This is a genomic window from Leptolyngbya sp. UWPOB_LEPTO1, from assembly GCF_017302695.1.
In the GTDB taxonomy this organism is placed as follows: domain Bacteria; phylum Cyanobacteriota; class Cyanobacteriia; order Leptolyngbyales; family Leptolyngbyaceae; genus Leptolyngbya; species Leptolyngbya boryana.
Genome location: NZ_JAFLCJ010000010.1, coordinates 57,215 through 114,885, shown reverse-complemented (window position 1 = coordinate 114,885; position 57,671 = coordinate 57,215). Strand labels below are relative to the sequence as shown.

Annotated in this window: 46 protein-coding genes (2 of these 46 running past the window's edge); 25 read left to right on the top strand and 21 right to left on the bottom strand. The window is 47.3% G+C overall.

The window, feature by feature from the left end; translation table 11 throughout:
* The 5 genes from cysK to J0L70_RS16335 all read right to left on the bottom strand — a co-directional run.
* On the bottom strand, positions 1–119 hold the beginning of the coding sequence (gene cysK, locus J0L70_RS16355; RefSeq protein WP_017288755.1) for a cysteine synthase A. It extends 847 nt beyond the left edge of the window; the window shows 119 of its 966 coding nt (coding positions 1–119); it begins with the start codon at positions 117–119; its stop codon lies beyond the left edge, outside the window.
* 48 nt (positions 120–167) lie between these two features.
* Complete coding sequence (locus J0L70_RS16350; RefSeq protein ID WP_017288756.1) at positions 168–614, bottom strand: RrF2 family transcriptional regulator; 447 nt, start codon at positions 612–614, stop codon at positions 168–170.
* A gap of 162 nt (positions 615–776) precedes the next feature.
* Positions 777–2,519, bottom strand: coding sequence for an iron uptake porin (locus J0L70_RS16345; protein WP_017288757.1), 1,743 nt, complete (start codon positions 2,517–2,519; stop codon positions 777–779).
* Between the two features lie 459 nt (positions 2,520–2,978).
* On the bottom strand, positions 2,979–4,775 hold the full coding sequence (gene typA, locus J0L70_RS16340; protein WP_026148710.1) for a translational GTPase TypA: 1,797 nt from the start codon (positions 4,773–4,775) through the stop codon (positions 2,979–2,981).
* A 53-nt stretch (positions 4,776–4,828) separates the two neighbouring features.
* The gene (locus J0L70_RS16335; protein WP_287455278.1) at positions 4,829–5,308 is read right to left on the bottom strand and encodes an EVE domain-containing protein; all 480 of its coding nucleotides are present in this window, start codon (positions 5,306–5,308) and stop codon (positions 4,829–4,831) included.
* Positions 5,309–5,478: 170 nt separating this feature from the next.
* Here J0L70_RS16335 and J0L70_RS16330 point away from each other — a divergent pair, with 170 nt between their 5' ends.
* The 3 genes from J0L70_RS16330 to psaB all read left to right on the top strand — a co-directional run bounded on the left by J0L70_RS16330 (position 5,479) and on the right by psaB (position 11,669).
* Positions 5,479–6,297: a squalene/phytoene synthase family protein gene (locus J0L70_RS16330; RefSeq protein WP_190651988.1), complete on the top strand. Its 819-nt coding sequence runs from the start codon at positions 5,479–5,481 to the stop codon at positions 6,295–6,297.
* A gap of 882 nt (positions 6,298–7,179) precedes the next feature.
* Complete coding sequence (gene psaA, locus J0L70_RS16325; RefSeq protein WP_017288762.1) at positions 7,180–9,435, top strand: photosystem I core protein PsaA; 2,256 nt, start codon at positions 7,180–7,182, stop codon at positions 9,433–9,435.
* A gap of 20 nt (positions 9,436–9,455) precedes the next feature.
* Positions 9,456–11,669, top strand: coding sequence for a photosystem I core protein PsaB (psaB, locus tag J0L70_RS16320; RefSeq protein ID WP_017288763.1), 2,214 nt, complete (start codon positions 9,456–9,458; stop codon positions 11,667–11,669).
* Positions 11,670–11,807: 138 nt separating this feature from the next.
* Here the strand turns inward: psaB and J0L70_RS16315 are convergent, their stop codons facing one another.
* Genes J0L70_RS16315 through J0L70_RS16305 form a run of 3 tightly spaced genes read right to left on the bottom strand, consistent with a single transcriptional unit; the run spans position 11,808 to position 13,998 of the window.
* On the bottom strand, positions 11,808–12,545 hold the full coding sequence (locus J0L70_RS16315; protein ID WP_268242331.1) for an ABC transporter ATP-binding protein: 738 nt from the start codon (positions 12,543–12,545) through the stop codon (positions 11,808–11,810).
* Positions 12,545–13,084, bottom strand: a complete 540-nt coding sequence (locus J0L70_RS16310) for a hypothetical protein (RefSeq protein ID WP_287455277.1) — start codon at positions 13,082–13,084, stop codon at positions 12,545–12,547. Before J0L70_RS16310 ends, J0L70_RS16315 begins: the two co-directional genes overlap by 1 nt.
* Positions 13,084–13,998 (bottom strand): alpha/beta fold hydrolase, encoded by a 915-nt coding sequence (locus J0L70_RS16305; RefSeq protein WP_017288766.1) that lies wholly within the window; start codon positions 13,996–13,998, stop codon positions 13,084–13,086. The genes J0L70_RS16310 and J0L70_RS16305 overlap by 1 nt, the downstream gene beginning before the upstream one ends.
* 246 nt (positions 13,999–14,244) lie before the next feature.
* Here J0L70_RS16305 and infC point away from each other — a divergent pair, with 246 nt between their 5' ends.
* The 4 genes from infC to J0L70_RS16285 all read left to right on the top strand — a co-directional run bounded on the left by infC (position 14,245) and on the right by J0L70_RS16285 (position 20,180).
* Positions 14,245–14,745, top strand: coding sequence for a translation initiation factor IF-3 (infC, locus tag J0L70_RS16300; RefSeq protein ID WP_017288767.1), 501 nt, complete (start codon positions 14,245–14,247; stop codon positions 14,743–14,745).
* Positions 14,746–14,959: 214 nt separating this feature from the next.
* Positions 14,960–17,986 (top strand): Npt1/Npt2 family nucleotide transporter, encoded by a 3,027-nt coding sequence (locus J0L70_RS16295; RefSeq protein WP_287455276.1) that lies wholly within the window; start codon positions 14,960–14,962, stop codon positions 17,984–17,986.
* A gap of 36 nt (positions 17,987–18,022) precedes the next feature.
* The gene (locus J0L70_RS16290; RefSeq protein ID WP_017288769.1) at positions 18,023–18,499 is read left to right on the top strand and encodes a Crp/Fnr family transcriptional regulator; all 477 of its coding nucleotides are present in this window, start codon (positions 18,023–18,025) and stop codon (positions 18,497–18,499) included.
* A gap of 202 nt (positions 18,500–18,701) precedes the next feature.
* Positions 18,702–20,180 carry a DEAD/DEAH box helicase family protein gene (locus J0L70_RS16285; protein ID WP_287455275.1) on the top strand — a complete coding sequence of 493 codons (1,479 nt, stop codon included), beginning with the start codon at positions 18,702–18,704 and terminating at the stop codon, positions 20,178–20,180.
* A gap of 17 nt (positions 20,181–20,197) precedes the next feature.
* Here J0L70_RS16285 and J0L70_RS16280 read toward each other — a convergent pair whose 3' ends face one another.
* Positions 20,198–22,336 carry a PAS domain-containing sensor histidine kinase gene (locus J0L70_RS16280; RefSeq protein ID WP_268242329.1) on the bottom strand — a complete coding sequence of 713 codons (2,139 nt, stop codon included), beginning with the start codon at positions 22,334–22,336 and terminating at the stop codon, positions 20,198–20,200.
* Between the two features lie 73 nt (positions 22,337–22,409).
* The gene (locus tag J0L70_RS16275; RefSeq protein WP_287455274.1) at positions 22,410–23,576 is read right to left on the bottom strand and encodes a murein hydrolase activator EnvC family protein; all 1,167 of its coding nucleotides are present in this window, start codon (positions 23,574–23,576) and stop codon (positions 22,410–22,412) included.
* A 441-nt stretch (positions 23,577–24,017) separates the two neighbouring features.
* Here J0L70_RS16275 and J0L70_RS16270 point away from each other — a divergent pair, with 441 nt between their 5' ends.
* Positions 24,018–25,037, top strand: a complete 1,020-nt coding sequence (locus J0L70_RS16270) for a cistern family PEP-CTERM protein (RefSeq protein WP_287455273.1) — start codon at positions 24,018–24,020, stop codon at positions 25,035–25,037.
* A 67-nt stretch (positions 25,038–25,104) separates the two neighbouring features.
* Here J0L70_RS16270 and J0L70_RS16265 read toward each other — a convergent pair whose 3' ends face one another.
* On the bottom strand, positions 25,105–27,510 hold the full coding sequence (locus tag J0L70_RS16265) for a sucrose synthase (protein ID WP_287455272.1): 2,406 nt from the start codon (positions 27,508–27,510) through the stop codon (positions 25,105–25,107).
* A gap of 230 nt (positions 27,511–27,740) precedes the next feature.
* Here J0L70_RS16265 and minC point away from each other — a divergent pair, with 230 nt between their 5' ends.
* On the top strand, positions 27,741–28,700 hold the full coding sequence (gene minC / locus J0L70_RS16260; RefSeq protein ID WP_268242327.1) for a septum site-determining protein MinC: 960 nt from the start codon (positions 27,741–27,743) through the stop codon (positions 28,698–28,700).
* Positions 28,701–28,892: 192 nt separating this feature from the next.
* Here the strand turns inward: minC and J0L70_RS16255 are convergent, their stop codons facing one another.
* Complete coding sequence (locus tag J0L70_RS16255; protein ID WP_051077802.1) at positions 28,893–29,672, bottom strand: hypothetical protein; 780 nt, start codon at positions 29,670–29,672, stop codon at positions 28,893–28,895.
* A gap of 207 nt (positions 29,673–29,879) precedes the next feature.
* Positions 29,880–31,022 carry a heterocyst differentiation protein HetZ gene (hetZ, locus tag J0L70_RS16250; protein ID WP_268242326.1) on the bottom strand — a complete coding sequence of 381 codons (1,143 nt, stop codon included), beginning with the start codon at positions 31,020–31,022 and terminating at the stop codon, positions 29,880–29,882.
* Positions 31,023–31,157: 135 nt separating this feature from the next.
* On the opposite strand from hetZ, the gene J0L70_RS16245 reads away from it, so the two are divergent.
* The 5 genes from J0L70_RS16245 to J0L70_RS16225 all read left to right on the top strand — a co-directional run bounded on the left by J0L70_RS16245 (position 31,158) and on the right by J0L70_RS16225 (position 36,262).
* A complete protein-coding gene (locus J0L70_RS16245; protein ID WP_017288778.1) occupies positions 31,158–31,640 on the top strand; it encodes a hypothetical protein in 483 nt (160 codons plus the stop codon).
* 399 nt (positions 31,641–32,039) lie between these two features.
* Positions 32,040–32,303: a DUF1830 domain-containing protein gene (locus J0L70_RS16240; protein ID WP_287455271.1), complete on the top strand. Its 264-nt coding sequence runs from the start codon at positions 32,040–32,042 to the stop codon at positions 32,301–32,303.
* 528 nt (positions 32,304–32,831) lie between these two features.
* A complete protein-coding gene (locus J0L70_RS16235) occupies positions 32,832–34,172 on the top strand; it encodes a TrkH family potassium uptake protein (RefSeq protein WP_017288781.1) in 1,341 nt (446 codons plus the stop codon).
* Between the two features lie 49 nt (positions 34,173–34,221).
* On the top strand, positions 34,222–34,923 hold the full coding sequence (locus tag J0L70_RS16230; protein WP_017288782.1) for a potassium channel family protein: 702 nt from the start codon (positions 34,222–34,224) through the stop codon (positions 34,921–34,923).
* Positions 34,924–35,191: 268 nt separating this feature from the next.
* A complete protein-coding gene (locus J0L70_RS16225; RefSeq protein ID WP_287455270.1) occupies positions 35,192–36,262 on the top strand; it encodes a PEP-CTERM sorting domain-containing protein in 1,071 nt (356 codons plus the stop codon).
* Positions 36,263–36,300: 38 nt separating this feature from the next.
* Here J0L70_RS16225 and J0L70_RS16220 read toward each other — a convergent pair whose 3' ends face one another.
* From J0L70_RS16220 to cysS, 6 genes are all read right to left on the bottom strand, one after another.
* Entirely contained in the window at positions 36,301–36,993 is a 693-nt protein-coding gene (locus J0L70_RS16220) for a cyanoexosortase A system-associated protein (RefSeq protein ID WP_287455269.1), read from the bottom strand.
* Complete coding sequence (gene crtA, locus J0L70_RS16215) at positions 36,990–37,826, bottom strand: cyanoexosortase A (RefSeq protein ID WP_190652001.1); 837 nt, start codon at positions 37,824–37,826, stop codon at positions 36,990–36,992. The genes J0L70_RS16220 and crtA overlap by 4 nt, the downstream gene beginning before the upstream one ends.
* A 202-nt stretch (positions 37,827–38,028) precedes the next feature.
* Positions 38,029–38,631, bottom strand: coding sequence for a cysteine hydrolase family protein (locus tag J0L70_RS16210; protein WP_287455268.1), 603 nt, complete (start codon positions 38,629–38,631; stop codon positions 38,029–38,031).
* A gap of 50 nt (positions 38,632–38,681) precedes the next feature.
* Positions 38,682–40,007 carry a TldD/PmbA family protein gene (locus J0L70_RS16205; RefSeq protein WP_287455267.1) on the bottom strand — a complete coding sequence of 442 codons (1,326 nt, stop codon included), beginning with the start codon at positions 40,005–40,007 and terminating at the stop codon, positions 38,682–38,684.
* 3 nt (positions 40,008–40,010) lie between these two features.
* A complete protein-coding gene (locus tag J0L70_RS16200) occupies positions 40,011–41,450 on the bottom strand; it encodes a TldD/PmbA family protein (RefSeq protein WP_287455266.1) in 1,440 nt (479 codons plus the stop codon).
* A gap of 77 nt (positions 41,451–41,527) precedes the next feature.
* A complete protein-coding gene (gene cysS / locus J0L70_RS16195; protein WP_017288790.1) occupies positions 41,528–42,952 on the bottom strand; it encodes a cysteine--tRNA ligase in 1,425 nt (474 codons plus the stop codon).
* A gap of 91 nt (positions 42,953–43,043) precedes the next feature.
* Between cysS and J0L70_RS16190 the strand changes: the two genes are divergently transcribed.
* The 3 genes from J0L70_RS16190 to dtd are packed head-to-tail and all read left to right on the top strand — an operon-like array spanning position 43,044 to position 44,985.
* A complete protein-coding gene (locus J0L70_RS16190; protein ID WP_287455265.1) occupies positions 43,044–44,171 on the top strand; it encodes a CobW family GTP-binding protein in 1,128 nt (375 codons plus the stop codon).
* Between the two features lie 44 nt (positions 44,172–44,215).
* Positions 44,216–44,527: a (2Fe-2S) ferredoxin domain-containing protein gene (locus J0L70_RS16185; RefSeq protein ID WP_502711030.1), complete on the top strand. Its 312-nt coding sequence runs from the start codon at positions 44,216–44,218 to the stop codon at positions 44,525–44,527.
* Positions 44,528–44,544: 17 nt separating this feature from the next.
* Positions 44,545–44,985 (top strand): D-aminoacyl-tRNA deacylase, encoded by a 441-nt coding sequence (gene dtd / locus J0L70_RS16180; RefSeq protein ID WP_287455263.1) that lies wholly within the window; start codon positions 44,545–44,547, stop codon positions 44,983–44,985.
* A gap of 62 nt (positions 44,986–45,047) precedes the next feature.
* Here dtd and cpdA read toward each other — a convergent pair whose 3' ends face one another.
* Positions 45,048–45,836 carry a 3',5'-cyclic-AMP phosphodiesterase gene (gene cpdA / locus J0L70_RS16175; protein WP_287455262.1) on the bottom strand — a complete coding sequence of 263 codons (789 nt, stop codon included), beginning with the start codon at positions 45,834–45,836 and terminating at the stop codon, positions 45,048–45,050.
* 434 nt (positions 45,837–46,270) lie between these two features.
* Here cpdA and J0L70_RS16170 point away from each other — a divergent pair, with 434 nt between their 5' ends.
* The 8 genes from J0L70_RS16170 (at position 46,271) to J0L70_RS16135 (ending at position 55,605) form a co-directional block, all read left to right on the top strand.
* Positions 46,271–47,359, top strand: a complete 1,089-nt coding sequence (locus J0L70_RS16170; protein ID WP_287455261.1) for a hypothetical protein — start codon at positions 46,271–46,273, stop codon at positions 47,357–47,359.
* 362 nt (positions 47,360–47,721) lie between these two features.
* Positions 47,722–48,894 carry a glycosyltransferase family 4 protein gene (locus J0L70_RS16165; protein WP_287455260.1) on the top strand — a complete coding sequence of 391 codons (1,173 nt, stop codon included), beginning with the start codon at positions 47,722–47,724 and terminating at the stop codon, positions 48,892–48,894.
* 21 nt (positions 48,895–48,915) lie between these two features.
* Positions 48,916–50,301 carry an oligosaccharide flippase family protein gene (locus J0L70_RS16160; RefSeq protein WP_017288797.1) on the top strand — a complete coding sequence of 462 codons (1,386 nt, stop codon included), beginning with the start codon at positions 48,916–48,918 and terminating at the stop codon, positions 50,299–50,301.
* On the top strand, positions 50,298–51,206 hold the full coding sequence (locus J0L70_RS16155) for a glycosyltransferase family 2 protein (RefSeq protein ID WP_287455259.1): 909 nt from the start codon (positions 50,298–50,300) through the stop codon (positions 51,204–51,206). Before J0L70_RS16160 ends, J0L70_RS16155 begins: the two co-directional genes overlap by 4 nt.
* Positions 51,203–52,495: an O-antigen ligase family protein gene (locus tag J0L70_RS16150; protein ID WP_017288799.1), complete on the top strand. Its 1,293-nt coding sequence runs from the start codon at positions 51,203–51,205 to the stop codon at positions 52,493–52,495. The genes J0L70_RS16155 and J0L70_RS16150 overlap by 4 nt, the downstream gene beginning before the upstream one ends.
* The gene (locus tag J0L70_RS16145; RefSeq protein WP_017288800.1) at positions 52,488–53,606 is read left to right on the top strand and encodes a glycosyltransferase; all 1,119 of its coding nucleotides are present in this window, start codon (positions 52,488–52,490) and stop codon (positions 53,604–53,606) included. Before J0L70_RS16150 ends, J0L70_RS16145 begins: the two co-directional genes overlap by 8 nt.
* Positions 53,607–53,673: 67 nt before the next feature.
* Positions 53,674–54,624 carry a glycosyltransferase family 2 protein gene (locus J0L70_RS16140; protein WP_287455258.1) on the top strand — a complete coding sequence of 317 codons (951 nt, stop codon included), beginning with the start codon at positions 53,674–53,676 and terminating at the stop codon, positions 54,622–54,624.
* A gap of 141 nt (positions 54,625–54,765) precedes the next feature.
* Entirely contained in the window at positions 54,766–55,605 is an 840-nt protein-coding gene (locus J0L70_RS16135) for a hypothetical protein (protein WP_287455257.1), read from the top strand.
* A 220-nt stretch (positions 55,606–55,825) separates the two neighbouring features.
* On the opposite strand, the gene J0L70_RS16130 is transcribed toward J0L70_RS16135, so the two are convergent.
* Positions 55,826–57,671, bottom strand: partial view of a GumC family protein gene (locus J0L70_RS16130; protein ID WP_287455256.1) — the 3' portion only. Its footprint extends 353 nt past the window's final position; 1,846 of the gene's 2,199 nt are visible here — the last part of the coding sequence; the start codon falls outside the window, past its right edge — the gene reads right to left on this strand; it ends in the stop codon at positions 55,826–55,828.

Below are 57,671 nucleotides of genomic sequence, written 5' to 3'. Positions count from 1 at the left end.
TTCATGCCTTCGAGCTTGGCAACGATTCGCGCGACACATCCTTCGGCTTGAGGAATGCGATTCAGTTGGACAAGAGGAGTATGTCCAATCAAAGCTGTAACATTCTGAGCAATCCGCATAGAGAAAAATATGGGTAAATGACGCAATCTCTTACGTCGGGGCAAAAATTAAATGTAATACATGAAGTCCAATTGACGACGCGCATCTCGCCGTTCACACAAATCTTTCAGCGTATATTTCTGAAAGACAGCATTTGCGGCTTCTTGAGCTTCGTGCCAAATTTCACAAATGACTGCTCCTTCGAGCGTTTTACCAGATTTTAGCGCCGTCTCTTGATCGATCGGCTGCGTATCAAATCCTTCTAAACATGCCAAGATCTCAAACAGCGTAATTTTCCACGGCTCTCTTGCTAACAGATAACCCCCTTTCGCACCCCGCTGCGATCGCACAATCCCACCCCGCCGCAACATCGCCAACAGTTGCTCTAAATAGCGATCGGGAATATTTTGTTGAACAGAAATTTGCCGAATTTGGAGCGGCTCTTTGCTCTCGTAAGCGATCGCGAGTTCAATCAGCGCAAGCAGGGCATATTCGCTTTTACAGGAAATCTCCACGGGCACACTCAGGTAAACAGATGATTTCAGATCGAGTTGAAGGCTCTTTCTCCTAGTATACTCCGGTTATCCACTAGGGTTTTGTAGGTTTCCAATTTTTTGATATAAAAAAAGCCTCGCAAATCGCGAGGCTTTCAAGTTTTAGCAAGGCATCAATTTAGACTAGAACGAGAAAGTCGTCCGAATTGTCCCGACATAAACCGTATCGTTTGCATTGTTGTGCTCAGGATTGAACAATACAATGATGCCCGGCGTGATCGAGATCTTGTCGTTCAATCGCAGACGGTAAAGACCTTCCAAGTGGAACGAAGTATCCTCGTCTTCCTGACGAATACCGTTCACGACCAAATCACTATCGGTCACTTTCGGCGGCATCCCGAAGATCAGACCCGCCATGTTGCCCTTTCCACCCAAGTCAGGGAATGCAAGACCCACAGCCCAGTTCAGAATTGTTGCATCTGCGTTGGTTGCTCTGTTTTCAGCATGGGCTTTGGTCAAACCGCCCCAACCTGATAAGACGAGACCCGGCGTCACTTTGAATGACCCTTGAACACCAAAGTGGTCTGCTGAAACTGCCGAACCCCGAACTCCACCTGCATTAATGAAATTACCGAATGGGTTGTTCGACAAAGCGCTGCCTGTTCCACTGGAAACACTCGCACCTGTCAAACGGTCATAAGAGCGGACATAAGTGAAACCCAAGTCAATATTTGAAGAGGGTTTGAAAGCAAGCTGAGCCAATGCTGCATTTGAGCCATTGAACAAGCCATTCTTGTCGGTCGGGTCGTTGCCATTATCAGCCAAATAGCCGAGCGATACCGTGAATGCTTGGCTCAATGGATAGTTTAGAGTTACACCCGCACCGCTTCCTGAACCACTTGCACCTTGACGGTAGATTGGGTTGAAACGACCAAAGCGCGAGATCGAGCCTTGGCTATCACTTGCTAGCAGTGGGTTGAAGTTGTTGACGTTGTTGTAGAACTCACCGTTGATCGCATCAATGGTAACGGCTCCACCTTGCCCGATCGGGAAACGATAGAACAATTTATCGACGAATGCCGAGTTGTCTGCCGTCCGACCGCCTTCATAGGAGAGGTCAGCCATGTTTGTGCCTGCTGCACCCGCGAAGTCGGTGATGTTTCGTGCTTGAATCCGGGTCAACAATGTGTCTTGTCCGGTGAAGCTCGTTCTCAAGCTCAAACGAACTCGGTTGCTGAAGGTGGTATTGTCGTCAACGTCAGGTCTTGCAACGGCTGCGCCCGTTTCTGCTGCTCTTCTCTCCAACAAGGAGCTAACTGCTTTGCTGTCGCCTTGTGCGCCAGAAATTGAGAAAATTGCTTCCCCTTGCAGTTTGGTAGTGGTGGAGAATTGCTGCTTCTCTAAAGTGGTGGTTCGAGCTTCCAGTGAATCCACACGACCGCGTAAAGTTGCGAGTTCTGCTGCAAATTGTTCTTGCAGTGTTTGCAGGGTTGCCAAATCTTCTTTCTTAACGAGGTCAGCCGTGGATGCTGCGATCAATTCGTTGACGCGATCGAGACAAGCATTCAAACCAGCGGCGAATTCGTAACGAGTCAGCGCTCGGTTCCCACGGTAGGTACGATCGGGATAACCTGCGATACAACCATAGCGCTCAACCAAGGATTGCAGCGCTTGGAATGCCCAGTCGGTGGGTCTGACATCCGACAATTGTGAGACTGAAGTGACTTGACCAGCGTCATTCGCCGATACAACTCCTTCGTTGCTATATGCATTCAATTGGTCAAGCGAAGCACTCGGAGCGGTCGTATCAGCTTTAATTTCAGATGCATTAGCGGCGGTCGCAATGCCGATCGTCGCGGAGACAGTCAGGGTCGCACTCAAAAGCACTGGATTAACCAGCAGCGATTTCCACAAATTATTAGACATGGTCACTTCCGTATTCACACCATCAGATTGAAAACATTGCAACTTCGCCTTGATGGCAAAATTACAACATTCCGTAACAGTATAGCCTAGTACAATTCAGATTCCAAACTGCTTGAAATTTCAAATTATCAGCGAAATCAACGTTTCAGGCTGCTTATCAAGAGAGTTGTGATCAGGAACACCATCAGTTCTTTACTAAATCTTCATAAAGAAAAGTCTATTCAGTTCTTAACTGGATTCACTCCAAGTTAAGAAGAAGTTCATGAAATTCGCACCAAAAGTTCAGGCTCAACGGCGCTCAATCCGTCGAAGTCTGAATTTGCGGGTCGAATGCTGGGCTTGAGTACTGTCGTAGGGATCTGATACGCATGGGAGGGTTGATTCTAACGAATCGACTGAGAAGAGTGCGATCGCTCTCCAAATAAAAAGCGGGAAGTGATTAACCTCCCGCTGCTCAACCTATTTCTTCGCTAATCTCTTCGCTTTTGCCACTTTCCGTAATCGAATCGATTCGGGGGTGACTTCTAGCAGTTCGTCAGGGCCGATATACTCAAGTGCCCGTTCCAAACTCATATCAACTGGCTCTTTCAATTGAACCAGTTCTTCACCACCTGATGCACGGTGGTTTGTTAGCTGCTTCGCTTTGCAGACGTTGAGTTCGAGATCTTGTGGGCGATTGTGCTCACCCAGAATCATGCCTTTGTAGACTTTCGTTCCAGGCTTGATAAAGAAGACTCCACGATCTTCAGCGTTCTGCATGGCATAGAATGTCGCGGTTCCTTCTTCAAATGAAATCAGCACCCCATTCCGACGGGCTTCAATGTCCCCACTCATCTTGCGATATTCCAAGAAGCTGTGGTTCATGATGCCTTCCCCACGAGTCAGACGCATGAATTCACCCCGGAATCCAATCAAACCGCGAGCTGGAATCACAAATTCCAAATTCGTGCGTCCATTGGTTCCAACCTGCATATCTTGCATTTCGCCTTTGCGCTGTCCGAGACGTTCGATACAGCCTCCGACTGCTTCTTCGGGAACATCTAAGACTAGAGTTTCAAAGGGTTCGCAAGGTTGCCCGTTTACTTCACGGAAAATCACTTGTGGCTGAGAGACTTGGAACTCGTAACCTTCCCGACGCATTGTTTCGATTAAGATCCCAAGGTGCAGTTCACCCCGTCCAGACACGGCTAATTTGTCTGGTGAATCGGTTTCTTCAATTCGCAACGCCACATTTGTTTCGAGTTCGCGGAACAGTCGATCGCGGAGTTGCCGTGAGGTTACAAACGTCCCTTCTTGCCCAGCGAACGGCGAATCGTTCACAGAGAATGTCATTTGCAATGTCGGCTCATCGACTTTAATCAGAGGCAATGCTTGAGGATCATTCGGATCAGTAATTGTTTCACCGATGTTTGCACCTGCAAACCCTGCCACTGCAACTAAGTTTCCAGCCGTTGCTTCACTAATTTCAATCCGCTTTAGACCTTCAAAGCCCATTAGCTTCGAGATTTTAGATTTGACGACTTCTCCAGTTTCGGTAACGATCGCAGCTTGCTGCCCAACCCTAATCGTGCCGTTGTGAATTTTTCCGATCACAATCCGACCGAGATAATCTGAATAATCTAGTGTTGTCACTTGCAATTGAAGGGGTTTTGACGCATCGCCAACTGGCGGCGGAACGTGACGCAAAATTGCATCAAAGAGCGGCTGCATATCATCTGATTCTTCTTCCAGCGTGTTCTTCGCAAACGCGGAAAGACCAGAACCAAAGAGATAAGGGAATTCGCACTGGTCATCGTCTGCACCCAGTTCAATGAACAGATCCAGAACTTTATCAACGGCAATCATTGGATTGGCACGAGGACGATCGATTTTATTCACAAATACGATCGGGCGCAGTCCTTTCTCTAATGCCTTCTTCAACACAAAGCGAGTCTGAGGCATTGGACCTTCGTTTGCGTCCACAATGAGTAGACAGCCATCTACCATGCCTAAAACTCGCTCAACTTCACCACCGAAGTCGGCGTGTCCAGGTGTATCGACAATATTAATTAGAGTATCTTTGTATCGAACAGCGGTATTTTTAGACAAAATCGTGATGCCGCGTTCGCGCTCTAGATCGTTCGAGTCCATTACGCAGTCCGGGATCTCTTCTCCCTCGCGGAACGTTCCCGCCTGCTTAAGAAGAGCATCGACCAGTGTAGTTTTACCGTGGTCAACGTGAGCGATGATAGCAACGTTGCGAATGGGAAGAGTCATAGATAGACCGTAAGGGTTGAAAAGAATCGTAATAAGAGCTTAACAATTCTATCCTAACGGCTTCTGGTTCGGTTGGAAATTTGTTCTGAAATTAAGTTGAAAATTCGATCGCTGATTTCTTTTTCTACAGGCAATACAGAGAGGCGATTGCCTTGCCGGACGACTGCTAATTCTTCGGGTGTAAATGTTTGTCGTAAAATCTCCAACGAAATCATTGGGAATTTCTTAACAAACTCTGCTCGAACGGTATGCCATCGGGGAGCATCTGGTGAAGATTTTGCGTCGTAATAATCACTGTCTGGATCAAATTGAGTGGGATCGACGACACGAGCTTCCACAATGTGCATCAAGCCGACGATGCCAGGTGGCTTGGCATTGGAATGGTAGAAGAACGCAAGGTCTCCGACCTCCATTGACTTTAAATAATTCCGCGCTTGGTAATTGCGAACACCGTCCCAGAGAGTGATGTGATCGCGTTCGAGATCCGTAATCCCATAGACATCAGGTTCTGATTTCATCAACCAATATTTCATGTTCAATTCCAATTTCATGCTGATTCCCAAAATTCCCCAGCAGTCTACCGCACTGAGTTCCAACATCTTGTAAGGTTGCGAATAAGCAGAAATTATTGAGTGACATGTGAATAAACAGTTTTTCGAGAACGCAACCTGTTATAAAAGTTTCGAGAGAGGAGTGAAATCATATGAACTTACAAAAAACCGCCTTGGATGTTTTGAAGGAGACGAGTCGGACATTTTTCATTCCCATTAGTCGCCTGCCGACCGGACTCAAAGAAGCGGTAGCGTCGGCATATTTGTGCATGAGAGCGATCGACCAAATCGAAGACCATCCCGATTTAGAGAATGCAGCCAAGTCTCGAATGCTTCGGCAAATCAGTTTGGTGTTGCAAGCGGGCGATCGCGGTTTTACGTCTGAAGATTTCCGTCCAATTTTTGCCTCAGAACTTGAGCATCTTGAAGAAGTCACACTGCGACTGGATGAATGGCTCTCTTATGCGCCTGCGGAAATTGCTCCTCGAATTTGGGAAGCGATTTCTACCATGTCTGACCGCATGGCGCATTGGGCAGACTGTAATTGGGCAATTCATACTGAAACGGAACTTGATCAATATACGTTTAGCGTGGCAGCTTCGGTTGGATTGTTGCTATCGGATCTTTGGGCTTGGTATGACGGAACGAAGACCGATCGTATTCAAGCAGTGGGGTTCGGTCGGGGGTTACAGTCGGTGAATATTTTGCGAAATCACGGCGAGGATTTTACTCGTGGTGTAGCGTTCTACCCGAAGGGGTGGACAGATGATGAGATGCAAGCTTATTCCCGCCGCCAGCTTGAACTTGCGAGTGCTTATGTCGAGTCGCTGCCTGAAATCAGCCCGGCACGGGATTTCTGCCGCGTCATTCTAACGTTGGCTTATGCAACTTTAGAAGCGATACAGCACGGGGCAGAAAAACTCAGTCGATCGGAAGTCATGGAACTGGTTCAGCAAGTGACAGCGAGTTAGAACCGTTTGAATGAGATCAACCTTTGCGTTTCCAGTCCGTGGTGGATTGGAAACGCGATTGCAGCGAATTGCTTTAGTCTCTCTGCATGATGCAAATCGATAGCGCTTCATTGTGATTTGCACATGAACTCTCCAACAATCTTCATCTTCCCCAAAAGCTCTCGCGCAAGCCATCTCAGTCAGTTCGTGAGATCCCACAGGAACTTCCCCCAATACGGCTTCAATCTTTCACAGAATGAGAAATTTGCTGTTACAGAGCGATACTAATTTGCTCTGTTAAGAAAGATTAAAGAACGCGATCGTACGCTCATTGGGCTATCTAAATCTCCCTGAGCTTCCATGTTGAAAAATCTTGGGTTATGAAACCTAGCAGGATTGTCATAGCTTGAACCAGGCTGTAGCATCGCTTCCGGCCGGAAAACGTCGAGATCACGGACTCAATCCTGCTTCTAGCTCAGGACGTACAACAATTTTTATGAACAACAAGATTCAGAGACTATCAATTATGCTTAAGTGAATCAATCAAAAATCTCAATCCTTGAGTAATGTAAAGTTAATCACAAACCTCTTGACTTTTCGATTTCAGCTAATGCCTCAGATCCAAGCAGAGTCAAGAAAATCCGAACTTTGAATTATTGTTAATAAGCTTCTGAAACGTTTTCATCAAAGCCCTATAATGACCCATTGAGAACCCACGAAGGCGCGATCCCAATACCTGGGAGCCAACTGGAATCTCAGACCAAGCTACTCAGCGACATCTGCGGAATCCGCAACTAGGTCTTATGCCTTGTCATCCCGTCGCGAGTTTGCTTAACAGAAGGGTTTGAGAACCAGTGCCGGATCGGGATTCCTCGTTCCTTGTCTAGAGAGAGGAGAGTCTCAATGACAATTAGCCCACCGGAGCGCGAGGCAAAGGTGCGGGTCGTCGTTGATAAAGATCCCACCCCGACTTCTTTCGAGAAATGGGGACAGCCGGGACACTTCGATCGAACCCTATCTAAGGGACCCAAAACCACCACTTGGATTTGGAACCTTCACGCTAACGCTCACGATTTCGATAGCCATACAAGCGACTTAGAAGACGTTTCTCGTAAAATTTTTAGCGCGCACTTCGGTCATTTAGCCGTTGTGTTCATTTGGTTGAGTGGAATGTACTTCCACGGCGCTAAGTTTTCAAATTATGAAGCATGGCTTGCAAACCCGACTGGTGTAAAACCCAGCGCGCAAGTGGTTTGGGACATCTTCGGTCAAGAAATTCTTAACGCGGATGTCGGCGGCGGCTTCCACGGAATTCAGATCACCTCTGGTTTATTCCAAATGTGGCGGGGTGCTGGCTTCACGAACACATTTCAGCTTTACTGCACCGCAATCGGCGGTCTCGTCATGGCTGGTTTGATGCTGTTTGCAGGCTGGTTCCACTATCACAAACGCGCTCCCAAACTGGAATGGTTCCAGAATGCGGAGTCCATGATGAATCACCACCTGGCCGGTCTGTTCGGACTCGGTTCGTTGGGTTGGGCGGGACACCAGATCCACGTCTCCCTACCTGTGAACGAGTTGCTCGATCGGGGCGTACCTGCGGATAAGATTCCTCTGCCTCATGAGTTCATCTTGAACACCCAATTGATGGCGGATATCTATCCCAGCTTCGCAAAAGGTCTTATTCCTTTCTTTACCCTCAACTGGGGTGAATATTCTGACTTCCTCACCTTCAAAGGTGGTTTGAACCCGGTCACGGGCGGTCTCTGGCTGACTGACACGGCACATCACCATTTGGCGATCGCTGTGTTGTTCATCATCGCTGGACACATGTACCGCACCAACTGGGGTATCGGTCACAGCATGAAGGAAATCCTGGAAGCACATAAAGGTCCTTTCACTGGGGAAGGTCACAAAGGCTTATACGAAGTTCTGACCACTTCTTGGCACGCTCAACTGGCAATCAACTTAGCAATGGTTGGTTCTTTGAGCATCATCGTGGCTCAGCACATGTATGCAATGCCGCCTTACCCGTATTTGGCAACTGACTATGCAACGCAGTTGTCGCTATTTACTCACCACATGTGGTTGGGTGGATTCTTTATCGTCGGTGGAGCCGCTCACGGAGCGATCTTCATGGTGCGTGACTACGATCCAGTTGTGAACCAAAACAACTTGCTCGATCGCGTATTGCGCCATCGCGATGCCATCATTTCTCACTTGAACTGGGTTTGTATCTTCTTGGGCTTCCACAGCTTCGGTCTGTACGTGCATAACGACACGATGCGTGCTTTGGGTCGTCCGCAAGATATGTTCTCGGATACCGCAATTCAATTGCAGCCTGTGTTTGCGCAGTGGGTACAAAACCTGCATACGCTTGCACCGGGCACAACTGCTCCGAATGCGCTGGCTCCTGCGAGCTTTGCATTTGGCGGTGGAACGGTCGCTGTCGCTGGCAAAGTTGCCATGATGCCGATCGCGTTGGGTACGGCGGACTTCATGGTTCACCATATTCATGCTTTCACGATTCACGTAACAGTTCTTATCCTCTTGAAGGGTGTGCTGTTTGCGCGTAGCTCACGCTTGATTCCTGATAAAGCGAATCTTGGTTTCCGCTTCCCGTGCGATGGTCCGGGTCGTGGCGGTACTTGCCAAGTGTCTGGATGGGATCACGTGTTCCTCGGTCTGTTCTGGATGTACAACTCCTTGTCGATCGTTATCTTCCACTTCAGCTGGAAAATGCAGTCTGATGTTTGGGGTACGGTTGGAGCAGATGGAACGGTAGACCATATTACGGGCGGTAACTTCGCTCAAAGTGCGATCACAATCAATGGTTGGTTGCGCGACTTCCTGTGGGCACAAGCGGCTCAGGTGATTGGATCTTACGGATCTGCGTTGTCAGCTTATGGACTCATGTTCTTGGGCGCTCACTTTGTTTGGGCATTCAGCTTGATGTTCCTGTTTAGCGGACGCGGTTACTGGCAAGAACTGATCGAATCGATCGTTTGGGCACACAACAAGCTCAAAGTTGCACCTGCAATTCAGCCTCGTGCGTTGAGCATTATTCAAGGACGGGCTGTGGGCGTTGCTCACTACCTATTAGGCGGGATTGCCACAACGTGGGCATTCTTCCTAGCTCGATCATTGTCAATCGGATGAGCGAGGATTAACAAACAGCTATGGCAACTAAGTTCCCCAAATTTAGTCAAGACCTTGCCCAAGATCCTACTACTCGTCGGATTTGGTATGGGATTGCCACCGCTCACGACTTTGAAAGCCACGACGGAATGACGGAAGAGAAGCTCTATCAAAAGCTTTTCGCGACTCACTTCGGTCACTTGGCAATCATCTTCTTGTGGGCATCTGGTAGCCTATTCCACGTTGCTTGGCAAGGCAACTTTGAGCAATGGATCAAAGATCCGCTCAACATTCGCCCGATCGCTCATGCGATTTGGGATCCTCAGTTCGGTAAGCCTGCGGTAGATGCGTTTACCCAAGGTGGTGCGAACTATCCTGTCGATATTTCCTACTCAGGTGTTTACCACTGGTGGTACACGATCGGCATGAGAACCAATGGTGATCTGTACCAAGGTTCGATCTTCTTGTTGATCTTGTCTGCTGTCCTCCTGTTCGCAGGTTGGTTACACCTTCAGCCTAAATTCCGTCCGAGCTTGGCTTGGTTTAAGAACGCTGAATCGCGTTTGAATCACCACTTGTCTGGTTTGTTCGGTGTTAGCTCTTTGGCTTGGGCAGGTCACTTGATCCACGTTGCTATCCCTGAATCTCGCGGACAGCATGTGGGTTGGGACAACTTCTTGTCCACCATGCCGCACCCTGCAGGTCTTGCACCTTTCTTTACTGGAAATTGGGGTGTGTATGCAGAAAATCCAGATACGGCTGAGCATATCTTTGGTACGGCTCAAGGTTCTGGCTCTGCGATCTTGACGTTCCTCGGTGGATTCCACCCGCAAACAGAATCGCTGTGGCTGACCGATATGGCTCACCACCACTTAGCGATCGCGGTGATCTTCATCGTGGCAGGTCACATGTACCGCACCAACTTCGGGATTGGTCACAGCATCAAGGACATCCTCAATGCTCACAAACCGCCGGCTGGTGGTTTGGGTGACGGTCACACTGGACTGTATGACACTGTCAACAACTCCTTGCACTTCCAACTTGGTCTTGCTTTGGCTGCGTTGGGAACGGTGACGTCCTTGGTTGCGCAGCACATGTACTCGATGCCGCCCTATGCCTTCATTGCGAAGGACTTCACGACTCAAGCTGCTCTGTATACTCATCACCAATACATTGCTGGCTTCTTGATGGTGGGCGCATTTGCACACGGCGCAATCTTCTGGGTTCGTGATTACGATCCAGACCAAAACAAGAACAACGTGCTTGCACGTATCTTGGGTCACAAGGAAGCGATTATCTCTCACCTGAGCTGGGTGTCGCTGTTCTTGGGCTTCCATACTCTCGGGCTGTACGTTCACAACGATGTTGTCGTTGCGTTTGGTACTCCTGAAAAGCAAATCTTGATTGAGCCTGTGTTTGCTCAATGGATTCAGTCGACTCACGGTAAGGCACTGTATGGCTTCAATGCTCTACTGTCGAACCCTGACAGCATCGCAACAACGGCTTGGCCGAACCACGGTAACGTTTGGTTGCCGGGTTGGTTAGATGCGATTAACAGTGGTGTTAACTCACTGTTCTTGACGATTGGTCCTGGTGACTTCTTGGTTCACCACGCGATCGCGCTCGGTCTGCACACCACCACTTTGATCTTGGTCAAGGGTGCGTTGGATGCTCGTGGATCGAAGCTGATGCCGGATAAGAAAGACTTTGGCTACGCATTCCCTTGCGATGGTCCGGGTCGTGGCGGTACCTGCGATATCTCTGCATGGGACTCCTTCTATCTGGCAATGTTCTGGATGTTGAATACCATCGGTTGGGTAACGTTCTACTGGCACTGGAAGCATTTAGCGATCTGGTCGGGTAACGTGGCTCAGTTCAACGAAAGTTCGACCTACTTGATGGGTTGGCTGCGTGACTACCTGTGGCAATATTCTGCTCCATTGATCAACGGTTACAACCCGTATGGCATGAATAACTTGGCGGTTTGGGCTTGGATGTTCCTCTTGGGACACTTGGTCTGGGCAACCGGCTTCATGTTCTTGATCTCCTGGAGAGGCTACTGGCAAGAATTGATCGAAACTCTGGTTTGGGCGCATGAGCGCACTCCGCTCGCGAACTTGATTCGCTGGAAAGACAAACCGGTTGCTCTCTCGATCGTTCAAGCTCGGTTGGTCGGTCTGGTTCACTTCACGGCAGGTTATGTGCTGACGTATGCAGCCTTCGTGATTGCTTCTACAGCAGGTAAGTTCGGCTAATCGAACTGAATGCAGTAGGTAAATGAAAGAAATCCCTCACCTTTGGGTGGGGGATTTTTGGTATAGAGCCTCAGGTTCAGTCGGGTTATACGTATGGCACGTCTTGAGGAAGAATCTTGCATCCAAGACGTCAAACGCTTAATCCCATTCTTCAGCTTCTTCGATTTCAATTTGCGCGATCGCTGTTCTGATGGTTTGCCAATCCGCTCGATTGGTATCAGCGACTAATTGCCCCCGCTCTAACTGCAAAACCCGCTGGCTAAACTGCTCTGCCCAGTCAAACTGATGCGTTACGGCTAAAACCGTACAATCCACCTGCGCTAAAATCCGCAACAGTAACTCGCTCCGATTTGCATCTAAATTTGCAGTCGGTTCATCAAGTAACAATATCGCAGGCTGACAGATTAATCCTCTCGCGATCGCAATCCACTGTCTTTCTCCTGTTGAAAGCTCTTGCTCTGTGCGATCGTACCAATCCCGAGCAATCTTCATGCGCTCAAAACATTCATCCACGCATCGGTCAACATCTTTGAGATTTCGCAAACTTAATGGATAGCTCAATGCTTCTCGAACCGTCATGCCAAATAATTTGGGTTCTTGTGCAACAAACAGAATTTGCTGGCGCAATTTTGTGACTGAGATTTCTTGAAAGCTTTTGCCTTCAAACTGGATTGACCCCTGAGTTGGTTCAGCTAATCGGTTGAGCAGTCTGAGCAACGTCGTTTTACCTGAGCCGGACGCACCGACGATCGCAATTCGTTCTCCCTGGTTCACGCCAAACGAGATATTGCGCAGCAGGGCATGATCTTCCAGAGTATTGCCTCTTTTGCTCAGCCTGAAATGAGAAAAACTCACGTTCTCTACTTGTAATTGCATCAAATCTTGCCTAACGTGAAAGCGGTCGAAATTGTCCAAGCATCAATCAGCAACAGGAAGAAGGTGAAGCCTAACAAGATCAAATACATCCACGGTTGTGACAAGGGTTTGACATCAGTCGTATCGATTCCGGTCTCTGCCTGAACGCGATCGACGAATCGCGCAAATCCAACGATACGCATTGGCAAAAGATAGCCTTCACCCGATTGGCTGAGAAAATAGTAGACTAATCCGCCCTGACCGGTCGATCGCGGTTTCAATGCCTTCACATCTGCCCAGGCAAGCTGCCAACCCCGGCGGAAAAACTTTGGAACCCACCCTGGATAAGCAACTTGAATTCCTTCTGAATCGACAATCACTCGTTCACTTAATGCAGCGAAGAGGATAAGAAATCCGATCGCAATTCCTACCCAAAGCCAACGACTCGGAACAGGCGCATCTGTCGCCTCCGCGAGAAGAGGTAGCGGAGTCGTTAACGCGATGTACAAACTGAGCAACGTAAGTCGAATTAAAGGCGAGATCCGAAAAACATCTGTCATCACACACACTCCTTAATCCAACCGAGAATCTTGCGATTCACTTCCTCCGGGCGTTCGTCGTGGGGACAATGCCCTGCATTCTCAATCTCAACTAATTCCAGTTTTGGATTGAGTTTGACACAATACTCAGCCAAACTCGGCGGCACGAATTTATCTTGCTTCCCCCAAAACAGCAACATCGGAACCCGCACTGTCGGCAAAATCGATCGCGCTCGGTATTCCGTTACTTTTGGAGTATTAACCATCGATCGCAACGCCTTGACTGCACCTGTATCTCGCGCTGGAGTCGCTAAAATTTCAATCAGTTCGTCTGTAATCCCGTCCGAACTTGCATAAGCCTGTTTTGCCCAGAGCCGAATCAAGCGCGAACTTCTCAACACTCGAAAGAACGGATTAAAAATCAATGGAAACGTAAAAATACTTTTCCCTACCACCATAATTGGACGAACGACCTTCACTGCCGAGTCGAACCATTCTGGCTGCTCCAGCACCGAAGAATCGGGTAAATTCAGCATCACGACACCTTTGACCATGTCTGGGTAAGCCTTCGCCACTGCCAGACAGACCGAAGAGCCAATCGAATTTCCAATCAGCACGACAGGTTCACGCACAAACGTCAGCCAAAAATCATGCACCTGTTCGAGCCAGAGTCTTAAGTTATAAGGCGCGATCGCTTTCTCCGAAGCCCCAAATCCCAACAGATCCAGTGCATACACCGTATGATGCTGGCTCAGCACTGACAGATTATGTCGCCAATGCCCGATCGAAGCGCCGAACCCATGAATGAACAGCAACGGCGGCGCAATTTCTGATTTTTGAGATCGCAAATAAGTATACCGAGTTTGCCAACCGCGCCACATCCAATCGCGTTGACTGCCAATTCGTTGTCGCCAAGGTAATGCGTCTACCACCATGCACTCGACTCATGTAAACATTTATCTATTCTAATCATCAGGTTCGATATCCAATTCTTGATCCCTCCTTTAGAATTAAAGTTAAGAAATTCCCCGAAAACTCGTCAGACTGAGTAGAATGACGAGTACGATTTCTCAGCGAATTGACAATTGTTTACTGATCGACAGACAAATCGATCGCACATTGTCTCCCTTATCCACTTAATTCAACAGGTGCCTGTGATAGAAAAAAGACCCAATCGAGACATGCCCGTAATCAACGAACGGATTCGGTTTCCGAAAGTTCGTGTCATTGATGCAGATGGTTCTCAGCTTGGCATTATGACCTCACGTGAAGCTCAAACAATGGCAGACGAGAAAGAACTCGATCTCGTTCTCGTGAGCGATAAAGCTGATCCGCCTGTCGTCAAGATCATCGACTACGGTAAGCATAAGTTCGAGCAAGAAAAGAAGGCGAAAGAAGCTAAGAAGAAACAGCATACCGTAGACGTCAAGGAAGTAAAAATGCGCTACAAAATTGAGGAGCACGACTATAACGTGCGAATCAATCAAGCTGAACGCTTCCTGAAGGCAGGGGATAAAGTCAAAGCCACGATCATGTTCCGTGGACGAGAAATTCAGCACAGTGATCTTGCAGAAACTCTGCTGAAGCGGATGGCGACTGACCTCCAAGAAATTGCGGAAGTGCAACAAGCACCGAAGAAAGAAGGGCGCAATATGATGATGCTGCTCGCGCCGAAGAAGTAGGGAATTAGGGGGATGGGGAGATTCAGACGATATACTCCCTTGTGAAGCGTAATATCGCCATTCCCCTATTCCTCCATTCCCCCAACCCAATTAAGGGACAGTGAGATCAATTCTTGCTGTCCCTTTTGCTTCGGTAGAAACTTGGGCATCTTAGGGAGGATTCCTCACATACATCAAGGAATCATGTGCATCGATTTAACGAGAACACCCCCACATGGTTGCGTCAAATTCGGCTCCCCAAAAATCAGGCGAAAATCGGTTCCTGCGCTGGATTAATCTCCGAAAAGGCGAAGGACAGCGCACGTTTTGGATGTTTACGGCTTATAGCGCAACTTCATCCGGTCTGATGTGGCTTGAAGCCTGTTCGGTCGATCGCTTTCTCTCAGAATTTGGCGCAGCGAATCTTCCCGTCATCTACATCACAAGTGCTGGTCTGAAGATTCTTTTAGGAATGTTGTACTCGTGGCTGCAAACATTTTTGCCGCTGCGATCGGTGATTATTTGGATTGCGCTCTTACTCGCTGCACCCCTTCCCTTCTTTTCATTGGGTCTTAGCGAATCTGCGGAAGCACAGATTGGCAGCTTTTATATTGTGCAGATTACGATCTTTGCCATGCAGCTTTGGCTAGAGGCAAGCCATGTTCTCAATGATTTGAACGCTTCGATTACCGCTAATCAGTTGTTTAATATCCGAGAAATTAAGCGTACCTATCCGTTAATCAGTAGCGGCATTCTGGTTGCAGATGTGTTTGGTGGGTTTTCGTTACCTTGGGTCCTGCGGCAATTTCCACGAGATCAAGCGGTTCCAAGCGTACTGCTTCTGGCATTTGGGCTGATGGTCTTCGGCGCGATCGTCCTGTTTGGCTTGAGTCTTGCCAATCGGCAAGCTTTTCCTACGGCTCGTCGTCGTCGAGAAGACAACAATGCCGAACATTCTCCGCCCCGACTTCAGGGACAGATGAAAAGTTATATGCAGTTGTTGCAGATCTTCTTTTCGCTGGCACAGGTTTTTCTCTTGCTGGTTGAGTTTCAATTTCTGACGCAATTAGGCAAAGATTCGGGGCTGGCTTCTCAGATTGTAGGTGGCGAAGTTGCTGGCTTTCTCGGACTGTTTAACGGGGCATTGGGGATTTGCGAATTGGCGATGCAGTGGATGTTTTCGAGCCGTGTTCTCGATCGCATGGGGGTTTTCACCTCGATTATGCTGCTGCCGATCGTCGTCATGAGTCTCACAGGCATTTCCATGACCGGGATGATTCCTGTGTTTTATGGAGTTTTAGCACTGCGGTTTCTCTATGAATTACTGCATTACACGCTGCTAAGTGGAAGTGTGCCATTTCTCTTTTATTCTGTTCCTGACCATATTCGTAACCAAGAACAAGCAAAAGTTCGGAGTATTGCAGAGCCTATTTCTACTGCTGTGACTGGATTAATTCTCATGGGATTAGTCAAGCTCAGTATGAATGGCATTGGCGTTGCAGAACAGACGCTCAGTTTCAGTCTGATGATTGCAGCCGCGATTGTGTGGCTCTGGACGATTGGTGCATTGAAAAAAGAGTATCTCAATCTGCTCGTTCTGAATGCGGGGCGTGGACAGTTGAGCACCTCAGAGGTCGATTTGAAAGCGCTGCGACAGAAGACGATCGATACTTTAGAAAAACCCGGAACCGAAGAAGATAAACGTGCCTGTATCGAATTCTTAAGTGAAATTGATGGCAGAAATTCAGGAGAAGTTCTGGCTCCACTGCTTTCTAGACTTTCGCCAGAATTGCAGTACAAAAGCATCGAAGTGATGCTCAAGCATCCGAATCCGGCATATTTAAATCCAGTCAAATCACTCTGCGCTCAGCGTCCCGCTCCGGAAGTAATGGCAGTTGCTTTGCGCTATATCTGGTTGACCGAAGAATCTGCTTCATTCAGTGAATTGCGGCATTACCTCAAGCCAAATCATCCTTCTATTGTGCGAGCGACCGCAGCATCGCTGATTTTGCGCCAAGGGACTATGAGCGAAAAGGCAGAAGCAACCTATGTCTTGCATTCGATGTTGACGAGCAAGCAAGTTCAAGATCGCGTGATTGGCTGTCGGGCATTGGGAGGAGCCGTACATCTACAAGGCTTACGATTGTGGCTCAAACCTTATGTCTCTAAGTTGGTCAAAGATCCATCGTTTGAGGTGAGAGCTGCAACGTTAGAAGCGATCGCAGCAACTCGATCCGAAGAATTCTACCGTTACCTGATGGTGGGTTTATATCATCGCCCCACTCGCGAAGCCGCCAAGTCAGCTCTCGTGAGCTTAGAAGATACCGCACTCAACAATCTGATTCGGCTTGTGGATGATGTGGAGCGACCGCTGTTAGTTCGGACTGAAGCGATGAGTGCGATCGGACAAATTGGCACTCCAGAAGCTTTAGATCTGCTGATTTCTCGATTGACAACTTCTTGGGGAGTTCCGCGACGTGCCCTATTACGCATCCTGCTGAAAGTGCCCAACGAGAAAGGAATTGATGCAGTCGCAGAGCAGTTAGGACGTGTAGGGATTGAACAACTGATCGAACAAGAATTGATGTTTATCGGGCAAGTGTATGCGGCTTCGATGGATTTGATTTTGGAGCGGATTCGCTGTGATGAGACGATGCTCTTGCGATCGGCATTAGAAACGTTGCCTGCCGATAGTTTGGAGCGGATCTTCTTGCTGATGAAGTTTCTCTATCCGATTGGTTCGATTCGAGTCGCAGAGTATAACTTACAGTCAGAATCGAAATCCGCGATCGCGCAAGGGTTAGAAATTCTCGATAGTACCTTGGACATTAATAGTAAACGGGCATTACTGGGAGTTTTGGATCGAGAGTTGCCGATCGATAAGCTGCAGAGTTTATCGAGTCTTGTGCCTTATACGCCGATGCAACCGAGCGAGCGACTGAACCATTTACTCGAGCTGCGGCATTTTATTTCAGATTGGGCATTAGCTTGCTGTTTCCATCTCGCAAAACGGGCACATTGGAATATCAGCCCAGATGCGATTCGATCAGGCTTGCGACATCCGAGAGGCTATGTTCGAGAAGCCGCTCTGAGCTATATCGCAACCCAATTTCCTCAGAAGTTAGGACTGGTGCTGCAAGGATTTCAGAACGAGCGCAATCCCATTGTGGCAGCGCAAGTTCAAGAGATGATGAAAAAGTTGGGGATGCGTCTGCCAGCACAACATCCTGAAGCGCTACCGCGCCTGAAAACCGAATCTTAGGGTGATATCTAGTTTGTAAGTTGAAAAAAGCCAGCCATGTTGAACAGTTTTGAACGCTTATTGCTTGTTCGAGGAGTCCCCATTTTTAAGGAATTGCGGGACGATTTCCTGGTGCGGCTGGCATCGATTATGGAAGAGCGATCGTATGGGGTGCGCGATACGATTCTGATTGAGGGTCAAGAAGGACGCTCCATGTATGTCATTTCTAAAGGGGTCGTTCGGGTGCATAGTGGCAGCCGAGATCTGACGTTCTATAAACGTGGAGATTTTTTTGGAGAGATGTCGCTGTTCGATTCGGAACCGCGATCGGCATCCGTGACGGCGATCGAGCCTTGTGAGTGTTTGGTCTTGACGCAGCAGCAGCTATATGAAGCAGTCGATGAAACGCCTGGGATTGCCTTAAATTTGGTCAAGATTCTCACAGGTCGGGTGCGAGAGATGAATAAGAAGATTAAGGTGCAGGAACAGGAAATTCGGTTGCTCAAAGGTGAGCCGATTACACAGATTCAGTAATTGGAATTGAGTCATTTAACTTGAGCAATTCGTGAATTCGGAATCAGCAATTCTAGCTCTGTGCGAGATTAGATTCAGTCCGAACGAATTTGATGCATCAAGTGCTCTAAGGATCATCCGAACTGACTGGATCGAACTATAAAACATTTCTCACGAAAATCCGGTACGATCAGCAGAAGGATTAAGTGACAAATGTACTAAAATGCCACGCAAGCCTGCTCTATCTTACGATCGTGGAACGCTGATTCTTCATCCACCGCCTAAGGGCAAAGCGTGGATCGAATTTGCCGTGTGGGACGATCGCATTGAGAAGTTTCGGGTGCCTGCAAATCAATATCGAGAATTGATGTTAGCACTGCGATCAGAAGGCATTGAAATCGACGATCGCGCAAAAGGATTTGATCAGATCAATCTCGTTCCTGCTGTGGAAATGGAGCCTTATCCTCATCAGCAAGAAGCTTTAGACGCTTGGCAAACTTCAGGACGATTAGGTGTCGTGGTCTTACCGACCGCAGCCGGGAAAACGTATCTGGCACAGTTGGCAATGCAAGCGACCCAGCGCAGTACGTTGATCATGGTTCCAACCTTGGATCTGATGCATCAATGGTATGCGAACTTATGTGCTGCATTTCCTGATACAGAGATTGGATTGTTGGGCGGAGGATCGCGCGATCGCACTCCGATTCTGGTTGCAACGTATGACAGTGCCGCGATTCATGCAGAAACATTAGGCAATCAATATGCGCTGCTAGTCTTTGATGAATGTCATCATTTGCCCAGCGACTTTAATCGAGTGATTGCAGAATATGCGATCGCGCCTTATCGCTTAGGGTTGACGGCAACGCCAGAGCGCACCGATGGCAAACATGAAGATCTCAAGACGTTAATCGGACAAGAAGTTTATCGGAGAACGCCAGAAGAATTATCCGGTTCAGCCCTTGCGAAACACGAAGCAATTCAGATTCGTGTCGCACTTTCTCAACAGGAGCGAGAACGCTACGATCAACTGATTCAAATTCGCAATGCTTTTCTCAAACAATCCAATCTCTATCTGAGTAGCGCTCAAGGTTGGCAGCGATTTGTGCAAGCAAGCGCGAGATCCAAAGCCGGACGCCGAGCGATGTTAGCGCATCGAGAAGCAAAAGCGATCGCATTTGGAACCGAGGGAAAACTGAGAGTTCTTGCCGATTTACTCGCGCGTCATTATCCTGAACGCACGCTCATTTTCACAGATGATAACGCTACGGTTTATCGAATTTCTCAGGATCTGTTGATCCCCGCCATTACCCATCAAACGCCTGTCAAAGAACGGCATGAGATTCTGACCAAATTTAAGCAAGGAGAGTATCGATCGCTCGTTGCTTCTCGTGTGTTAAATGAAGGGGTAGATGTTCCCGATGCAAGTATTGCGATCGTGCTTTCGGGCACGGGTTCGGCACGCGAGTACATTCAACGGATGGGACGAATTCTGCGCAAAAGCAAAGATCCAGGAAAATTAGCCATTCTGTATGAAGTCGTGGCAGAAGATACTAACGAAGAAGGCGTTTCCCGACGACGGAATCCGAATCAGAAGAAAAAACCGCGATCGGCTTCACGCCAGTTAGAACTGGTCTCTTATACAACTCCTCCAAATGTCGTGCCACGCGCCGCAGAAGGTGAGTCCAGCTATGACGATTGGTAAGTCATCGCCAAAATTCCCTAACTCCACTGCAACTGCCGCACTGGAATCTCAATCACAAACGTGGCTCCCCGCTCTGCCTGATGGTCACACCACAACCGTCCCCCATGTTGCTCGGTGACAATCTGATAACTAATCGACAATCCTAATCCTGAACCGTGACCAATCGGTTTAGTCGTAAAAAATGGGTCAAACAACCGCTGATGCGTCGCAACTGACATGCCAATTCCGTTATCTGTGATCTGAATTCGTACCCATTGCGTCGGTTGTCCGTCTACCTCTTCAGTAAAGAGCACCGCTTCAATCGTGATCTCCGGGATAAAATCAATTTCTTCTAGCAGCCACCGCTCATCAATTGCTTCGATCGCATTCGAGATCAAATTCATAAATACCTGATTGAGCAGTCCTGCAAAGCATTGAACTTTCGGCAAACGATCAGAGTTCTGTGTGACCTGAATGGCAGGGCGCATCATTGAAGTTCCCGAAGCTCGGTTGGCTTTCAACAAATGCTGCAACAGCATTAAAGTACTTTCGAGTCCTTCACGTAAATCCACTGCCTTCAGTTCAGCTTCATCATGGCGTGAGAAATTTCGCAGCGATCGCACAATATCCCGAATGCGTTCGGCTCCGGTTCCCATTGAATCTAGAAGTTTGAATACATCATGCTGCATAAACTCTAGATCGAGGGCTTCTAGTTCTTCGGCAATCTTCTGAGGCGGAACGGGATACGCCTCATGATAAAGCCAGATTACGCTCAGCAAATCTTCAACATACTGCTTTGCGGGTTCTAAATTGCCATAGATAAAGCTCACAGGATTATTGATTTCATGAGCAATTCCTGCCACTAATTGCCCTAAACTCGACATTTTCTCAGTCTGAATCAATTGCGTTTGTGTTTTTTGCAATTGCCGAAATGCTTGTTCAAGTTCCTGTGCTTTTTGACGAAGCTGCTGTTCTGAATTTTGCAACGCGATCGCAGTTTGTTCGCGCTCTGTTTCTAATCGGATACGCTCTGTAATATCAAGTACTGTCGAAACAATACTTACAATATTTCCATCTGCGTCTAAGACAGTATTGTTATGCCATTCGCAAGTAATAATTTCTCCATTGTCGCGGATGTTCTCATTAATGTTGCGCTTTCCTCCTGTCTGTTCTATCAATCGCGTGATTACTTTGCTGACCTCAGGCTGCACGTTACTGGGAATCCAGTAATCGCAAGGTTTCCCAAGCGCTTCATCTCTCGATGTGCCAAACATAAACTCTGCGGCTGGATTCCACTCTTTGACCGTGAGTTGGGGTGTCCATTCAATAATCGCGAGGGGCGCATGTTGAACTAAAAGCGCTAATCGCTGCTCAGACTGAGATCGCGCAAGTTCTGCTTGTCTACGTTCTGCTTCGCTATTCACACGATCGGTAATGTTAATTCCCATTGAAACAATGCTCATCACACTACCATTCGGAGCGAGTAACGGATAGTGAAACCATTCACAAATAATCGTTTCACCGCTCAAAGTCAAATGTTTCTGGATCTGTTGTGTTGTTCCTGATTGGGTCAGTAATGGGGCAATGACGGTTAAAAAGTCTGCTTTGAGAAACTCTGGCAAAATTTTCTCAAGCGACTGCCCGACAGCTTCTTTTCGGGAGTAGCCAAATGTTCGTTGTGCAGCAAAGTTCCAGGTTTGGATTTTATAGTCTGCTCCCCATTCGACAAAAACAAATGGGGATTGTTGAATGAGTAAGGTCAGCCGCTGCTGCGATCGCATTAATGCAACTTCTGCGGCTTTCCGTTCTTGAATCGCTTGATCCAGTTGATCTGAATTTGCGGATTCTGTCTCTTTGATCGTTGCAACGATCAGGGGCATTCCTTGAACAGCGGATTTTACAACCGAAATCTCTTGAGTCCCGCCATTGGCATCATACAGATATCCCGTTTGAGTTCCGGCTGTCAGTCCTGTTGTGAGGTCAGGTGAGAGAATACGATCGACATTGCGAAGAAATTCAGCCGCGCTATAGTGTGCGAGCGTGCATAAAGCTTGATTGGCAAAAACGATTTGCTGATGATGATTCTGAACAAAAATTGGCGTTGCAACTTGATCGAGAACTCGCCAAAGATATCCTGTCGCATCTGATGTTGCTTCAAACTGATCTTCCCCGATCATTACCCGCTTCCTAACCTGAAATACGTTCTTGTTAGCGTTCCCAAAAAGGAATCGGTCGATTGAGCATGAGACCCTACAAATATCCAGCAGGATCAACAGGCTCACCGTCTTTCCTGACTTCAAAGTGTAAATGTGGTCCTGTGGATAATCCGGTCGAACCTGTCGCCGCGATCGCTTTTCCTCGCTCCACCGTTTGCCCTTCACTCACATACAATTCCTGTGCGTGAGCATACATCGTTGTGATTCCATTCCCATGATCCAGAATGACCGAATTTCCATATCCGCCATACCATCCGGCAAAAATGACAACGCCTCGATCGGCTGCCATAATCGGGCTACCGTAATCTGCCCCAAAATCGATTCCAGCATGGAATCGCTGATATCCCAAAATTGGGTGCATTCGATATCCGAATCCACTGGTGATCGGGCCTGCACTCGGTAAGTTGAATTGACCCGTTCCCAAAATCACAATTCCGTTGCGAGCACGTTCTTCCGCAATCCGCTTTTGAATCAATTCGCCAATGCTTTTGGAATCTTTCTCTAATTGTGCTTCTGCGGCTTCTAATGCCCGACGATTGGTTCTGAGACGCTCGACAATTTCTTTCTGATACTCTGCCTGCTGCTCAAATTGCGCCTTCTGTGCCATTAACTGTTGAGCAATCAGGGCAATATTATTCTTTTGCTGTTCAACTTGCTGCCGTTGGCGATCGACTTTCGCCGCTTCTATTTTTAAGTCTGTTAGCGTTTTACGATCATTCTTATAGATCTGTTTGAGCCGGAAACGTCGATCGAGAAAATCATTCAAGTCTTGACTTTGTAATAAAACTGCCCAGCCATTACTGCCCTGCTGACGTTGCAAAAATCTCAGACGAGAAACGGTGGAAGATTGCCGTTGCTGATAAGTTCTCTCGGTTGCGGCTAAATCTTTCTCCAAATTCTTCAAGACTTGATTAGCATTTATCAAGTTTGCTTCAGTTGTCTTGATCTGGCTAGTCGTTACCTGGATATTACGTCGAATTCCGGTGAGATCTTTTTGTGCTAATCGTTCTTGGCGTTGCACTTTTTCTCGCTCTTTCTGTACGAGTTCTCGCTGTTGATCAACTTGCTGCTGCTTCTGTTTGAGTTGATCGACTTCTTGAGCAAAGGCAGGCAACGTCAAACTCAGATAAAGCAAACTCGCGCAGAACCAAATTAGCCAAACTCGTTTCATCAACGCGAAAAATTGTGCGATCGCCAGCATGTTATCGACTCAGTGCACTGTCAAAACAGGAACCATTATGTCGGAATCTAAAATTTCGGCACTGCTGAAATCACGGGAAAGCGCCACGAATGACTCAAACAAGGTCTGACGTATGGATGCCATGAAAACCACCTCAGTAAAAACTCAGAATTTCAAATTTCACATCAAGCTCTTTCTCTATCTGCTAGAAACTCTTTGAATCCGTCATAACACTGATATAAGTTGTATAAATTAATCAATTTCTAAATATGATACACAGACGGTTCCGACTGAATTGATTGGAATTTTGATAGGAAACGTTCAACGCTACAAGATGAATGTGACCGTATGACCACTGAATAATGTAACTTTTGTGAAGTGATTCTAAAGTCAGCAAAATTATCAGGAACGACCAGTCAATTGATGTAATAGGGTATACATGGACTCTCAAATATTACTCAGATGTCAATATTCTTGTCACCCACCAAACTGCTAATCTGTGCAGGAATTCTGAGTTTAAGCTTGCTCTCTATTGCAAATCCAGCATTTGCGAATAATGGCAAAAATAACTCAAAATCTAATACCACTCCCGTTGTGGCTCCCACCCAACCAGCAACACCAGCAACCAGTTCTTTCACAGTTGGACTAGCAGATTTAGGAAAAATCTTCCGCGTCAATTTTGATGGGAACGTTGGAACTCAATCTGTTGCCGGGTTGTCTTCATTTGTTGACTTCACATTCAATGGATTTGAGACTGTTGCAGGAAATACGATCGCGAAATTTAAAGCGGTGTTGGACGACACCTCTAGCGGTGGCATTACCTCTCGTGTGACAGGATTAGGCTTCGACACAAGCTCGAATCTAGTGCGTTCAAGCGCGAGTGGGTTGTTTACTAGTGCGCATTTGGATGGTGCATTTCCAAATCAGTTCGGCAATGTTGATGTTTGTTTCAACGCTGGAAACACTTGCCAAGGGGGCGGAAATGGCGGTATCAGCACGTCTGGCGGTACTGGAACGTTTGACTTCTCACTCACACTGGCAGGTGCAGTAAATAGCCTCACACTCAGCAATCTTGGAGTTCGTTACCAAAGTATTGCGGGTACATCATTAGGCACAAGCGGTACGGGTCGTGCGACCTCCGTCACTGTGCCTAATCCCCCAACTACCCCCCCAACTACTCCTCCAACTACTCCTCCGACTACCCCCCCAACTACTCCTCCAACTACTCCTCCGACTACCCCCCCAACTACTCCTCCGGTGACTCCTCCAGTTACCCCTCCAATATTCGACACGCCGATCGATGGAACAAAACCCAACGATCCGACCCCACCGGTTACTCCTCCGGCACCTCCAACTCCTCCGAAACCGCCCACACCTAAACCTACGAAAGTACCTGAACCTGGCACGATCGCAGCATTAGCGTTAGTGAGCGCGATCGCAGTGCGTTACCGCAAACAACGCGATACCGAAGCGGAAATCTAAATCCGTTAGAAAACACGACAATCATCAAAAAAGAGAGTGCAAAACTTCACTCTCTTTTTTCTTATCTTTACGATCTCTGGAGTTGTTCAGCTAACAATCCTTGCGCTCTAGGGCGATAGAGCAGATAGAACAGCGATTCAATGTATCGCATCATATCTTCGCGATGATCCTGCGAAGTGTAATTCCAGAAGCCATAAATTTTGGCAAGTGAGAGCAGCCGCGTTGTATGAATTTTCCAAGTGTAAGTACTGTAGACTCGCTCGATTCCCCGCTGCGAAATCTGGCTCCAATAGTGCGGATCGCGATCGCACTGGTCTAGAAACTCTAAAATTACTTCTGCTGTTTCTTCGTAATTGGTTGGATTGATATAAGATCCATTCACTTTGTTCTGAATAATTTCAAGTGGACCTCCAAATCGAGTTGCAAACATTGGCAGCCCAGTCACCATCGCTTCAAGAATCGTCAAGCCAAATGCCTCAAATAAAGCAGGCTGCACAAAAATTCCTTCTCGATCAGCAATGACTCGATACACCTCTCCCGTGTCAATTTTGGGCAGACGCACACCAAGCCAGCGAATTTTGCCCTTGAGCTGATAGCGATCGATAATTTCATACAGCTTTTCGATTTCGCTAATTTCTTCGTGATCGGTTGAATCATCGGTGCGAAGTTTCCCCGCAATTAGGATCAAATTACATCGCTCTTGCAGAGATTCACTTTGTCCATAAGTCTCAGCCAGTCCTGTGAGATTTTTAATGCGATCAAGTCTCGCCATCGAGAACAACGGACGTTTATCTGGATTATCCAATTTGCCGTAGATTTGTTCAGGATCGTCATCGTAAAACAGAAGATTCTCTAGCCGTTCTCGATCGTTTAATAGTCGATCTTCTGTGCGAGTAAAGGGAAAGAATACGGCTTCATTCACACCTGGAGGAACAACGTTGAATTTAGGACTAAATAACTCAATCCCATCAACAACATGGTACAAATCTGGCATAGTAAAAGATTTGTAAGATTCGTACTGACCAACGCTTTCAGGTGTGCCAACGATCTCTTGATAGGTGCTGCTAATGATAAAGTTTGCTGCATTCATTGCAATCAAATCTGCCGTAAATTGCAGCGAGAAATGATATTTATCTTCTAGATCTTGCCAGTAAAGATTGCTAAAAAGATATTTCGATTTCTCAAGCGCATGAGCAATAATACAATGTGTTACTTTGAGTCGTCTTGCTAGTAAAAAAGCAACGAGGTTTCCGTCAGAATAGTTACCGATAATTAAATCCGGTCTGCCTTGAAACTCCGCTCGAAGCTCACGTTCTGCATCGATTGCAAAGGTCTCCAAATACGGCCAAATCTCGAATCGAGAAATCCAATTTTGTGTCAAATGTGGATTAAATTCTCGAAATGGAACTCTTAAAATCCAAGCATCTGTTGTGCCATAAATCTTTTCAAGTCTCTGATTACAAAGTGTTCCATCACTATTTGGAATCAATCGCGTTAAAACGATGACTTTCGGCTGCACACCCAAGATAGCTAAACCTGCAAGTGCAAGATCCTCTTGCAACTGTTTTTCCAAGCTTTTAACCTGATCTAGAATGTAGACGACTTGCCCGCCCGTATCAGGTCTGCCTAAAACGCCTTCTTGTCCAAACCATCCATGCGGCGAAATTAATGCCACTCTAAAGATCATTGGAATTCGCGAGATAAAAGCATCTAAAGTTTGGTGATCAGGTGAATCAATTAATTGATCTAAAATTTCTAACGTTTCTCGAACCCTTGCCGCTGTGTTACCCCAACCTGGTTCAAATCCTAAATCTTGTAATTCAAATCGAAAGGTTTGATAAGGATCATTTGGATCACGATCGCTGACAATTCCTAAGGCTTGCTTCACGCGATCGCTTAATTCTTCGGTGGAGCGAATCCGCTCATTAATCAACAATTGAAGCCCGTTATATCGATGTAACTGTAGAAATTGATATAACGAAACTTGCCCCTTTTTCTCATCTTGAAATAATTGGCTAGATAGAAAACGGTTGAGATATTCAACACCTTTTCCAATGTTTTTTGGATCACGCAATACAGGCGAATAGTCATAGAAGGGCGCAAAATCAATTTCGTATACATCCCCTTCTTGGGGATGATAGTGGTTGACAAAGCGATCGCGTAAATCGAGCAATTCTTGAACACTCATCGGTTCTACTGTCAAATCTTCAAGAATTCGGTACGCCTCTTGCCTTGCAATTCTCGGACGGATAATCAGGCAAAAAAAATCGTTTTCTAAAATAATTTCTTGAACATATCGGATTAATTTTTGTAGATTTGGTGAATCGGAAAATTGCTCCGACTTCTCGCTAAAAAGTTGAAGAATCTCATTTCTAAGCAAATACTTTTTATCAGATGATCTTAATAAACTCGCAAACTGACGAAAATCAGATCGTTCCTCACTCTTGAGAACAGCTTGAATTAACTCTGACATCTTTCCTCACTCTCGATTTCAGTACTTCCATCTCCGGTTTTCCCAAAATAATTCTCATTTGGGGAAGATACTTTACATAATTTGAAATAACCCTACATCTCGATCCATTCTTTAAATTCACGACAAAACGCTAACTCAAATTCCGATCTTTTTCGTCTGTCAATCGAAACAACTTGCAATCCGCTCAATGACTCAATATGATCTATCCGTTGCAGCCCCACCATTAAGGCATGACTCCTGACACTTCTGTTTCGCCCACCCCCATTGACCCACTCTCAGTGACTTCAGATCCAACTCTGGAGAAGCCTCTAGAAGCCCCTACACCTTCCTCAGACACTCCAACCGCTGAGAACCCTAAAACTGATGTCACTGCATCTAGTGACGCTCATGCATCCAGCGAGATCACGGATAGCAGTCTTTCTACATCGAGCGAGCTATCTCCTCAGACAGTCGCGATCGCAGATCTCCAAGTCCGCCTCAAAACAAAAGAGGGGGAACTGCATCTGATTTTGCCGCCCGAATCCGAGAATTCAAAGATTGCCCTGGCTTGGGTAGAACTGTGGCAGCAATTCAAACAGCTTTTAATGGGTCAGGAACGATTTTGGCAGCCGAATACCCCTGTGCATTTGGTCAGTGACGATCGCTTGCTCGATACACGGCAAATTAGCGCGATCGCAGAAGCTTTGGCTGAAGTGCAATTGCAATTGAAATGGGTGCATACCCGTCGTCGTCAAACGGCTGTTGTTGCTGCAACTGCAGGCTACTCGGTTGAACAAATTACGGCTGCTTCCCCATTACTTCCGAATTCTGAGCCTGCAACAGCGATGGAGGATCCGCTCTATATCCAAATGACATTACGATCGGGTGCAGAAATTCGTCATAACGGAACAGTCGTAGTTGTTGGAGATCTCAATCCTGGAAGTTCGATCATTGCAGAAGGCGATATTTTAGTGTGGGGTCGCTTGCGAGGCGTAGCGCACGCAGGATGTAAAGGCAATGCAAAATGTCTCATCATGGCGCTGCAAATGGAGCCAACTCAGATTCGGATCGCGGATTATGTTGCTCGCGCCCCAGAAACGCCCCTTGCACAATACTTCCCTGAAGTCGCCTATGTTTCGCCTCAAGGAAGTATTCGGATTGCACGCGCAGCAGATTTTGCAGCACGGAAGGAAGAGCCTAATTTTTCGTAGGGCTTGGGAGAGGGAAAGTGTGGAGGTCGTTGTGAACCGCAGTTATTTTTCGGAAGTTGGGAGATGGGGAGAACTCAAACTTAGATTGCTCCCTATCTTCCTATCCCCCACTCCCTATCTCCCAACAAAAAAACGAAGGGCAGATAGCATCTTCTATCCCACCCTTCACTTTTACTCAAATTCCAATTGGCTTTAACGTTGAACGTTCACAGCAAACGTCAACACATCTTGTTCGCCTAAACGAACTTCTAACGGATAGACGCGATCGACAGCGAACTCCCGAATCTCCAGATTCAGCCGACCCGCTCCGTCGCGATCGACTAAAGACCGAGACTCCTCGCCTTGGAACTGAAGACTGCCGCCACAAGGAAGCTCTGCCTCAATTCGTAAGCAATCTGTCTTATATTCCATCCGTAGGGTAAATGCTCCAAGCTCAGTCAGCCATTCCCGCTCAATCCGAGGTTGCTGTGTCGAAATCTTCAACGTCAATGTACTCAGAATCTCGCGGGCTGCTAGTAGCGATAACGCCATTTGCTGCGTGTCGATCGCACCCTCAAAAGACTTCGGCAACTCCTCTCCAAGCTCAGTCGCGAGGTCTTGCAGCTTGGCAACAGAAGACCGAGCTGGAGAAACCATCACATACCCTGCAACATTGTTGAGCAGTTGAGACTGCCCCGGAAACAGGGTGTCCACTGCCTGAACCAGTTTTGCTCCTTCTCGCAGCGAAGAAAATAACGCCGATTGACACCGTGCCAGAAGTTCGGTCATCACCGCTTCAGGCAAAGGGATCGGCAAATTCATATGACGAATTTGACTTAACCAAACAGATGCTGCGGCTAAAACAGGTTGCGCTTCGATCGTTGACTCAGCATCATAATGAACCGCTTCTTTTTCCCAAGGAAAAACGGGCGGCTTTTGCTCAGCCTCCATCAGAAGACGACGTTTTAGCAGCGCATGAAAACGATCTTGCACAGCAGGTATCTCTCCCGGTTGGTGTGATAAGTCCTCAGACGAGGACGAGTGTGAGGTGGAACGATCCTCACGGATAGCATCACGATGTTGATCGAACTGTTCAAAAGTGACCCTCGGATCGGATGGATTGACCAATCCTAGGTTTTGTAACAGTTTTAATAGAACTCTAGTTCTGCTTTCTAAGTCGTGATCCATTGTGATAACACCCTATTCATCAGCCGAGAGCGTTCCTCCGGAATCTTGGTCATTACGAATTTCCCAAGCTTGCTCAAGGAGTTTAAACCATTGTTTCTGAACTTGATTCACCGTGCAACCTAACCGTTGAGCGATCGTGCTCTCGGGTAATTTTTGTTGCTTGAGATGAAGCAGTTCAGCTTGAGACTTCGTTGCCCGTTGATGTAACAGTTTCCACTGTCGATTGGAGAGTCCCAGATTGCGCTCTAAATCGGCTTCTAGCCATTGATGCACCAGCTCCCAATGGTGAGAGAACGAAAATCGAATCAAATGATATTTGAATCGCTGCTGTAAGTAATCCCGTTGACGCGGGGTTAAGCCCAAAATTGCTTCAATTTCATTGGCCGGTAAATCTTGAAGTCTTAACGTAAAGTAGTCGATACAGTCATGCTGCTTCCGTTCTTCGAGATAAGCAATCAATTCTTTGACAACCGATTGCCGCAACGTATCTTCAGCTAATTCGGGTTCTTGCGCGACCATTTGCTCGCGGACTTGCTGAATTGAGGCCATATTCCAAGGATTCTCAGATTCTGACATCGACCCTTCTGCGGCTTGCTCCAAATCCACGAGAGTTTCGATGGGCTGCTGCTGAGAAAAGGTCTGTGCGCGCAAAATGATCAGCTGTTGGTTCCGGTGTCCGGGTAGGGGAATACGACGCTTGCCATAACGCTCGGTGAACGCCATGTATTCCGCAAGCTCTAGCGTGGTTTTGGGCGTGTATTCGGCTCCCAACTGCGACTCTCTCCGGAAGGCGTTCAGCGCTTCCATGTAAAAGCCTTGTAAGAAGTCTTCGATCAAAACGAGTCGGGCTTGGTAGCTCGATTGAGTTTGGGGTGGCGTGATGTAGCGGTAAATCACAGCACTCAAATTGCTGTGAAGCTCAGCGCGACCACGACGCGACCCTAATTTGTAATAGGACAGACATTGTTGAAGGCGATGCTTGGCAAGAGTCGTTGCCCAGGTTTGAATTTCGCCGGAAGCTTGAATCCGTTTGCTCTCGGAGCAAATTCGGACGACTTCTTGGGTGAGTCGATCGGCGACTTCTTGACAATTGCGCTCAGAGGCATGGGTTGCTTGTTTCAGTTCGCCTAGTAATAGCTGAAGAATCGCATCCACGCTCTGGCAGATTTCCCCCACGGTTTCTAGTGTCGTGCAAATCAATGGCTTTCTCTCATTGGTTTGATGGAACTTTTTTGTGATGCCTAGATCACAATAGTGGTAGAAATCCCTGATTATTTGCGGACGGTACGTATGACTCTAGATCAACAACTTCAAGCGCTGATTAATGACGCACCCAAAGACGGCTCTACTCCTCAGCTTATTGAGTCTATCGCTCCGGTTTTAAGCGCGATCGCTCAGCGGTTACGACATCTTCAATATTATGTAGTGCAGACGCTCAATCAAGATTGGGTGATGTTAACCCTGAATCATCGTACCCAAGGCGAGACAGAGAAAAACGTGGTTTATGCGTTTCCCAGTCTCAAAGACGTGGCTTCTAGTCCTTATGATCTGAGTGATCCGAATTTAATTGCTTTACCTGTCCCCGTGACGCATATCCTGTTTCAAATGCTGGCAATGGATAAGGATTACAGCACTATTTTTTTTGAAACACCCGGAAATGCGACGATCGGAACTGAGGTTCAGCGATCGGAGCTAGAAAGTTTGATTCATGAATATTGGCAATCCCAGGCAGATGCGGTGTCTGATGCCAATATTCCCAGTGATATCGCCTGATTGTGTGAGATGCATGTTAGAACTGTAAATCAAAATCTTGGTAGAAGTATTTGGATTTGCAGTTCTGACTTTTCCATTTTTCCATAGAGAAAAAACTTTGAAAAGTCAACCGTTTGAATACGCTATTTTTCTGAACTCATTCCAGATTGCCCTCGCTTGCACAGATAGACAAGTTTGAGGGAAAGATTCAAACACAATCCTTAAAGTTTGAATGGGTCGTTTCATCAAAGCTTTATATGAAGAATCCGGTTAAGAAGAGGCCAATGTGTATATCTACAAGGATTTCAGCAGCTGTTTAGAGAAATTGAGTCGATTTGGCGGAATTTCTACAGAAAGATAGAGCGTCAAATTGAAGAAGTCCGAGTACGATCGACGGGAAAATATTTTTGTTTAGAAAAAATGAATTCTCTTTCAACGAACGTGCGATCAGCGCTGACGTTTGATTTGTGCTGCTACGTCAATTCAACGCCCCAAGTTCAGATTGCCCGAATTGCGAATATTGAGAATTGGTATTTTGAGCGGGTGGTATTTCCGGGACAACGCTTACTGTTTGAAGCGCCTGACAACGCCCATCTTGAGATTCATACAGGTGCAATAGCGAGTGCGGTTTTGACGGATACGATCGCCTGTTCATCGCTGAAGGTTAAAAGTTCAGAGGGTTAGCTGTTCGAGATGTCAGCAGGCTAAATCACTTATCTCTGAATCTAACCCAGTTTCGGGCTGAATGATTGCCTTGATCACCTTAGGCATCTTTTTGGCTAAATAAACAGCAGGCTATTTGAATCTTGCATACAGTTTAATCTCATTGGTTTTACGCTTCAGCATAAACAAACCGTTGAGTGATGAAAAGTAGCAATAAAGACCAGGAATATCATTCTTGAATGAGCAGCTAACCATATTCAGGCCTGAGCAATTTCTCTACTTTGGACAATTGTGAAAACTCCCTGCTGCGCGAATTTCAAATGACTGACTTCAAATTCCTCAACCATCAAATTCCTCAATCGTTTGAATATCCAGCAGAATCGAGAGCATTTAGCTAGGATTATGAAGCTAACGATCGAGATTTTGATTCAGCACGATCGAACCGTGAGAAACTGAAATCTAATCTGATCCATCAGCAGGCTAAGCTAAATCTCTTCTGCATATTTAGCCTACAATCTTTCTGCTTGGTCGTACTCCCGCAACGTATTCATGACTGTCGCACGTACTATTTGTCTAGGCTTTCTCGCAGTAATTCTAGTCGGCGCTCTGCTCTTAATGCTTCCCTTCTCAACCGCTTCCGGAGAATGGAACAGCCCTGTTGCAGCCCTTTTCACCGCAACTTCAGCCGTCTGTGTAACAGGGCTATCAGTTGTCGATGTCGGCAAGTTTTATTCATTCTGGGGGCAGTTTTTTCTGGTGCTCTTAGTCCAAGTCGGAGGACTTGGCTACATGACTGCTACCACAGTTTTATTACTCCTGCTTGGGAAACGATTAGGACTGAGAGAGAAAATCGCAGTTCAACAATCACTGGATGTCCAAGGACTTTCAGGACTCGCAGGGCTTCTGCAATCGATTATCGCAACGACTCTAGTTTTTGAACTGACGGGTGTGATTCTGTTGATGACCGTTTTTGTCCCACAATATCAGGATCAACCCTTGTGGGCACTGTGGCAATCAATCTTTCACAGCGTCAACGCCTTTAATAATGCGGGATTCGGCTTGTTCTCAGACAACTTGGTGCAATACGTAACCAATCCAGTCATGAACTTTACGATCACTGGATTAATTATTTTTGGCGGGATCGGCTACGGAGTCATTATGGAGCTATATCAATGGATTCGCAATCGCATCATGCGCAATCCTTGCCGCTCAAATTTTTCTCTCAATTTTAGAGTTGCAACTAGCACCACGATCTCGCTTCTAATTCTCGGTACGATCGCATTCTACGCGACCGAATTCCGTAATCCCAATACGCTTGGAGCTTTAAGTCTGCCGCATCAACTGATGGCAGCTTGGTTCCAATCTGTCACACCCCGCACTGCCGGATTTAATACGATCGACATTACCAAAATGACGACTGCGGGCTTGTTCATCACGATCGCGCTCATGTTTATGGGTGCAAGTCCAGGCGGAACGGGCGGCGGTATCAAAACTACAACGGTCAGAGTTTTATTAGACTGCACCAAGGCTGTTCTACAGGGCAAAGAAGTTGTTTTAGGCTCACAGCGGCAGATTCCTTCCGCTCTGATTCTGAAAGCGGTCGCTGTGCTTGTTGGCTCGATCGGCACTGTTATTGGGGCAACCATCCTCATTGCTCTGACCGATGCCAAACTTGATTTCATTCACATTCTGTTTGAAGTTGTCTCAGCCTTTGCCACGGTTGGCTTAACCGCCTTTGGAACGGCAAATCTATCGATTCCTGGACAACTGGTGATCATTGCTGTCATGTACGTCGGGCGGGTCGGAGTCTTACTCTTAATGAGTGCGATTCTGGGTGATCCCAAGCCGAGTTTTGTTAACTATCCTGAAGAAAATTTACTAGTTGGGTAACATTTTCAAATTATCATGAACAATCAAGAGTCATATTGAGGACAGGGACGTGAACTTATCGTCGTTAGGGTTCTTCCATAGTTTGAAATCGGATAACCGAAATCGACAGTTCGCTGTCATTGGATTGGGGCGCTTTGGTCGTGCAGTTTGTGCCACGATGCATAACTCTGGCTATGAAGTTCTAGCGGCTGACTTCGATAAGGGTAGAGTTGATCAAGCGTTAAACGATCGGATTGTCACCCATGCTCGCCAAATCGACTCGACTCAACCAGTGGCACTCCGAGAAGCCGGAATTTTTGAGCAAGATACTGTGATTATTGCGATCGGGAATTACGTTCAGGAAAGCATCATTACGACGATGAACGTCAAAGAAGGCGGGGTGCGTCATGTGGTTGCCAAAGCTTCCTCAGAAATCCACGAGAAATTGCTGAAAAAAGTTGGAGCCGATCACGTTGTCTTTCCAGAACATGAAATGGGTTGCGACTTAGCGCGATCGCTGACCAAACCTGGAATTTTAGAACGATTTGAGCTTGATCCTGAAAATAGTATTGTTGAACTCATCGCACCCGAAAACTTCCATGGCAAGACAATCGCGGAACTGAGACTGCGATCGCACTACGGCTTAAACTTGCTTGCCTTTAGTCATCAGGGAAAATTTATCATCAATCCTGATCCGAATACACGGCTCTCTAAGGGGATTGCGATTGTTGTCATCGGCGCAAATCGAGATATCGATCGCCTGCCAATTTGATCCGTAGGAATACGATTTCCGAGGTTTATCTTGTACATTAAAAGAAGAAGAGGGTTCTGCGTAATTATTCAGGATGATTATTTAAGCTTGTGTAAAATAACTCAGGACTCTATGGCAATAATTTGAAAATCCTGCTAAAAATACCTAGTCTCATAGCTGATATTTTGGCAATTTTTCCTCAGAACGTCTAATTACGTTCTTAGTCCAAGTGCAGATTACAGGGGCATCAACCAAAACACTCTCCGTCTTCCTGTAAGGTCTGTAATGTATGGCAAAAAGTTTCTTCGGTTTGACATGCCCTAAGTCAAACTTTTATCCAGTCAGTACTTTTAAACTGGCGGGTTGTTCAAATCGTGGCTCTCGTCGATCGTGGACACTGCTAACCCTCAGTATTACAGGGGGATGGCTTCTCAGTAATTTCTGGGTTCCAGTCCGTGCTGCTACGATGATCAATAACTCGGGGCTACAATTTGAGCAAGATACAACGCTTGATTCTAACTTCATAGAATCTCATGGTGCGTATCAATCGACTTTCGGAGTCATGGAAGTCGATACGAAAAAGAAAACTCCGTTGATTGTAGAAACGAAAGCTGCGGATGATGCAGAATCTATTTTTAAGCCTTCCTCGTTTCGGAATCATACTGGAACCAATACTGACTTTCGAGGAACCCCAAGCAATGCAGTTGCAAATCCAACTGCACGATTTACGTTTAAAGGAAACAAGCGATACGTTTTGTATTTAGAATCTAGCTTTAATGGTCGCCCGACTGGAATTCTTTACTCAGAGAACGTTCTGAATCCCAATCAAGAGCAACAAGTTAAATTCACAGGCGGTGCGAGCGATCTGTGCTCGAGTGGGGTGATGGTGAATTGGGACGATACAGGTTCTAAACTTGTGCGGAACCGAGGACAACAAGATCGTGATTTTGATGACTTTATCGTGCAGTTGAAAGGAACCACTTGTGCGATGGGCGGGGGTGAACCTCCTGAAGCCGTTTCGCAACTTCCCTCCCCGCCTCCGGTAGGAGTCTTACCTACGACGGTCGGTGGGAGAAGATTTCCCTGGGAACCATTGCTGCTGCTCGGTGCACTTCCGTTTTTGGGTGGAGGGAAGGATAGCAGTTCAAATCCTCCAGGTGGTCCAGGAGGACTGGTTAGTTCGAGTAATCCAGGCAATCCAGGCAATCCAGGTAATCCAGGTAATCCAGGTAATCCTATCTGTCCCAATAAACCAAACTGCCCGAATACTCCTGTCCCAGAACCAATGACAATTCTGGGGTCTGGGACTGCGATCGCATTTGGAGCTTTGATTCAGCGCCGCAGAAGACGGAAGCCATAATCCCTTAACGCTGTAAAGGCGTTCCTACTGGAGCGTCTCTACTCGTTTTTGATCGACGGATAATTCTGCTGCCACCACTCTATCCATTCTGTCCAAGCTTGCTCTAAGTCTTGCCGAGTTGTCGTTGGAGCCTTTGGATCGATTGGGAGTGAGGCGTTAGTCCAGAGACAGCGTAAATCGCGCAGTTGAGTTCTCCCGATGAACCAGGGGAAAACACGCTGCATCAGAAAATCGGGTCGAGTCTGCGCGCCTCTGAGTTCGCCATCGGTCACAGTCGTATCTCGCGTGACTGGAATGCAGGCGGAAAAGTAAAGTCGATTCGATCGCTGATAGACCGCATAGCTGCCGGTCGTTGAGTGCCTGGCCTCGAAATCAATGTTGGTGTTGTTAATCGTAGATTCTTCAAGAATGTCCGAGACTTTGGTGTAGGTGTCATTAAAGTAGCGCATCTCAATGTCCAGAGAGCGACCCTGGCGAAGATAGCGATACTGCTGTCCAGCGATCGTTAAATCATCGACGCTTGTCGCAAGCGAAGGGGTATAGCGTTTTTGAGTGCCAATTGAGGTGGCTTTGACAAATTCCCAGCGGGACAGGGGAATGGCTGCTGGAAAAGAATAGCTAAGTTGGGGTAGCTTCTGAGGGGGTGTAACTGTGAGTTTGAGCAGCACTAAACCACTACTTGCAAGCGCAGCAGCTAACCAATAATTGCGAATGGTCTCCCAGGTTTTCATGCTTGCACCTCATCGTTTTCAGCAGCCCGATCGGCTTGTTCGAGCAAGAAGTAACACAGGAAACCGAACAACGCGACGGAGATCATTGAGAAAATTAGCGAACCTGTACCTAAATGCCAATAATCAAAGGCTTCTCGCTGATTTTGAGCGACCAGAATTGCCATCAGTGCCACCCGAATCGCGTTTGTGAGGAAGGCGATGAGCATTCCAGCGAGGGGTACGATCAGCGATCGTATAAGTCCGATCGGGAAGAGAATCACAAACAAGCAACCCAGTAACAAATGCTGCCAAATCAGCTGAATCCCTGAACATCCTGGATAGACTTCGACACTTCCAGTCGGCATATGAAGTAAAACCCCGTCTTGAATCACCCGAAATCCGGAGTACCAGAGTAGGCTACCGCTGACATCTGCAGTAAGGGGCGAAATGTCGAATTGGGTTAAGAGAGTCGTCGTCGGGATCGCCATCCATGCCAATACGAGAAGTGCGCGCCAGTACTGTTTCAGGGCAAAGCCTGATGCGAGTAAAGCGACTCCAATTCCAGATACGATCGGTGCAAATCTCAAGAAAGAGTCATATTCTGAAATGCCTAGACTTCTGAGCAAGACCCAAGCAATACAGCATGATCCGATCGCGCTCGGTACAGGATTGCTCTCAAATTTCAAGTTTTGATGGTTGCGCCAGACGAGAAACCAAGTGGCAGCCCAACAGATCAGGGCAGCTTCTAGAAATTGTCCATGATGTCCACTTCTCCAAATAAGTTTCAGATGAATCGCAGTGAGTGCTGTACTAAGTGCCAGCAGGAGATAGGGGGTGTTGAAAAACACAGTCATGAACTGTAAGTTTGGCAAAATATTTTACAAATTGGAAGCTAGCCTACTAGATTTTGCAGGTAATTTCGAGTCTTTCAGGATAGATTTTCATGTCTATTCACAATTTCTCGATATCTAAAGGCTGCCTTTACATCTGAAGGATAGCTGATTGATGCGATGTGGCACAGACAATTCAATTAGCAGTTGAACTCGATTCAACTGCTTAATTTGCAACACCTTGAGTTAAGCGAGACATTGCTTCAATAAATTCGTGATGAGTCAAGCGGGATTTTTGCTGTAAGTATGCCATTGATTTGAGAGCAGCCCAATGGGCATCCCAATCTGAACCCATGCAGCAATCTTCGATGACATAAAAGTGATAATCGTGCTGGTGAGCGTCAACAGCCGTGTAGTGTACACACACGTTGGTCAATGTGCCCATGATGACTAATGTTTTGATGCCGAGACCCCGCAGCAATAGATCCAGATCAGTAGCAAAGAAAGCACTGTAGCGTCGTTTGGCGATCGTAAACTCTCCATCCCGAGGAGAGAAATCAGGATGAAAATCAGTGCCAGCCCAAGTTTCGAGACAGTGAACAGGTTCAGCACCATCTAGCTCTCGCCCAAAATCCACCATTTCTTTACGATGTACTTCTTTGGTATGGATAATGGGCAATCCTGCTGTTCTAGCGGCGGCTAAAACTTGCTGAGCTTTGGGTTGGACTTCCGCAGCGCCAGTGACGTGGATTGCGCCACCGTGAAAGTAATCTGCTTGAAAGTCAATAATTAACAGAGCAGTCGATTTGAGATCAAACATGGGCAGCATCCGGCTGTTCTCCTGACTCACTCCAGTAGGTTCGATTCTACAGATTGAAATTAAAGCGTGTACGTAAAATCTTCCACAATCATTCCAGGAGCAAGAACGCCGCCTAAATTGCGATGCTCATACGTTCCAATGTCGGGAATAAATTCTTGAAAATTCGTCAGAGCGACCAAATTATCTCCCCAAAATTGATAGAGACTATCATCGAATCTGAGATTTTCGATCGGCGCAATAATCTCGCCCTTCTCAACCCAGAAACACGCATAGCGCGTCATTCCAGTGATGCGACCTGTGGGACGATCGCTCCAATTCAGGTAATGCAAATTCGATAGATATAGTCCAGTATCGAGGGTTTTGAGAATCGCATCGTGGTCTAGGTCACCTGGGAGAATTTCGGGCGATCGCAGTTCTTCTCCTTGGGTCGCGCCATTTGCTTCCAGCCCATATTCTTTTGCGGTTGCAGACGAGGTTAGCATGTTGACTAGTTCGCCTGATTCGATCAAAGCAAGTTCTAAGGGTGCGATCTCGCCGAGTTCGTTAAATCTGGGAACTAAGCCGGATGTGAAATTCTCTTTCAGTGTGAACTTAGGCGAAAGTTTCTTCTCACCTCGACGCATCGCACTAAAGCAACTGCCGCCTTGTTGGTGAGACGATTCACTAATTCCTCCCCAAGAAAGCATTGTCATCAATTCCGCGATCGCAGCCGGTGCAAGATAAGTGCGATACTGTCCACGCTGAATCAGCTTTGGCGCGTTGGACATTAACGATAATTGCGCGCGCGATTCTTCAATCCGAGATTGATAGGCTGCCTCATCCCAAGTCGATCCGGCTAATGTGCCTTTTACGGCTTGTCCATCGGCGGTAAACAGTGAGTAATCTAGCGAATAAGAATCGGTGTCAAACCAGTGCTGTTGACCGACTGAATCCGCATACGCTCGAATCACAGAACCTGCGGCATAGATTCCCGTGAAATCGAGATCCGACACCATTGGAAGCAGGGTTGAAACAACTTGATCAGCAGCAATGAGCTTGCCAGCATGGGATTCTCGGCTGATGTGATTGCCTGAAGGCAGGACGAGATAAGGATTTTCAGGCAGTTGGGGGACTTCTTCGCGCAGGAGTGCGATCGCAGCTTCAGCCGTTTGACGATCGCACTCAAGATTGCCAGTAAACGGAAATTCCCGGTAGCTACTCCGATGGTTGTGCATCAAGACCAGCTGAAGACTGCCATCATTGACAGTTCCCGTTTGCCGAACCTTAGCGTGATTGAATCGAATGAACTGGCTTTGCTCACAGTTCAGAGTGAGGGTAAATTGCTCATCGGGTTGGAGTTGACTACGAATTTCGTCAACCAGTTGATTAAAGCTAGCTTCTAACATCGGCTATGCGCCCCCTCCAAAGACTTCGATATTGGCAAAGACCGCTACGGGAGAACCATGCCCGACCGTGATTGCCTGGTTCGGCTCGCCTTTTCCGCACATCGGTGTGCCGTACATTTGCCAGGTTGAGCGATCGCCGACCTCGACTAAGCCTCCCCAAAATTGAGGTGTAATACTTCGATAGTTCGGATTCCGCAACGTGGTTGTGAGTTTGCCTTGCTCAATGCGTTTGGCATATTCACAACTAAATTGAAATTTGTGGCGCTGGTCGTCGATCGACCAAGAGCGATTGGATTCCATGTAAATTCCGCGATCGATCCCCGCAATTATTTCCTCAAAACTCTTAGTTCCGGGTTCGAGATTGAGGTTTGCCATGCGATCGATGGGAGGGCGATTCCACGAAGACGCACGGGCACACGCGACTCCTTTGACACCTGTTCTCGCTTGACTTTCGAGGCTGCCGACTCCGCGCTGTAAAATGCCATCTTTGATCAAATATTCGCGAGTTGCGGGTGCGCCCGTGTCGTCAAAACTGTAACTGGCAAATTCACCCGAAACCGTTGGGTCAAAGGTGATATTCATCAACGGTGAACCGTAAACGAGAGTGCCAAAATCCTGGAGTTTGACAAAGCTACCACCTGCATAGTTGCGTTCATCGCCCAAAATACGATCGAGTTCTAACGGATGCCCCACACTTTCATGAATTTGCAGCAGCATTTGATCGGGTGCAAGCACTAAAGTGGTTGTCTCACTGGGACAGTCTTCAGCGTTGAGCAGTTCGATCGCTTGCTCTCCCACTTGCTGTACGCGCTGCCAAAGTTCTGGTGTGATGAAGTATTCTAATCCGCCTTGATAGCAAGCTGCGAGCCAACCGTTATTGGTGCGACGTTGTACCACAGAGCCTTCTTGTGCGGTTGCTGCGTAGTCTGTGCCGATGCGGAAGAAATGTTGATAGACTTCTGAGCCATTCGTGCTGACAAACCAGGTTTCCGTTTCAGTCGTTAACGCCGTGGCGCTAGTTTGAACAATCTGATCGGAAATCTTGAGTTCTTCAGTAATTTTGGTCAGGATTTGGTTAATTTCGCCGGGACTCAATGCATCGAAGGGCTTTAGTAAGGGCGAAACATATTGACCGACAACTTTGGGGCGCGCTTCGATCGACGTTGAATAAATATTCCATGCTGAAGCTGCAAGCGCTTGACGATATGCCTGTGCTGCGGCGGCTTGAATTCCCTCGACTGTTAGTAAATTTGTAGCAGCGTAGCCGATCTGCCCTTTGACTAGGACTTCGACCATCACGCCTTGCGTGAGAGACGAGCCATTGGTTTCAGGAACGCGATCGCGCACCGAACGAGTGGTAGATGATTCCTTGGTGGCTCGGAGTCCTATCCAATCGGCAGGAATCTCCAGCGCATTCAGGAATTGTGTGAGTTGAGAAATCATGGAACGTGGATGAATTCAGGATTGAAGGATTTTCGCGGGACGAAGATTAGTCACTCATTATAGACACGATTTCTAGTCTAGCGATGCCAAATTACTTCGCCCCCTGGTTTATCGATCAAAGTAATGCCTTGAACTTGCAGATCGTTGCGAATGCGATCGGCTTCGGCAAAATCTTTTGCTTTTTTCGCATCTTTCCGTTGCTGGATCAGGGTTTCAATCTCACTGTCTGATAACCCGCCCGAACTTTCTGCTTCTGGCTCTGCCTCTAAACCTAAAACTTTCGCCAGTTCGACCAAGGTTTTCCATTGAACTTGCAAAATATCGGGCGCAGTGTCAGTTTTGCCTTCATGCACTAGAATATTGCCTTGCCGCTGGAGTTCTTTTGCAACTGGGAATAGCGCCGCTAACGCCCCGGATGTGTTGAAATCGTCATCCATCGCGGCTTGGAATTCTTGCACGGTTTGAGAAGTTCGATCGATTTCCCCTTCCAAAGCCGAATTCAGCTTAAACCCAAACAGCAAGCCATCTTTTAATGTCTCCCAACCATTTTGAGCCGCTGACAAGGCTTCGTTTGTGAAATCGATCGGTTTTCGGTAGCTCGCTTGTAGCACAAAGAACCGGATCACCATCGGATCGATGCCTTTCTTATCGAGCAAATCGCGAATGGTTGTGAAATTGCCGAGCGACTTGGACATTTTCTCACCATCGACATTCACCATGCCATTATGGAGCCAATAGTTCGCGAGCGATTTACCCGTTGCCGCCTCTGATTGGGCAATCTCATTCTCGTGATGCGGAAATACTAGATCCGCACCCCCGACATGAATATCGATTGTTTCCCCTAAAAACTCCCGCACCATTGCCGAGCATTCAATATGCCACCCAGGGCGACCTTTCCCCCAAGGCGAATCCCATGCAGGTTCACCGGGCTTCGCGCCTTTCCATAAAGCGAAATCAAACGGATAGCGCTTTTTCGGTTCCTCATCATCGACCCGCCCACTTGCACCTGCTTGCATGTCTTCTAACTTACGTCCTGAGAGCTTGCCATACTCTCGATCGTGCTGAACCGCGTAATAGACATCGCCCCCGGCAGCGTAAGCAAATTCTTTTTGCTCTAATTCGTAAATTAAGCGTTTGATGCCGTCGATCGTATTCGTTGCCCGCGGATAAGCATCAGCATCCAGAATATTCAACCGCCGCATATCCTCGAAATAGAGTTGAATATTGCGTTCTGCAACCGCTTCCATCGTGGAGCCTTCTTCGCGGGCGCGATTGAGGATTTTGTCATCAATATCGGTAAAATTTTGCACATAGCGCACCTTGTAGCCGCGCCAGGTCAAATATCGCCGAACCGTGTCCCACGCAATATACGATCGAGCATGTCCTAAATGGCAAAAATCGTACACTGTCACTCCGCAGCAATACATCTTCACGTGACCCGATTCGATTGGCTCAAACGGTTCCTTGCGGCGGGTTAGAGTGTTGTAAACGACTAAAGCCATGAAATTTTTCAAGTGAATAACGAACGATATCCCATCCTAATCGATTCTTATCAGCAATAATGAGGGAAAAGATATTTGATGCGATCGTGCTATGCAATCAGTCAGCACTCAGTCCGAACCTAAAATGGACGCGCCCAAAACTGGGCTTCCGGTTACGATTATCACAGGCTTCTTGGGAAGTGGTAAAACCACTCTGCTGAATCATATTCTGACCAATCAACAAGGTCTGAAAACAGCAGTCTTGGTGAATGAATTCGGTGAAATTGGGATTGATAACGAACTCATCATCCAGACTGACGAAGACAAGAATATGGTGGAACTCAGCAATGGATGTATTTGCTGCACCATCAATAATGATCTGGTGGATGCGGTCTACAAAGTTCTGGAACGTCAGGATCAAATTGATTATTTAGTAGTCGAAACAACAGGACTCGCTGATCCGTTGCCTGTCGCATTAACATTTCTTGGCACAGAACTGCGGGATCTGACTCGATTAGATTCGATCATTACCGTTGTCGATTCTGAAAACTTCAGCTTAGATCTGTTCAATAGCGAAGCGGCGTATAGCCAGATTGCTTACGGCGATATTATTTTGTTGAACAAAACGGATCTCGTCGATGAAGCGACCGTCGATGCTCTAGAAGTTCGGATTCGAGATATCAAAGAAGGCGCACGGATTCTCCGAACGGTGAAGGGAGAGATTCCGTTGGGTGCTTTGCTCAGCGTCGGCTTGTTTGAATCCGATCAATATTTTGATCCTCATGCAGAACATCAGCATGAAGGGCACGACCATCACGATCATGATGATCATGCGCATGATCATTCCAACTGCGATCACGATCATGGACATTGCAACCATGACCACGATCATGACCATCACCACCACTCTCATCACTTAGAGAATGATGGGTTTACCTCAGTTTCATTTGAGAGCGATAAGCCGTTTAGTATCAAGAAATTCCAGCATTTCTTAGATAACCAACTGCCGACCAATGTCTTCCGAGCGAAAGGCATTCTATGGTTTGATGAAAGTCCGAAACGACACATCTTTCACCTAAGCGGCAAGCGGTTTTCACTCGATGATGATGAGTGGAAAGGCAAGCCGAAAAATCAGTTAGTGCTGATTGGTCAAAACCTGGATCACGAAGCGTTGCGATCGCAAGTCGAAGCTTGTCTAGGCGTATCTTCAGAAAATCGCGGCAAAGGTTTCGGTCGTTAAGGGCAATCTAGGGCATAACGAACAAAGTAAAAATTGTCGCTCCTTTGTTCCTGAAATTGCCCATGTCTTCCAAACAGGTATTCGTCTGCCAGTATCAAAGCTGTCTTGCTCAAGGGTCAGCCGAGGTACTGGCAGCTTTCTTAGAAAGTTCTGATGCTGAAGTATCGATCGTTGCATCAGGTTGCCAAGGACAATGTAATCTAGGTCCAACAGTGCGAATCCTGCCTGATGAAATTTGGTATTGTCGAGTGAAGCCGCAAGATGTGGAGACGATCGTTCACTCTCATTTACAGGATGATCATCCTGTTGATCGCTTACTGCATCCCCGGTTTCACCCGTCTTATTCCACTCCGTAGTTCTATCTCCCCACCCTATGCGCGTCATTCTCCAACGAGTTACTTCCTCCCAAGTATTAGTCGCTGGAGAAGTGATCGGAAAAATCGATCGAGGTTTCAATCTTCTCGTCGGAATCGCTGAAACCGATACAGAAGCAGAGCTTGATTGGATGGCGCGTAAATGTTTGGATCTCAGAGTCTTTCCTGATGGAGAGCAGGGACGATTCGATCGTTCAATTCAGGAAATTAACGGCGAAATTTTGGTGATTAGTCAGTTCACACTGTATGGAGATTGCCGAAAAGGACGACGACCATCGTTTGATCAAGCCGCTGCTCCCAATCGAGCCGAGCAGATGTATGAGAGATTCGTTGAGAAGTTGCGTGAAAGCGGATTGAAGGTCGAAACTGGGAAATTTGGAGCGATGATGCAAGTTTCGATCGAGAATGATGGGCCTGTCACGTTGATTTTAGAGAAATAATTTTAGAGATATAAAACGGCAGGTTGCTCTCTTGTACAACAATGCCCTCAGCTTGAGCAATCTCAGTAGCCCGTTGCGGCTAAATCCCGCTGATAGCTAAATTCTACGCGCTTAACTTGCGATTGCCAGGTTCCATCTGGGTAAAGTTCAATGAGTCGAAATCCTGGATCTTCTTTTCCCAAAGCAAACTCGTCACTTTCGCGCGCAAACTGAATGCAAGTTGAAGGTGTCCCTAGATAAGTCACGGCTTTGCGTTGATGCTGAAATTCTTGGTGAATATGTCCGAATACGACAAGTTTGACTTGGGGATACCGATCGAGCACTTTCAATAACTCTGCTGAGTTCTGCAACGTACTCGTATCTAACCAAGTCGAATTCACTGTAAAGGGCGGGTGATGGAGCGAGACTAGCGTCGGAGCATCGAGATTTTCGGCGAGTTGGTGATCAAGCCATTGCAAACTTTCCTTCGAGAGCCGACCGTGAACACAACCTGGATCTTGAGAATTGAGAAGAATGAATTGCCAATTGCTACAGCGAAACGATTTCTCTGCATGGAACTGAGTCAGTGATCGCTGCATCACCTCAATGTTGTCATGATTGCCAGGCAGCCAATAGGTGGGAATCTCAAGGGGAGCAAATAAGTGCTGCACATGTGCATATGAATCTGCCGAGCCATCTTGAGATAAATCGCCCGTCAGCAGTAACAGATCAGGTCGCGGGCGCAATTGACGCAGTTGAGTGATCAGGGCGTTCAGCGATCGCAACGTTGGCATTCCTAGAAGACACCGATCTGATTCGGCAAATAAATGCAGATCGGTCACCTGAACAATTCTGAGAGGAGGCGAGATCATATGCACAGAAAATAGAAAGCAAAAGGCGATAGCGCAGAAACTATCCTCTCTAGCTTACCGGGTGTCTCTTCAACGCCTTGCGATCTTATCCGCGCTTCTGCTGTGATCTTGATCACACTACTATGGAAGTTTTGCTGATCCGCAGCATTAAAAAAATATAAATTTCATCAAATCTTGCGGACTTTGTTCGACTTGCCAGTAAGGATAGATGGAGGAATGTCGAATCGACGAGTTCGGCATTCAATAGAGTGAGTAGGGTTAGGTTTCTCGGTTGTTTCTGAATGTTGCCTCATAGTCAAGAGGCACTAAACGGCTTTTTCGCTCGTATTTTTTACTCCGGATCGGTAACCCGTCCTGTTTTATGATGTGTTCCCTATGCAAACGAGATTGTTTGAGGGCGCAAGGCACGATCGCATATTTTTTCTCCTAGCACTATGAAAGTTATTGCATACTTTTTGTTCGGAGACGATCGCCTGTACGAGGTCGAGCTTGCCTTTAGCGTTTTATCTGCTCTCCGATTTCTCAAAGATCAACCGGAAGAAATCAAGTTCTGTATTGTTTCTGACTCTGCGGAAAGCTTGCTCCAGCATGGCGACATTGGAATTGACCTTCCCATTGAGCGCTTAACGTTCTCATCGCAAGAATTAGCAGCATGGACCAACAATGGAATGTACCTCTATCGGGCTAAGCCTTTCGCCTTGAAAAAGGTGCTAGAGCACTATCAAGCTCCTGCTGCTTTGATTGATACTGATACTTACTTTATCGATCATCCCCGGAAACTCTTCGAGCGAATTGCTCCAGGATGTTCTGTGATGCATGTTCGTGAAGCAGCGATTGGAGAAAGCGAACTGTGGCAGCCGATTGTCAACCAGATAGGCTCAGGAATAAATATCGGGGGGATCCAAATTTCTGCGCGATCGTCGATGATTAATTCTGGTGTGATTGGGATTGATCCTGCGGATCAATTGCTGATCGAATCTGCGGTGAAAGTATTGGATCACCTCTACCAGTTCGCTCCGCTCACTACTGTTGAGCAATTCTCGATTGGCGCTGTTTTAGAGCAAACAACACAGCTATCGTTCAGTGATGATTTAATTGAGCATTACTGGGGAACTCAGAAAGATTTTATTCGAGTTCAACTGCTGAAAGTATTGAAAGAAAACACGATAGCAAACGTCAATCGGATCCTAGAGAGAAGACCTGTTTTTCCATCTATTTATCCGCGAATTCGGTTCCGCGATCGCATTGTTACAACTTGGGGATTTTTGCAGCACCGAAATCATCATTATCGTCGCGCCCAATTGGCGTATCGCACTGCATTATTTTATGCAGACCGAGATCCAGATTATGCCAATGCGTGGGCTTATACTGCCTTGCAGTCTTTGAGGTATTCTCAACAGCGCGATCGCCAAAAAAATGCTCGTGCTTTTCGCTTCTTGAATAAAGATGAAATCGAGCAGGTAAGCTGGATTGAACCCTCGACGAGACGCGGCTGGATGCGGTTCTGGCAGCAATCAGGATAGCACTATAAGATGAGACATATTGATTTGCCATTTAGCATTGTATGATATGCTCGTGATTAAAGTAGCGATATTATGGCAATATTGCGGTTTCGGTAGTTTCTTCTGAGTCGTTAGAGCATTCTGTTTCTGCTGGATTTAGCATTTCAGCTCGTGTTTCAAAAAACCGCCACTGTATTATCTTGGCATTGTCAATCAGATTTCAATTTGCGATCAAATCTGTGACCAAATTCGTGCTCGAATTTGCGCTCAAATTATCACGCTTCTTTAATTGGTAAGCGGTTTGTCAAATCGCCAATTCTGCTGAATCGCCTTTGTAGGGCGGTGCGGTTTTACTCACTGTCGTTCATTTACCTACAAAATTTATGAGAATTGCAGTCATTGGAGCGAAAGGGCTTCCTGCCCAGCAGGGCGGTATCGAACACCATTGCCAAGAGCTATACCCTCGCATTGTTAAGCAAGGGCATCAGGTGGATTTGTATGCGCGATCGTCTTATACCGGATCGCTGTTTCGCGACACGGTGAATGGAGTCCGGGTGATTTCGATCCCCAGTCTTAATTTACGCGGATTGGATGCCCTGAGTTGCTCATTTCTCGGCACACTTTCGACGATCGCAGGCTTTCAAGAACAGCCTTACGACATCATTCATTTTCATGCACTGGGTCCTTCTTTATTTAGTGGATTACCTCGGTTGAATACAAAATCGCGTGTGATTGTGACCTGTCATGGACTCGATTGGGCAAGAGCAAAGTGGGGCAGAACCTCGCGTTGGATTTTGCGCCAAGGCGAGCGGAATGCCTTGAAATTTGCAGATGACATGATTGCGGTGTCGGAAGATCTACAAGACTACTTTCAGACGACTTACAGCAGAGACACACACTATATTCCCAATGCGCCTGCCAGTTATGCAGCTTCTGATCCCGCCTTTCAATTTGTTCAGTCGTGGGGATTACAGCCACAAAAGTACTTTGTGTTCTTGGGTCGATTAGTTCCTGAAAAGCGTCCTGATTTATTGCTCGAAGCTTTTGCTACCTTGAAGCAGACTGATTGGAAGTTGGCGATCGTCGGCGGAGACAGTGATAGCCAAGGCTATGCTGAAATGCTGAAACAGCAGTATGCCTCAAATGAGATTGTCTTTACCGGAGAACTCGTCGGAGCCAAACTGGCTGAAGTCGTCCGAGGGGCAGGATTGCTCGTGCTGCCATCGGATGTCGAAGGTATGCCGTTAGTTTTACTAGAAGCGATGAATGAGAATGTGCCTGTGCTCGCGAGCAATATTGAGGTGCATCAGAAGCTTTTAGCCAATGGGCGAGGATTGTTATTTGAGGCAGGTGAGGTTGCAGCCTGTCAGCAACGATTGCAATGGGCGATCGAGCATTCAAAAGCGCTTGCTCTGATGGCAGAGGCGGCTCGGCAGCATGTCCAGACGGTTTACAACTGGGATGAGATTGTGCAGCAGACTCTAGCGGTGTACGATCGCGCTTTGATGCTGAGTTCGTCGCAGGGGGAGCAAGAACGCCAAATGAGTCAAGTTTAGACCCTTTATTGAGTGCAAGGTATGAGTTTACGGCAGAAAGTACTACAGGGCGGAATTTTTCTAGCACTGCGTGAAGGGTTCGGCATCATTCTCAGTCTGGGTAGCATTGTGCTCTTAACGCGGATGATCGGGCCGCAACAATACGGGCTTTATGCGGCTGTATTTGGCATCTTTACTTATCTGTTTAGCTTGGGTCAGTTTGGGGTGCTAGTTTATCTCGTCCGCATGGAAGAAGACCAGCGACAAGCTTATCATCAAGCGTTTATGCTGCTGCTCTTGATCGGGGTGGTTCTAACTGGAGGACTGTGGCTCGGTGGCTTTTTCTGGCTCGATCGCTGGGTAAATTTGCCTGGATTTGAAGCGGTGGCGAAAGTGATGCTGTCTGCGCTGCCGCTCACCTTGATCAATCAAGTTCCTCTGGCAAGGTTAGAGCGACAATTAGATTACCGTACGATCGCGATGATCGAGCTGGCAAATCAGTTTACTTATAATCTGATCGCCTTACCGCTTGCGTTTTCGGGATTTGGGGTTTGGGCAATGGTGCTTGGATGGTTAGGACAGCAGATTCAGGATTCGATTCTGTTGTTTAGTCGGTCTCGGTATCGACCCCACTTGACTTGGCAGCCGAAGGTCGTGAAAGAAATTGTGCATTTTAGCTTAGGGTTTTCGGCTGCGAACTGGGCGTTTCAGTTACGTGCCTTGGTGAATCCTCTGCTGATTGCGCGATTTGCAGGAGCGGAGGCAGTTGCTTATGTGGCGCTGGCAGTTCGCATGGTGGATGTATTGAGCTTTGTGAGAACTTCGACCTATCGGATTTCGATTTCGGCACTGGCTCAGATGCAGGGTCAGCTAGGACGATTACAGAGAGCACTGTCGGATGGGATGAATTTACAGGTTCTTGCTCTCGGTCCCTTACTCGCATTGGCAAGTTGGTTTGGTCCGATTTTAATCCCGCATATTTTTGGTGCAAAATGGGTGCCTGTGATGTCGGTATTTCCGTTGATTGCGTTTAGTGCCCTATGGAGTGCATTATTCAATCTCCATTCTTCCGTCCTGTATGTCCTGCATCGCAATTGGCAAGTGGCATTATTTCACATTCTGCATATTGTCTTGTTTATAGGTGGAGCTTGGCTGTTGGTGCCTCGGTTGGGATTGATGGGGTATGGTTGGGCTGAGGTAGCAACGCTCTTGGGATATGGCTTGATTCATCTCTATGTCACGCAAGCGATCGGGGAGCCTGATTACCGTATGGCGTTTCTCTGGGCAAGCGCATTCGGCTTGTCGCTGTTTTGCTATCAGATTGGCTGGTGGGCGATTATCCCATTGCTGTTTGTCGGAGTGTGGTCTGAGACACGGCAGACGGTCGGGCAATATATTCGCCAGGTTCGGGAGGCAAATGCGAAATGATTCGACCTAAGGTCAGTATTGCGATTAACAATTACAACTACGATCGCTATTTAGCTCAAGCCATCGAAAGTGCCTTAGATCAGACCTATGCCAATGTCGAAGTGATTGTCGTCGATGACGGTTCAACGGATCGCTCAAGACAGGTGATTGAATGCTATCGCGATCGCATCATTCCCGTCTATAAAGCCAATGGGGGTCAAGCTTCTGCATTCAATGCTGGATTTGCTGCAAGCACTGGAGAGATTGTTTGCTTTTTAGATGCGGATGATATGTTTTTGCCTGAGAAAGCAGCCGCGATCGTAGATGCGATTTCTGATCCTACTGTGATGCAATGGTGCTTTCATCCCTTACAACTTGCCAATGCCCAAATGCAGCCGATGGAGCCAATTCTGCAACTGGGTGAAACTTATCCAGTTGACGTTCGACAAGATGTTACAAAAGGGAAATTGAAAGGCAAGTTGCCTTTTGCGATTCCTGCGACCTCAGGGCTGTGCTTTACGCGATCGCTGCTCTCAAAAATTTTACCGATGCCCGAAGCCGAGTCCATTCTGCTCAATGATAGCTTTCTGCAATTTGCAGCGTTAGGAATTGCTCCGGGAATTGCCCTCGATCATCCTCTTGCTCTGCAGCGCGTCCATGGCAGTAATGCTTATACCGCAAATTCAGCTTCAGAGCGCATCAATGCTCCGATTCGGATTTTAACGGCTGCGGCATTACGCGATCGATTCCCCTCGACGAAGCAGTTTGCTAACTGTTGGTTTGCCGATGGATTGGGATTGTATTGGAGATCGGGAGGAGTGGATGCTGCCATTCAACCTTGGGTCGATCGCTATCGATCTGAACTTTCCCCCACTGAAGCCTGTGTGATTTGGATGCGTGCTACTTATCGACGATTGAAACCATGATCATTTTGAACCGCTTTGAAGCGGTATTTACTGTTTTCACAATGCTCTACTACAGTTCAGCACTGTATCGGATTCTTGTGGATGGACTCAATTCAAGCGGAGCATCCAGTAGCTCTGGAGCCGATAGTAACCCGATGTTGCTCCTGATGCAGCTTGTCATTTTAGCGGTGTATTTTGCGCTGAGCGCATTGCGATGGCGCAAGTTTATTCCAGCTGCAATGAAAGTTCCTCTATGCTGGGCGTTACCTCTGTTAGCCACGCTCTCAACTCAGTGGTCAGAAGTACCTGATCTGAGCTTGCGGCGGGGATTGTTGCTGGTCGGAGCAACGTTAGTGGGGGTGTATTGGTCGATTCGCTATCCGTTGATGACGATTCTGCGATGGATTGGATGGGGCTTTGGATTTGCAGCAGTTGGCTCGGTTGTGTTTACATTGGCATTTCCCGCGTTCGGAATGGGGATTGATGAACATGCAGGAGCTTGGCAAGGCATGTTCGCTCAGAAAAATGCGTTGTCGAGAGCGATGATTTTGGCATTCATGACCTATTTCTGCTTAGTGTTGGATCGACAACGACTGCGCTGGTTGTGGTGGAGTGGAATCGCGATCGCATTTGCCTTAATCTTGCTTTCAACTTCAAAGTCAGGCTTGCTGATTTTAGGAACGGTGGTCGCTTGTATTCCATTGTTTCGAGCTTTGAAGACGGGATCAGCCCCGAGAGCATTGCTTTGGGTGCTGGTTGCACTGCTGACGACAAGTTGTATTTCATTGGTGGTAATTGCAAATGCAGAGCTGATTGTGGCTGCATTAGGACGAGATTTAACGCTGACCGGACGCACGGGCATTTGGGAAGTGTTGAGCAGTAAGATTGCCGCCCGCCCCTGGTTGGGATACGGCTATAAAGGCTTCTGGCTCGATATGGACGGAGAATCATCCGATGTTTGGTATGCCACGTTCTTCATGTCTCCGAACGGTCACAATGGCTATTTGGATCTCGTCCTGGATTTAGGTCTGGTTGGACTGGGGATTTTTGCTGTGAGTTTTGTCCTTGCTGTGGCTCGATGTGCCGTTTGGTTGCGGGTGCAATCTCAGCCGATGGTGGCGGTGTTTCCATTGCTGTACATGGTTTATTTAACTCTCTCCAATATCACGGAAAGTTCGTTGATTTTGGAGCCGAACTATATTTTCTGGCTGCTTTACGTCACGATCGTTGCCATGGTTCAGGTACAGATGCCTGTTCCAAAGCGATCGCGAAAACTTCAACCGAGTTTAGAGGAATCATCTTATGTGTGATTTAGCAATCTTTACTCACTCTCTTTATGGAGGTGGGGCTGAACGAGCGATGGTAAATTTGATCCGCGGATTTATCCAGCGCGGATTGTCGATCGATTTAGTTCTACTCAAGCGAGAAGGGGCGTACTTAGACTTGCTGCCTCCGGAGGTGAGAGTGATTGATTTGGGCGGAGGGAGGTTATGGCAACGCTTGCCAGAGTTAGCAAATTATTTGCGAGAAAATCGCCCGCCTGTGATGCTCTCGACGTTGGATGATATCAACATTGCTGCACTTTGGATGCGGCGACTGACTGGGGTGGATATGCGCCTTGTGGCGAATGTTCAGAATACGATTTCTCAGGAAGCTCGGCGATCGAAGTCGCTGAAAGTTCGATTGATGCCCACTTTAAGCCGCTGGTTTCTCAACTGGGCGGATGCGGTGGTGCCAGTGTCTGAAGGCGTTGGCAGCGATTTGCAACAGATTGGTGTGCGCGAAGACTTGATTCAAGTAATTCATAATCCAGTCGTAACTCCTGATTTATTTGAACAGGCACAAGCCGCGATCGAGCATCCTTGGTTTCAATCTGAGATTCCTTGCTTGATGAGTGTCGGGCGATTAGAGTACCAGAAAAATTTTCCGCTCTTGCTCGAAGCCTTTGCCCAGGTTAGAAAGTCTCGTCCCCTGCGGCTGATGATTTTAGGAGAAGGCAACGATCGAGCGGCTTTAGAAGCTCAGATCGAACAGCTTGGAATTCAAGAAGATGTTGCCCTGCCTGGTTTTGTTTCAAATCCTTATGCTTACCTCCGACAAGCCGATTTATTCGTCTTGTCGTCTTGGTTTGAAGGATTGCCGACTGTTTTGATTGAAGCATTAGCGGTGGGAACTCCCGCAGTCGCAACGAATTGTCCGAGCGGGCCGGCTGAAATCCTAGCAGATGGCAAATATGGCGCATTGGTCGAAATGGGCAATGTGGAGCAATTAGCGAATGCGATCGCGCAGACATTAGACAACCCACTCCCTTCTTCGGTTTTACAAACAAGAGCTGCACAGTATTCGTTGAAACATTCCCTGGATCAGTACACCAAAGTGCTTCATCTTGCTGAAAGCACTTGTTCTGTATATTCCGCTTAAATCATCCGCTTTCATCCATAGCGAGCGGGTTTGCTCAACATAATCAATCTTACTTTCCCAACTCATTATGCATCTCCAGCCCCAAGTTGATAATAAAGTTGTCCAATTCCGGTATACCTTTACTGTTTTTACTCCCACTTACAATCGTGCTCATACCTTACATCGCGTGTATGAGAGCCTTTGTGCTCAGACTTATCAGAGCTTTGAATGGTTGATTGTGAATGATGGTTCGACGGATCATACTGAACAGCTTGTCCAGCAATGGCAACAATCTGCGCCTTTTCCCATCCGGTATCATCGACAAGAAAACAGTGGTAAACACATTGCTTACAACTATGCAGCGAAAGTCGCGCTCGGCGAGTTTGTGGTCAACTTAGATTCAGATGATGCTTGTGTTCCAGAAGCATTAGAGCGATTTCAAGATTATTGGAATCAGATTCCACCTGCTCAGCGCTCAAAGTACTCTGGAATCGATTGCCTTTGCCAGGATACTGAAGGAAAAATTATTGGCGATCGCTTCCCTCAAAGTCCGATGGATTCTCATGTCGCTGAAATTCGCTATCGGTTGCGAATTTCAGGCGAAAAATGGGGAATGCAGCGGACAGAGGTGCTGCGAGAATTTCCCTTTCCAGATGTGCAAGGTCGGCGCTTAGAAATGCCTGAAAGTATGGTGTGGACGCGGCTGACTCGCCAATATCCAGCCCGCTACGTCAATGATGCACTTCGGATCTACTACACCAATGGAGCAGATCAGATCACGCGCGCACGTTGGGCAGAAAAAGACACGAGGGGATTTTTCCTCAGCAATCAAACGACGTTGAATTATGACTTAGATTATTTTTGGGATGCTCCGCGTACCTTCATCAAGGCGGCTGCAAACTACAGTCGGGCTGGCTTACATTGTGGATATCCATTGCGTCAGCAGGTAAACTCTTTGACTTCAATCAGCGCGCGGCTACTTTGGCTAAGTTTACTTCCTTTAGGATTTGTGCTGTGGTTTCGAGACACGCGACAGTAGAGAAATGCTATGAATCGACGGAAGAGCAAGAATTGCCAGGACAAAATTCAAAGGCTCAAAAGTTGTAAGCAAGGCTTTGTGTATGAGGAGCGAAAACGGTTTTTCTATCCTATGAGGACTTGGATTCGTGGAATTCTCCTCATGGCTTTCTTAGCAGAAACGAATACGCTATCTTCACCGCTCAGCAATCCCTTACAGGCTTCATCCGAGCCATGGAGTACTGCTTCCTTAACCGTGAATCGGTCTAGTCGCTATGCTTCCTTAAAGACTTCGCTCGATCCTGCTTTTCATGACTCAGATCCGGGTGTGCCCAATGATGCTAAGCCTGACGGTGTGCCCTCGCACTACACCTGGTATGAGAGCGCAACTCAGCCCGGATTTGGCAATCATCCCCCGGCTGGTTGGCACGCGATCACGATGCTCGGGCACGTCTATCCTGCACAAGGCTGGAAAACGTGGCAAGCTCCGAATACGCGCATTCAAATTAAAGGGGCAGAGACTTGGATTCTGAGCAAATCGACGAAGACCTGGAAACAGGTTCAGCAAACGGATCAGGTTGCTGGTGCAAGCTACGTGGCTGATTTTGCTGGTGATGCGAATCAGCCTGCTGATATTAGAGACGAATCAAGGAATGGGGGCGGTATTTCGGTTGCAGTCAACAATGGCTATCTGTTCCATTTTTGGGCAGAGCGTGCCACGATGAACCCGACAGATATTGCTGGTGTGTATGCGAAGTTTGAAGCGCGATTGGTCAAAGCTGATCCGAAGGGTGTAGATGATCTCGATTCGGCTCGCTATATTGCTAGTGCGGGCGCAGATTATTGGCGCAATCATCACGTCCAGTGGGCAGCAGATTGGAGTAACAATGGTCAAGTTGCAGGGGGTCGATTTAAATGGGTGGCGCGGCACTGGAAGGTGTTTGCGATGACGACGATGCCTGCTGAGGAGATCAAGAAGAATCCGCCGCCGCTGAATTTTTAGCGATCTGGATACTCTAGCAGGTCACTACAATTAGTCCGATCTACAATTAGTCCAATAGGTTAGTCCAATAGGGAGCGCCCTGAGCTTGGGTTCTTCCATTTCGCGAAATGAATGCGGTTAAGTACTAGCTCTTGACCGCATTTATCTGTCAGCACTTTGGTGATGAAGTTCTGAGGTCGGTAGTTTTGCTTCAGAACTTCATCGCTATCGAGAGCAAGAACTAATAGACCTGTTCTATCGGTGTATGAATGTAATCATCATGATCGTAGTAAGAATCATGAGCATCATTTTCAAGCACCGCGCCATTAATCACCATACCGAGAACATTTTGCGAAGATTGGTTTAACAGTTCCTTCGCGGTGGTGGCATTTGCATGATCAACCACGCCTGGTCTTGCGACTAAGATCAGCCCATCGACAATTCTGCCGAGGGTCAAAGCTTCTGCTGCAACAATCAGAGGAGGAGCATCAACAATCACAAAGTCATACTGCTGCTCAAAGGTTTCAATCAAGGATGCCATCCGCTTAGAATCGAGCAAAGCCAGAGGATTGGGTGGAATCACACCGCAGGTTAGAACATCAAGATTTTGCATCACAGGTGTGATCGCATCTCGGGCATTCGTCTGCTCTACAATCACATGGCTCAATCCACCGACATTCGTCAAATTCCAAATGTGGTGCTGAGACGGATGATGTAAATCTGCGTCGATCAACAGTGTGCGTCGTCCTAAGGTTGCCATTGTTGCTGCTAAGTTCGCTGCGATCGTAGATTTGCCTTCACGCGGGACAGAACTTGTGATCACAACGCTTTTGAGCTTTTCATCTAGGCTCAAAAACTTCAGGTTTGCCTGCAACATTCGATACGAGCCGCTAACCGCCGATCGCGGCGCGTCCCGCACAGGGAGTTCTGGGATTGACCATTCCTGTTTCTTCGATCGCGCCATGAGAGGTCTACCAAAGTAAGGAATCGTTCCCAGCCAGGTATAGCCGAACAAGTCGCGTGCCTCTTTGAGCGTCTTGATCGATTTGTCTCGAAGTTCAAGTAAGGTGATGACTGCGAGCGACAGCAATGTTCCGGCTGCTGCTCCCAACAAGAGGAACATACTGGTCTTGGAACCAGATGCACTATCAGGAATCGCAGCGCGCTCAACAATCCGCGCAGTCCCGACGTTTTGCTTCTCGGTTAATTGAACCTCTTGCAGTCGTTTCAGTAAGGTCTCATAGGTTGATTGTGCTGCATCGAGCTGGCGTTGGAGTTCGCGCTGAGTCTGTTCTAGACGAGGAACTTGCATCATGCGATCGCGATAGAGATCCCGAGTCTCTGTCAATGAAGCTAACCGCGTCGAAGCTCCTAATTTTTGAACTTCAGCATTGACAAAATCCTTCATCAAGTCGCGACGCAATTCGTCAGGAACGAGATCGCGTGGCGTAACGGAGGCAGCATCGACAGTTTGAGAGATTCGCTCTTCGAGCAAGTTTTTTAAGGCAGCTTCTCGGTCTTGTAAATTGACGATCGCGGGATGTTTGCCTGTGTAGCGTGTGCGCTCTAGCTCTAGCTGAGTTTGTACTTGCTGAAGCTGAGCGGCAATTTGTTTGATGTTGTCATCTTGGCTGAGGAAACTAACTTCTAAAGCGCGATCGGCTGTCATGTTGAGCGTGCTTGCAAGCTTGTCGTGCCGAGTCGTTGTTTCAGCAAGATCAGTGCTGGCATCTGCAATTTGTTTTTCTAGCGTGCTAATTGCCTCGTTGACCCGAGCTTCTTCAGCTTTCGCATCTGCAATTCCACTTTGCTCTTTGAATCGTCTGAGCGCAGTTTCGGTTTGTCGTACAGTTGCTTCTGTTTTGGGAAGTTGCTCAGCAATGAACTCTCTCGCAGCGGCGGCTTCAGAGCGATTCTCTAAAACATTGGCATTGAGGTATTGAGTCATGACTTGATTGAGAACCGCAGCAGCTTTGTCGGCTTCTTGATCCTCGTAGCTAATCTGCAGAACGTCCGCACCAGCAACATCTTTGACTTTAATTGCTTTTGCTAGAGCATCTGGATGCAGGGGCTTACCGGAGTTGTCC

Bases quoted from the DNA above. Each gene is read 5' to 3' on its own strand.
- J0L70_RS16345 (WP_017288757.1), bottom strand. From the start codon at position 2,519: ATGTCTAATAATTTGTGGAAATCGCTGCTGGTTAATCCAGTGCTTTTG.
- typA (WP_026148710.1), bottom strand. From the start codon at position 4,775: ATGACTCTTCCCATTCGCAACGTTGCTATCATCGCTCACGTTGACCAC.
- J0L70_RS16335 (WP_287455278.1), bottom strand. From the start codon at position 5,308: ATGAAATATTGGTTGATGAAATCAGAACCTGATGTCTATGGGATTACG.
- J0L70_RS16330 (WP_190651988.1), top strand. From the start codon at position 5,479: ATGAACTTACAAAAAACCGCCTTGGATGTTTTGAAGGAGACGAGTCGG.
- psaA (WP_017288762.1), top strand. From the start codon at position 7,180: ATGACAATTAGCCCACCGGAGCGCGAGGCAAAGGTGCGGGTCGTCGTT.
- psaB (WP_017288763.1), top strand. From the start codon at position 9,456: ATGGCAACTAAGTTCCCCAAATTTAGTCAAGACCTTGCCCAAGATCCT.
- J0L70_RS16315 (WP_268242331.1), bottom strand. From the start codon at position 12,545: ATGCAATTACAAGTAGAGAACGTGAGTTTTTCTCATTTCAGGCTGAGC.
- J0L70_RS16310 (WP_287455277.1), bottom strand. From the start codon at position 13,084: ATGACAGATGTTTTTCGGATCTCGCCTTTAATTCGACTTACGTTGCTC.
- J0L70_RS16305 (WP_017288766.1), bottom strand. From the start codon at position 13,998: ATGGTGGTAGACGCATTACCTTGGCGACAACGAATTGGCAGTCAACGC.
- infC (WP_017288767.1), top strand. From the start codon at position 14,245: ATGCCCGTAATCAACGAACGGATTCGGTTTCCGAAAGTTCGTGTCATT.
- J0L70_RS16295 (WP_287455276.1), top strand. From the start codon at position 14,960: ATGGTTGCGTCAAATTCGGCTCCCCAAAAATCAGGCGAAAATCGGTTC.
- J0L70_RS16290 (WP_017288769.1), top strand. From the start codon at position 18,023: ATGTTGAACAGTTTTGAACGCTTATTGCTTGTTCGAGGAGTCCCCATT.
- J0L70_RS16285 (WP_287455275.1), top strand. From the start codon at position 18,702: ATGCCACGCAAGCCTGCTCTATCTTACGATCGTGGAACGCTGATTCTT.
- J0L70_RS16280 (WP_268242329.1), bottom strand. From the start codon at position 22,336: ATGATCGGGGAAGATCAGTTTGAAGCAACATCAGATGCGACAGGATAT.
- J0L70_RS16275 (WP_287455274.1), bottom strand. From the start codon at position 23,576: ATGCTGGCGATCGCACAATTTTTCGCGTTGATGAAACGAGTTTGGCTA.
- J0L70_RS16270 (WP_287455273.1), top strand. From the start codon at position 24,018: ATGTCAATATTCTTGTCACCCACCAAACTGCTAATCTGTGCAGGAATT.
- J0L70_RS16265 (WP_287455272.1), bottom strand. From the start codon at position 27,510: ATGTCAGAGTTAATTCAAGCTGTTCTCAAGAGTGAGGAACGATCTGAT.
- minC (WP_268242327.1), top strand. From the start codon at position 27,741: ATGACTCCTGACACTTCTGTTTCGCCCACCCCCATTGACCCACTCTCA.
- J0L70_RS16245 (WP_017288778.1), top strand. From the start codon at position 31,158: ATGACTCTAGATCAACAACTTCAAGCGCTGATTAATGACGCACCCAAA.
- J0L70_RS16240 (WP_287455271.1), top strand. From the start codon at position 32,040: ATGAATTCTCTTTCAACGAACGTGCGATCAGCGCTGACGTTTGATTTG.
- J0L70_RS16235 (WP_017288781.1), top strand. From the start codon at position 32,832: ATGACTGTCGCACGTACTATTTGTCTAGGCTTTCTCGCAGTAATTCTA.
- J0L70_RS16225 (WP_287455270.1), top strand. From the start codon at position 35,192: ATGGCAAAAAGTTTCTTCGGTTTGACATGCCCTAAGTCAAACTTTTAT.
- J0L70_RS16220 (WP_287455269.1), bottom strand. From the start codon at position 36,993: ATGAAAACCTGGGAGACCATTCGCAATTATTGGTTAGCTGCTGCGCTT.
- crtA (WP_190652001.1), bottom strand. From the start codon at position 37,826: ATGACTGTGTTTTTCAACACCCCCTATCTCCTGCTGGCACTTAGTACA.
- J0L70_RS16210 (WP_287455268.1), bottom strand. From the start codon at position 38,631: ATGCTGCCCATGTTTGATCTCAAATCGACTGCTCTGTTAATTATTGAC.
- J0L70_RS16205 (WP_287455267.1), bottom strand. From the start codon at position 40,007: ATGTTAGAAGCTAGCTTTAATCAACTGGTTGACGAAATTCGTAGTCAA.
- J0L70_RS16200 (WP_287455266.1), bottom strand. From the start codon at position 41,450: ATGATTTCTCAACTCACACAATTCCTGAATGCGCTGGAGATTCCTGCC.
- cysS (WP_017288790.1), bottom strand. From the start codon at position 42,952: ATGGCTTTAGTCGTTTACAACACTCTAACCCGCCGCAAGGAACCGTTT.
- J0L70_RS16190 (WP_287455265.1), top strand. From the start codon at position 43,044: ATGCAATCAGTCAGCACTCAGTCCGAACCTAAAATGGACGCGCCCAAA.
- dtd (WP_287455263.1), top strand. From the start codon at position 44,545: ATGCGCGTCATTCTCCAACGAGTTACTTCCTCCCAAGTATTAGTCGCT.
- cpdA (WP_287455262.1), bottom strand. From the start codon at position 45,836: ATGATCTCGCCTCCTCTCAGAATTGTTCAGGTGACCGATCTGCATTTA.
- J0L70_RS16170 (WP_287455261.1), top strand. From the start codon at position 46,271: ATGAAAGTTATTGCATACTTTTTGTTCGGAGACGATCGCCTGTACGAG.
- J0L70_RS16165 (WP_287455260.1), top strand. From the start codon at position 47,722: ATGAGAATTGCAGTCATTGGAGCGAAAGGGCTTCCTGCCCAGCAGGGC.
- J0L70_RS16160 (WP_017288797.1), top strand. From the start codon at position 48,916: ATGAGTTTACGGCAGAAAGTACTACAGGGCGGAATTTTTCTAGCACTG.
- J0L70_RS16155 (WP_287455259.1), top strand. From the start codon at position 50,298: ATGATTCGACCTAAGGTCAGTATTGCGATTAACAATTACAACTACGAT.
- J0L70_RS16150 (WP_017288799.1), top strand. From the start codon at position 51,203: ATGATCATTTTGAACCGCTTTGAAGCGGTATTTACTGTTTTCACAATG.
- J0L70_RS16145 (WP_017288800.1), top strand. From the start codon at position 52,488: ATGTGTGATTTAGCAATCTTTACTCACTCTCTTTATGGAGGTGGGGCT.
- J0L70_RS16140 (WP_287455258.1), top strand. From the start codon at position 53,674: ATGCATCTCCAGCCCCAAGTTGATAATAAAGTTGTCCAATTCCGGTAT.
- J0L70_RS16135 (WP_287455257.1), top strand. From the start codon at position 54,766: ATGGCTTTCTTAGCAGAAACGAATACGCTATCTTCACCGCTCAGCAAT.